The organism is Peribacillus sp. NPDC055009, from assembly GCF_053608705.1.
Genome location: NZ_JBSGVZ010000008.1, coordinates 115,343 through 173,013 on the forward strand (window position 1 = coordinate 115,343; position 57,671 = coordinate 173,013).

The following is a 57,671-nucleotide window of genomic DNA, read 5'->3' on the forward strand; positions in this document are numbered from 1 at the left end:
CACCAACTGCAAACCTGGTCTCGTGAATGGAAAGATTTCTAAATAAGATCTGGCAAGCACTATTTACTGAAATCGGCTCTTTCATGTTTTCATGAATAATATGCAAACGGTCCTGATGGTGTTCCAACAATTCAAAAATTCTTTTATTGGCATTTTGAAACGGTTTCCCATGTGAAGGGATGACATATTCAACGTCCAGCTTTTGTATTTTTTTCAAAGAATTAAAAAACTCTTCCAATGGGTTGCTGAAACCTTTAAACCAATAAGAAATATTTGGAGATATCCTGGGCAATATATGATCTGTCGAAAAAAGGACACTTTTTTCCTTATTGTATAAGGATATCAGGCCATCAGAATGCCCCGGCGTGAAAATCACTTCATACTCATATTTGCCAAAGTGCAGTTTCATTCCTTCTTCAAGATGATGATTTACGGTAGGATAGGGTTTTACTTGTGGCAGGAATCCGCTTTCGTCACTGGATAAGGCCACGGATAAATCGTCTTCCATACCACATGCTTTATAATTTTCTTTAAGCAGATTCAGCGAATCCGCTTCCCAATACGTAGTTCCCGCATGTTCATCCACTTGTGTCATCCAAACATCCGCACCGGTCAATTGTTGTAATGTCCCTGCATACCCGAAATGATCAGGGTGATAATGGGTGATTATAATATCGGTAATATCGTGTTTTTCGATAATCGGGTTCCATAAATCCCTTGTCGTTTTGTTATTTAATCCCGAATCAATGATTGTCCACCCTTTTTCACCTTCCGCTAGGAAACAATGGACATGATCCAACCTAAAAGGCAATGGAATGGTAACTTGAGTTACTTTCAGTTCATTCAGCAAGTATAACTTCCCCTTCCGATGTAACTTCATTTACATAAAACAAAAAATCGAAATTGCTAAAAACAAAACATTTAAGTTTATTAAATAAATGTATATCATTAATCAATTCGACGAATTTTTTCAATTTCCTGTTATCAATATCCAGAGCCAGTGATTAAAATCCAGAAGCAAAGCCTAGGGGCATTGGTTAAATCAAGAAATAAAAAAACCGCCATTAAAATTTATGGCGGCACCTCGTTTTACATATTTTCCTCGATTGTTTGAACAAGGATAAAAAGAAAATGATAGATTAAATTAAAAGCTTCCTCTAATGTCATGTCTTCTCGGAATCCTTTTATGTTATCCAAGGCTAAATTCACATCCCATAGCCCGTCGCCCTGGTTAAACATTAAACTGAACGAACCTATTTCAGCTTGAAGTTCCTTAGTTAAATACGTTTTTAAAACCTCTCCCATTTTTTTCTGGAATTTCAATCCGAACATCGCGTTATACGTACCAAAAACATCATCGACTTCTAAAGAAAGTGCCTCAACACCGATTAATTCGAACCATTGTGATTCAAAGTAAAGGAACTCATCTTTGTTATTTTTCAAATACTCGATCGGTTGTGATAAAAATTCAGAGTTCTCTTCAGAGATTAACTCTTCGCTCTCTTTATTACTTCGCTCCATATAAGCATCTGTAAAACGGGATGCATTTTCTTTTTCCACTAAAATGATATCATCGGCGATTAATTTATGCTTTTCGACATAATCCTTTTCTTCTTTAAATAACTCAACCTTGTTTTCGATTACGGATTTTGATATGTATGATTCCATTTGTTTTTTTAGCATGATATGTCCTCCTAGTATCTTTTCAAGCTTTCGCAATATCAATCATAGCATATTCACTATAGATAAAATAACTTTGTGAAAGAAATTACAATATCAGTTGTGGCAATCATTTCGTGTCTTCGATATAGTAGTGGTAAGCGTTTATACATATGAGAGAAATGAGATGTTGAATCATGCAAAAAATCATTGTAGTTGGTGCAGGAATTTTGGGAGCTTCCACTGCCTATCAGTTGGCTAAAAATGGGGTTGAAGTGATCATTATTGACCGACAAGATATCGGTCAGGCAACATCTGCAGCTGCAGGAATCGTTTGCCCTTGGATTTCACAAAGACGCAACCAAGCTTGGTATCTCCTTGCCAAAAATGGTGCGGCTTTTTATCCGGGTTTAATTGAAGAACTTGAACGGGACGGGGAAACCGAGACTGGGTATGCCCAGGTCGGAGCTATAAGTTTACATACCGATGAAGATAAACTGAATGCCATGAAGAACCGGGCTGCAAAACGGAAAGAAGAAGCACCGGAGATCGGGACGATCACAATACTTTCTGCAGAGGAAACACGTGCCTTATTTCCGCCTCTTTCCAGTGAATATGCAGCCGTTCACGTGAGTGGTGCCGCCCGGGTGGATGGACGAGCACTACGTGATTCCTTATTGCGGGCATCGCAAAAAAACGGTGCAAAACTTATGTATGGTGAGGCCATACTTACATATAACGGTGCACAAGTGACAGGTGTAACACTTGGAGATGAATTCATATCTGCCGATAAAGTGATTGTTTGTGCTGGCGCTTGGGCACCGCAATTACTGAAGCCACTCGGCGTGAATTTTCAAGTCACCTTCCAAAAGGCTCAAATCATTCATCTGGAAACGCCAAATGACAATACTAATGACTGGCCTGTAGTCATGCCTCCCAGTGATCAATATCTTTTGGCTTTCGATAATAATAAAATCGTTGCTGGGGCGACTCACGAAAATACGGAAGTTTTCGATACTCGAATGACCGCAGGAGGACTCCAGGAGGTTTTCGATAAAGCCTTGCAAACCGCTCCCGGTTTGACAGATAGTACGTTTGTTGAAGCAAGGGTCGGATTTCGTCCATTCACGCCGGGATTCCTTCCGGTCTTTGGTCCTTTGCCTGACTGGGAAGGAATAATCGTAGCCAATGGTCTTGGAGCATCCGGTTTAACAATGGGCCCATATATAGGCTCACTATTGGCAAATCTCGCACTTGATAGAAAAATTGAAATCGATATAGAAAATTATGATGTCAGAGGTGCTCTATAAATTTAGCTTCCAATTACCTAACTTGCTGTATGAACTTCGACTGATCTGAAAATTACTAGATCAGTTTTTTTCAAATGGTCCTTTTCATAAGAAAAATCAAGGACCTTTAATGAGTCCTTGATTCAGACTGTAGACAAACTCGAGGAAAATCGAGTTTGTCTATTTTTTATGGCTTATACAATTTGGACGTTAATTTACACTCCAGGCACTCGCTTTCCGCGGGCGGTTGGGGAGCCTCCTCGGCTATCGCCTGCGGGGTCTCCCCTAGACGCGCTTTTCCCGCAGGAGTCTCGTACCTTCCGTTCCAATCAACTTTGCTTTAACTCTTAGATAGAACACTTTTGCCTAGGGTCATTTTTGTTTTAAAATAGAAGTATTAAAACTTGAGGTGATGAAGATGCTTTCTAAACATGATTCTATTCAGCGAGATCAACTTGAAATGATTACTTTAGATCGACTGGTGCCGGCGAACCATTTAGTTCGTAAAATGGAGGCTTCCATTGACTTCACTTTCATTTATGACTTGGTGAAAGATATGTATTCAAAGTTAGGACGCCCAAGTATTAATCCAGTATTTTAGTTGAATTTACAATTATTCAATGTACATTCGGTATTAGTTCCCTGGGTAAAAGATTAATATGGCTTACCGCTGGTTCTTAGGCTATGGTTTTCATGATAAAGTACCTCCTACTCCACGTTCGGAAAAAATCATGCTGTTCTTTGAAAAATAAGAATCTTCAATTTCAATTTATTTCATTTATTTATTAATATCTGATTCACTTACTTCTTCATAAATAACTTTTAACTCTTCAATAGTAAGTGATTTTAAAAATTCCTCTAGTTCATCCATGTTAATGCCTCCTATAATAAAGAACATTTGTTCTTATTATAATCTCCAAAATATCACTAGTAAATAGTTAATTTTACTATTGAGCATACAGCCCCCTATTTAACCAACGGTCATTCCCTTTGAAAAATAGTGCTGTAACATCATTTTCATTTGCTCTTTATTTGCTGCAAATTGCTTATGACGATGACCATTTCCTCCAGATGGATGAGGAAATCCTAGAAGCATGTCGTTAGCATCCAAATAATTCTGACCTGCTAAATAATTTAAGACCTTGGAAACATTAACGCCTAAAGGAATAATAAGCGGGCTTTCAATCGTACCTATTTCGGCAGCAAATCCCTCCATTATATTTTTTTTAAGCAACTCGGTCTTTAATATGTTCGGAGTTGTTCCACTGTAGTTTTTACCGTTATAAAAAACTGGATAGGTTAAAACAGAGGTAGTATGAACGAGGTGATTTGCTTTGTTAAAAAGATCCAGTGCGGACGATATGTTTAAGTATGTGTGTAATCCAAGCTCATCTAACATTTGAATCAAATTTTTTCTCATCGTTCCTTCAAAACTGGAATTCTTTTTTACTTCGTTCAGGATCTCTTCATCACTATGTATGTGCCCTTTTGCATTAATTACTGTAGAATAAGATTTTTTCATTTGATGTAATCCAGGAGTGATTCCGACAATCACCACTTTGGCCCGTTCATTTACATATTCAAAAGGTGCGTAATAGATTTCGAGCTTCTTCTTTTCATCTCTTTCAAGCAAAAATTGCTCGCTCAGTATCATTTCATCTGTATAGGCAGCAGGTAAAGCATTAATTAAGTTTTTAAATTGCGTAAAATTAGAAAAATTAGCGATCCCCATAAAGTACTATCCCATCTTTCTATATATTTTGGCCATATCAGTATATCAGAAATTCAGTTTCGCACCGAACATTGGAGCATCATGAATCTTTTTGAATCCGTATATTCCTTAACGGAAATTGAAAATACTAGTCGTTTGTAAAGTGTTGTTTGATCTCTCCATCATGATAATAACGTAATGTAGTATGCCTGATGGTACCGTACTTAAAAAGTTTTACTCAGACGAGATAAAGTTAAAAGAATGAACCTTTTCAAAAAAAAAGATAAATTGCTTTCCAACCCTTGGGTTGAAAAGAATTTATCTTAAAAATGGTATTTGGGGATGAAAAAAAATTGGGTTTACAAAATGAAACTATTGATTGAATCTTCCGCGCTGGCGAAGCAATTCACGATTCAGGTTCGGATCTTTTTCAAATGCAGCGCGGCCGTGAAGCCAAAATATATTGTTGACGACAACTAAATCTCCAACTGGCAGTTCCAGTTCAAGTACACTTTCATCGTTTTCTAATGAATTGGATAAATCGCGTAAGTATTTGGCTTGTTCAATCGAATCAGGATAAACAAATTGATCGATAAAACATATACCAGGTTTGTTATTATGATTGAAGAATGTCAATCTTTCAATTTCCTGATCAATGTTCTTGCTTTTCGGTGCCTTATACGTGAATTTCTGGCTTGATAATGGATGATTTACATACATATCAAGCTCTTTCCAATCGTCTAGGTGCAATAAGCGTGATTCGCCACCGCGGGCATTTTGTTCGATCATCTTCATCATCAGTAACCAGTCCGTTGGTTCATCAACAAAGGTTCCGTCCGTATGAAGTGTAAATAAACGATAGGCCTGTCGCAAATATGAATCACTGCTATCCGTGTCTTGAACACTAAAACGGGCATAATATTTTCCTGACATGGCATCATGGTTTGGAGTTCCGAGCAAGTATGAAATAGCCGTTGCAAAAATGACATATTCATCTGTATTCTCCGTGACACCCTCCAAGCCAAGGGTGAAGCCGCCGGATTCCCGATCATGAACGATGTTACGAAGCAATTCACCAAAGTCTTCCCCCACTTGATCCAGAAGGTATGAAGCAATGATGAGTCGTGCATATGGTGTGTATTCCAAATGCTGAACAGACTGATTATCCTTCGATACGTTTTCTAAAAAAGCGGCAATCGCCTCTTTTGAAATTTCAATATGATATAAACGGCTGGATTGAGGGTGGACTTTCACCTCGTATTTTTCTGTTTTCCTTTCAAACTTTGCTCTCTTTTTTTCTGCAATGTTCATGAATGATTCCTCCTGTTATTTGTAATATAGGTGACAAAGTTAACAGGAAATATAAAAAGCCAGTCGCACATGATCCCCAAATAAAATGGGAATCCAACTGTACAACTGGCTTATATTCACTTCACTGCTCTATGCAAATAGAGTCACAGCGAATATGCAGTTTATGTATGATTTATTTTTCCTGTTTCCAATCATTAAGATCTTTACACGATTCTGAAAAGGTATTTTCCAAAAGGTGTTAATGTCATAATATTGGCTTAATTACATTAAAACGTTTTTCCGTAAAAATGTCAACATCTTTTACAAATTATTCTGATAAATCATTTTACTAACTTGGTAGTTTCGTTTTTTCTGCCGCTTTAATTTGCTGAAAATGGAGATCCAGGTCCTTCAAGGCAGCAATCAATGCATTAGCCGCTTTCCCCCGATAATAAGATTGAATCGATTCTATCGCTTCATCAACACCATCATTTAAACTAATCCCTTTTAATAAACGCCCAATAAATTCCCGTCCATGCTCTGTTGCCAGAGTACAGGAGGCTTCCAGGACAACCCCATATTTAGCATCGACTTCCGCGGTGATGGTCAATGTTTCAAAGACACTTTTCGCTGCCATCCCTTGAGGTAAACGTGCATGACCTGCAATAAAAATTGTTTTACCATTGAACATGAGGCCTCTTCCTCTCTTTAACGAATTTTATTTTGTAAATGCCGCTTCCAATAAGTGTGATTGTTCCGGAATGCGGTTAACAACCTCTTTTCCAATTTCAATTGATGCTGTTGCTGCAGGTGACGGTGCATTACAAACATGAATGGTCCGTTTCCCCATTATAATATGAAAATCATCCACCATATTACCATCATCCTGTAACGCCTGTGCTCGGACTCCGGCAGGTGCAGGGATTAAATCATCTTCTTGAATTTCCGGAATCAATTCCTGCAGGCTTTTCGTAAATTGCTTTTTACTAAAAGAACGGACATATTCATCCATCCCTTCCTTCATGAATTTACTGGCCAGTTTCCAAAAACCTTTATAGCTTAAAACTTCAGTTAAATCCTTCGCATTGAAGTCAGTTTTTTTATAACCTTCACGTTTGAAACTTAGTACAGCATTTGGGCCAGCATCTACTTCGCCGCTAATCATCCGTGTGAAATGAACTCCTAGAAATGGAAACTTAGGGTTAGGTACCGGATAAATTAAATGATTGACAAGAAAGCGCTTTTCGGGCTTCAATTTAAAATATTCACCGCGAAACGGGACAATTTTCATATCAGTTTTATACCCCGCGGCTGCTGCGATACGGTCACTGTGCAATCCAGCGCAATTAATGACTATCCTTGCTTTTATTGTACCGTTGTTCGTAGCGATGATGACTTCATCAGAATCCTCGTCAATCTTCTCCACCTTTGTATTCAGCTTGATTTCACCGCCGTTGCCTCGGATGATATCCGCCATCTTTTCACTTACCTGACGATAATTGACGATGCCGGCTTGCGGGACGCGAATCGCACCAAGTCCATTAACATGTGGTTCAATTTCCTTTAACTCATCCACACCGATTCTTTGGATAGCTAGCTCATTTTGCAAACCGCGTGAAAATAAATCATCTAGAAGGGGCAACTCTTCTGGCTTTGTTGCAACAATGACCTTTCCGCAAATATCATGTTCAATTCCATGCATCCGGCAGAATTCCGTCATTGATTTGCTTCCTTGACGGGCAAACCGTGCCTTGAAACTGCCTGGTTTATAATAAATACCTGAATGGATGACGCCGCTGTTATGCCCCGTTTGATGATCTGCAACAACAGCCTCTTTTTCAATGACTACCACTTTAGCATTAGGAAAACGCTGATAAAGTGCCATTCCCGTCGATAAACCTACAATTCCCCCGCCAACAATTGCGAAATCATACACAATTAACACTCCTTTTATTGATGATTTTTAGTATTCAGCAACTCCATATACGTAATTAAATTGTTCTTAGTCCGTAAGATGTGAAATTCTACTGCTGCCCTTAGTTCTGCAGGATCCCCTCTTAGTGCCGCTTCATAAATCATCCGGTGTTCCCGTTGCGTTTCTGGGTAATAATCAATCAGCAAATTCGGCGCAATGGGTGAGATACCCAACGTTTCTACCATTTTTTGAACTCTTGGCCACGGGCACCCTTTTCGGAGGGTTTCATGAAAAGCCGCATTCAAAAGGATATAATGTTCATTGGTTTCATCAGATAACTGAATCCCTTCCATTTCAATCAAAATTCCCTTTAATTTTTCTTTATCCTCCTTTGTTAAATAAGGAAGCGACTTTTCTACAGCAAGGCCTTCAAGCAGAGACCTGGTATGATAAATTTCTTCAATATCATCCCGGGTAATCGGTGTGACGATTGCTCCTTTATGAGGAACCATTTCCACCAACCCCTCCATTTGAAGTTGTGTAAGGGCTTCACGAATGGGCATTCTGCTTACTTCCAGGCGATCTGCCCACTCCTCTTGAATGAGTCGCTCCCCTTTTTTCAACGTCCCATTCAAAATCGCCTTCCTAAGACTTTTCGTTACATTTTTTACGATTGTAGATTTATCTCTTTTAGAATTAGCATTATCCAATTCAGCGTCCACCTTTCGATATTGGATACAATTTAAACTATATCAACTATATAAAGCGATTACAATACTAAATTTTTAATATATTGTATCCAATCTAAATAACACTGGATACAATACACAGGGTAAAATAACTAATTTCCATCTGAATATAAATTGGTTCCCCATTTATATTTAACTTCAATTCACAAAATCCAAACCAGGAACTAATGCCAAAACTTCCCAAAAAATTTCATCATTATGATATCATTATTGTTGTATCCAAATTTATTTAAATAAGGGGTTGCTAGTTAATGAGTAAAGAAGTCTACATGATTGGCGAAATAAGGACTAATAATTTCACCGATAAAAATCTTTTCGAGAAAATCGGATCCCTTTGGAGCAAAACAAATGATTATAATATTGAAAATGATATGAAATATGGGATATACCATCAGTACGAAAGTAACTATCGTGGAGATTATACATTAGCTATAGCCACCGAAACCCCCGTATCGAATGAAAATTTTGTCATTCCAGATCAAGAATACGCGGTGTTTGAGTGTTTACAAGATGAACATTCCATAGGTGAAACCTGGAAAAAGATATGGAAGCTGGAGGAAGAGAAAAAAATGAACAGAAAATATAGCCTGGATTTTGAAAAATATTACCCTGATGGAAAAGTGGAAATACATATTGCGGTTTTATAAAAAGAAGCTACTATGTGAAATAAATCCATAATAGCTATACAATTTAGCTAGCCTTAAGGGCATGAATCGGTCCCCCACCGAAACTCATGCCTTTTTATTTCAGCTTTGTACCCTAGGGATTAATCACCTTATATTGTTCAGTTCATTATAGAGTAGTTTTTTCGGGAAGAACTTCCCTTTAAATCAAGTTTTTTGTATCAGGATGCATTAATATCTTATCTGAAGGCTTCAACCGTGATAAAATCAAACAAATATAGTTATCATAATTCATCTATAAAATAGGAAATTGGCAAAAAGTCATTAGAATAAAGGGGAAAATATGAATGTCAGAATTAATCGATTGGAAAAATAGTGCTCGCGGTCATAAGTTCATAGCATCTTTTAGCGGAGGAAAGGATAGTGTCTTAGCCCTTTATAAAGCAATGAAGATTGGAGAAGCTGTAGGACTTATCGTCATGCTGGAGGAAGAAGGAAAACGTTCCAGATCCCATGGAATGCCTCCGGAACTCATACATGCCCAAGCTGAATCAATAGGATTGCCTGTATATACTGCAGCTGCCAGTTGGACTGATTATGAAAAAGTATTTATGCACCTTTTAGAAAATGCTAAAAATCAAGGAGCAGAAGTTTTAATAACAGGAGACTTGGATATGCCTGCCCATGGCTGTTGGCATGATAAGGTTACGAAGAATGCCGGGTTGAAGCTTGGAATGCCTTTATGGGAAATGAATCATCGTGAAGCTGTCGAAGAGTTCATGAATCTAGGATTTGTAACGATCATCGTAACCGTTAATTTATCATTGGGAATGACAGAGGATGATTTAGGGCGAACGTTAACCCATGAATACGTGAAGGAACTTGAAGCTCGCGGTATTGACCCCTGCGGAGAAGGCGGAGAGTTCCATACGACCGTAATAGACGGGCCCATTTTTAAACAGCCAATTACCGTTCGTAAATGTGAGATAATCAAGGACGGAGAATATGCTTTTTTGCCTTTGGAGCTAGATAAGATGACGAATATGAGTACCTTATAACCGAACTAATTACCTATTTTAGTGGTAACCACTCCATACTGCACCCCAATTATGAGATTTTCTATAACGATTGAGGTGCAGTTCGAGTCCTTTGACAGTAGGAAAATGCCTAGATTTAGTTAACATAATATTATTATAGTAACTTCATTTTTAGCAACCATTCATTACTGATAACTTTCTGTTTCATTATTTTTTAAACAGGAAAATAACAGAATCTCAGAAAAATAAATATTTCTAATATACTAAATCAAGTGATTCTTTATAAAAATCAGAACAGTGATATCAAGAAAAAAAAGACTATATATCCTAGTCTTTTTTGAGAAGTCATTCGGTTGATTTAAAACTCTATCCATTACCTGGCCAAAACTCTTATATTTTTCAAAATCCTCAGTGAAGTCGATTTTCCTAGCAAAAGGCGCGTATCTCATTCCGAGTGCCCTTTCACCTATCCACACCAATGATTCTAGTTTTATCTACCCATTCAGATATATCGAAATAATGTTTACTCTGAAATAACTCCCCATTGAAGGAATATGATATCCATATAAAAATAATGAGTACTACAGGAGTTGTACTTCGTCCTTTCAGTTAATAATAGAAATCCATTAATGTTTCGTCCATTAAATCCTGTGTGAGTCCTATGTAAATCATCGTATCTTTTGGATTGGAATGATTAAGGATTTGCTGCAGTAAAGCGATATCCTTGAATTTTTGGTAATGTAAGTAGCCGAAGGTTTTTCGAAGGGTATGTGTACCGACATCCGGAATGTCTGCCATTTCAGCCGCTTTGTTCAGAACCCGATAGGCCTGTACCCTGGTGATTGGACCATTACCCTTTCGACTTGGAAATAAATACTGATCATTTTTCAGGTTCGATTTCCGGACATACTTCCTAACTTCTTTACGAAGTTGAGGATTGACAAGGAACCGCTTAATTTTATCTGTTTTTTGCTCCACAATGACAATATGCGTACCCTCAAGAATGTCTTTCACTCGCAATTGTAAAAGATCGCCTATACGTAACCCGATGTTTATCCCGATTGAAAACATCATATAATCCCTGTAGCTGCAATATTTTAATAGTGACTTTTTCATTTTTTCTATGTGATCCAACCGGCGTATCGGCTGGACATTTTTAATTCTTTGAGAGGCTGCTTGCATGAATGGCTCATTCTCCTTTCCCCTTCTTTCATTGTACGTGAACAGGTGAAAAAAAGGCAAGTTTTATAAATTTTGATACCCTTATAAACCTTGATTTAATGCGTTTTTGAATGTATCAATAGAGGTCCTTTGTTACATTCAGAATATTCAGTTAGTATTAGTTATGCTAATACAAAAATATACCAACATCAAATGACCCTCCTAAAGGTTCAATTGAGACGTTTTAACGCAATCCAGACCAAATACTCTAGTAATTTAAAATAACCTCTTTAAAAGCCAAATATGAAGCTCATTTTTTTGTCTTTTCTACTTTTATACGAAAACATGGCATATGAATATTATCTATATTTATCTCATTATTTATAATGTTTGCATGACCCATTTATTGAGGGGTCATATGAAATGCGGAAAACATACACTAAGAGTTATTTCAATTAAAAAAAGCCGATATTCCCTGTGTTAAGGAATCATCGGCTTTTATTATTATTGAATGCAGCTAGTACCTTGATTCCAACCATTCATATTTAAAAATCCTCAAAATATTAAAGAGCCAGAGCCATAAGTAAACTTATTAACAGACCATTACTTTTAAGGGGACCAATAAAACATAGGAAACGTATTGAACACTACAGATACCCAAAAGTATTTAGAGGGTAATTCTTTAAGTTATATTGAATACTTTGAATATTACACAGAGCGTTTCCGGATAATTGTAAATTGGCCATAAATAAGACATCACTCCCTATACTAACAGGAATTGTCGAAAATAAGCCTCCTAACACAGGCACAAGTCCAAGTAAAGTAAATAGCGCTTCACTGATATTAAAAACTACTCGATCTATAATTTTTGTACTTTCCAAAAAACCAATAGACGAAACCATTTTCCCCTTGTTTCTCATTTATGTTCGTATATTTAAGCTTTTTCGTGAGAAGTGGTTTGATTGCTGCACAAACCTTGAGCATCTTAATATTAAATATCCTTTGTTTTGTAGTCACCATTTATGGCTATAAATTAATCCCTAATATGCAGGGTTTCTCTCTTTATTTATCAGTAGCCACATATATAGTTTTCCATTGGCAAGTCCCGGCCAGGCAGTTGGGTTTTTCTTTTATTTAAAATTATTATCTAGCAAAACCTATATTAACTATATACCTTATCAATCCCAGGGATAGTTGTTGTATAAAACACGGATAATTCTTTACTTTTTTCTTTCCTTTCTTTACGCATTCTAGCTCGCTCTGGTGCAGTTTCATTTAATTTTTTCTCTTCATCCGTTTCAGGAATGACTTCTGGAACACGAGTTGGACATTGTTCTTTATCTAATGCAACAAAAGTTAAAAGCGCAGTCGCTGCCATTTTACGCTCACCACTTTTTAAATCTTCGGCAATAACTTTAACAAACACTTCAATAGATGATGTACCTGCCCATGTTACATACGATTCAAAACAGACTGCATCTGTTGTTCGGATTGGATATAAGAAGTCTACCGAATCTGTTGAGGCAGTTACACAATCTGTGCGGCTATGTCGTAATGCGGTAATGGAAGCAACTTGATCTATATCGCTCATTAATCGACCACCAAATAATGTATTATGACTATTTACATCATTTTGAAATACGCGACTTGTTCGAACAACTCTTGATTCTCTACAATATTTTGCTTTCATGCTTACCTCCTTCTATCTATACAAATCTGATATAACGGTTATAGGCTACAATTTAATATGAAGGAACTCGAAGTTAATAGGACAAACCCATTCAAAAGGACGTGATGAACGAAGCTCTTAAATCTATATTTAAGGGTAAATTAGCTTTCAACAAGACGGTTTAATTAATGTAGTTTCGTCCCCGTTTCCTTCATACTAAACTATTAGAATCTCATTCTATTGCCGAATTATCGATTTCTCTAATATTTCTACGACATCCAACGTTTGTACTTTTTCCTCCACTTCCTTTGTCTTTGTCCCATCGCTGATCATCGTTAAGCAGTATGGACAACCTGTACTGATGATGGTTGGATTTGTTTTTAGAAGCTGTTCGGTTCTTGAAACATTGATACGGATTCCTGTATCTTCCTCCATCCACATTAGACCTCCTCCAGCACCGCAACACATAGCTGTTTCACGTTTCCGCTCAGGTTCTACAACCATAACACCTGGAATAGCTTTTAAAATGTCACGAGGAGCATCATACCCATCATTGTAGCGTCCTAAATAGCAGGAATCATGGTAAGTAATGACTTCATTCACATTATTCTTTGGTGTTAACTTTCCTTCTTTTATTAATGTTGCAAGCAATTCCGTATGATGATAAACTTTTGCTTCTAAACCAAATTCAGGGTATTCATTGTTTAGTGTGTTATAAGCATGGGGATCTATTGTGACAATTTTCTTCACATCATACTTTTTAAAGACTTCAATATTAGCATTCACTAGTTCTTGGAATAAAAACTCATTTCCAAGACGTCGAGGTGTATCACCAGAGTTCTTTTCTTCATTCCCTAGTATCGCCATCTTCACTCCTGCATGATGCATTAAGCGCGTGAAGGATCTTGTGATTTTTTGACTGCGGTTATCATAAGAACCCATGGACCCGACAAAGAAAAGAAAATCAAATTCTTCTCCCGCTTTTTTCAGTTCTTTTGCTGTTGGAATCGTGATTTTCTCTAATTCATCACGCCAATTCGCCCGTTCCTTACGATTCATACCCCATGGATTTCCTTGACGTTCAATATTCGTCATCGCACGTTGGGCATCCGGATTTATTTTTCCTTCTGTTAGGACAAGGTAACGGCGTAAGTCGATGATTTTGTCAACATGCTCATTCATTACAGGACATTGATCCTCACAGTTACGGCAAGTCGTACACGCCCAAATTTCTTCTTCTGTCACGACATCCCCTATTAAACTAACATTTTCAGTTGTTGCTGCTACTTCTTTGGAACCTGGCCCCGCTAGCGCTAATTGATTGTCCTTAGTATTTTTTATAACAAAGGAAGGCGCCCACGGCTGTCTGGAGGTTACCGCTTCTCCTTTTTCTGTCAAATGTTTTCTCATCTTGACAATGAGATCCATCGGGGATAACGTTTTTCCAGTTCCTGAAGCAGGGCACATATTTGTGCATCGTCCGCATTCTACACATGCGTAAAGATCAATCAACTGATGTTGGGTAAAATCCTCAATTTTCCCGACACCGAATTCTTCAGCTGTTTCATCCTCAAAATCGATTTTTCTTAATTTTCCAACAGGGCCGCTTTTCTTAAAGAAGATATTAACCATGGCAAATAACTCATGAAATTGCTTTGACTGGGGTACAAACACCAGAAAGGAGAATACCGTCAACATATGAACCCACCAAAATACGTAGTACAACACAGTTCCTGCCGTTGTTCCGATGCCGGAAAACATCAACGCAATGGCACCAGAGAATGGAGCATATATGAGATCTGGTTCATGACTTAACATAATCGCTTCAAATCCCAATGTAAGCAGGATCGACAAAGTTAGAATGAATAAGGCGATAATGACGAAGGCGGATTTCCCATCACGCTTCCATTGCAACCGCTTTAGTTTTTCAATATAACGACGGTAAAATGCATATACTACTGCCAACATCATGAGGAACGTAGCCCATTCCTGTAGAAGATTGAAATATTTATGCGCTTCACCTAAGGGAAATTCATAACTTCTAATAAATCCCTTTATGATGAGTTCTATAAGTCCTATTTGGATGATAAAAAAGCCATAAAATAATACTAAATGCATCAGACCGCTTTTCTTGTCTTTGAATAATTTTGACTGACCGAAGCCGTTGATTAATAGCAGATTGATTCGTTCTTTAAGGTTTAGTTCAAACTCAGCTTTTTTGCCAAGCTTTATAAACAAATACCGGGTGTATACAAGATTGACAAACAAATATACTGCATATCCAGCCAAGGCTAAAAAAGCAAGTAAATTCAGCAATGATAACATCCTTTTCATCCCCTCATGGTTGTTTCTTAATTAGTTTCCTTTTGATGGGACCAAAAATATCGATAATATTATTTTCAACTATTTTGAAAACTTTTAACTAAATGGGAGAACGTAAAAGTAGATTCCTCCCATTTAAACTCTAGAATTCCGCATCAATCATGCTTTTTTGTTAGCATTGGCACAAGATCGTGATCAAGTGTTTCTTTCATCATAAGGGCCACTTTCACACCATAATCACTAATTTCCTTAGCAACTTGTAATGCCGCCGCTTCAGATTCACGATAGTGCAATCCAATATTTGCTCCTTCAGCAGCAGCAGCTAATGCTATTCCTCTTCCGATCCCTTTTGCGGCACCTGTAATTAGGATGTTTTTTCCTTTGAAACCGATATTCATCTAGTTACCTCCATGTAAATACAGAAAATTCAGAATAATTATCATGCAATTTGATTAAATTATTAACTTCCTGTAAACGATGCTTCTCTTTTTTCGAGAAAAGCCTGTGTTCCTTCCCTCTTGTCACTCGTTCCATATAAAACAGCTTGTGCCAAGCTTTCAATCAGCAATCCCGTATCAATATCAACATCAAATCCACGATTGACTACTAGCTTTGCCATTTGTACGGATAATGGTCCTTTAGCTAATATTTTTTCAGCCTTTTCTTGTACAGCAGCCCGTAAATTCTCTAAAGGAACTACAGATGACACTAAACCGATCTCTATCGCCTCTTTCGCTGTCATGAGATCCCCACTTAATATCATATTCATGGCTCTGCCTTTACCGATGATTCGCGCTAATCGCTGCGTTCCACCAGCGCCGGGAATAACCGACAAATTTAATTCAGGGAGGCCGATTTTAGCATTTTCAGAAGCCATTCGTATATCACACGACATGGCCAGCTCACACCCACCTCCAAGTGCAAATCCATTAATGGCTGCAATAGTTGCTTTCTTACTTTTTTCTATACAGCGATACACATCAGACATATTTTTAGCAGCAAATGCATCAAGAGAGTTCCTGTTTGTTACCTGATTAATATCCGCTCCTGCGGCAAATGACTTCTCCCCTGCACCTGTAAATACAATTACGCCAATAACTTGATCATTTTCTAATTCTTCAAATGCTGACAGGATTTCGGATACAGTTAAATCATTTAACGCATTTCGCACTTCAGGACGGTTAATGGTGATAAAACCTATCCGGTCAACTCTTTCAAGCACAATATTTTGATAGTTCACTTATAACTCCCCCTTTATTGATATTTGCGATGCAACTGAGCAGCAATAATATTCTTCTGAATCTCAGACGTTCCTTCGTAAATTCTTGTAATTCGGGCATCACGGTAAAATCTTTCAATTGGGTATTCTGATATATAACCAATTCCCCCATGAATTTGTACAGCTTTATCTGCAACCCGATTATACGTTTCAGAACCTAATAATTTAACCATGGCTGCTTCTTTAATCACTTTCATATTTTGATCCACCATCCAGGCTATTCTGTAGGTCATAGACCGCAATGCTTCTATTTCCATTGCCATATCTGCCAAATAATGTTGAATAATTTGTTGCTCGAAAATCGGCTTTCCAAACTGGATTCTCATATGAGAAAAATCTAACGACATTTCGAGTAATTTATCACTTGATCCTAAATTTCGCGCAGCCATTCCTGCACGTCCATTTGCCAGAATCTTTAATGCGTTTACATAGCCTTGTCCCTCTTCGCCCAAAACATTTTCAGCCGGAACTTCACAATCTTCTAAGAATATTTCCGATGAATGTGACCCGTGAAGGCCCATTTTTTTTTCAATGCTTCCAATTTGAAACCCTGGGAAATCCTTTTCAATTATAAAAGAAGTGATGCCTTTTGAGCCTTTAGAAGGGTCGGTCACCGCCATTACGGTAAAAATATCGGCAATCGGTGCGTTAGTAATATAATGCTTACTTCCATTCAGAATATATTTATCCCCTTTTTTTACGGCCGTTGTTTTCAGATTAGTAGCATGTGAGCCTGCACTTGGTTCTGTTAAGGCAAATGCACCAATTCTATCTCCGGTTGCCATGTCGGGTAAATATTTGCGTCTTTGTTCATCATTTCCCATATCAACAATGCCAACACCCCCAATGCCGGTATGCCCACCAATGACTGTTGTATATCCATTATGTGTTCTTCCCAATTCTTCAAGTGCAGCACACTTCCCTACCATATCGAGTCCCAGCCCGCCATATTCTTCTGGAATATGAAGTCCAAATAAACCCATTTGCTTTGACTTTTCCATAATACTTCCTGGAATTTCATTACTTTCTTCAATTAACATCGCCTGCGGATCTACTTCATTATCAATAAAGTTCCGAATTCCTTGTTTTAATAATTTTACATCCTCTGTTAGTTCGAAATTCATACCTTCACGTCCTCTCGATTATATGGCTAAAATCCCTTCCCTGACTTCCTGACCAAACGCTGCTTTCATGTATTTAACAAGCTAATGCTTATAGTCGATACCTATCCCCTAAACTGTGATAAAGATACTCCATATTTCGGAGACGGCTGTCTAAATCAAACAAGATCAGCCATTTCCAGGGGACCTATAGGATGATTTAATCCAAGTTTAATCGCTATATCGATGTCTTCAGCAAAATCACTTCATTAATCTCGTACTTCTTGATATATGATCGATCAACTACCGCTTGAATAACCTTTGCTGCTAGGTAGTCTACTGGCACATCCGTTAAAGTACCACCCATTTTCCAATCGGGCTCTGACTGAATATACCGGATTCATGATCTTCCTCCATATGATAAAACTTTTATCCTGGTTTAGCCCCAATAAGCAAAAATAGTATTGAAAATTCATTCGTGTTATTTGCCTGTTGAGGCTTTCTATTGATATTGATACAAGGCATTTTTGAAATGTTAATTGTAAAAAAGATCTATACCTCTAGAAAGCGATTAACACATCGCTAATCCACCATTAACGGAGAGCGTTTGTCCTGTAATATAATCTGCTTCCTCTGAAGTGAAAAACGCTACCGCATTTGCTAGATCACTTGGTTCTGCCAATCGCCTGAATGGTATGGCTTTTTCTAACGCTGAAACAATGCCCTCATTATACGAGCCAATTTCCTGAATCAATGGTGTATTACTTGGGCCTGGTGAAATACAATTGACATTTAATTTATGTCTCGCCATTTCTCTAGCTAATGTTTTTGTTAAAGCAATCACCCCGCCTTTTGCGGCTGAATATACTCCTTCACCACTTGAACCGACTCGTCCTGAATCTGAAGCGATATTTACGACTTTCCCATAACCATTCTCAATCATGATCGGCAATATTTCTTTACATGTATGAATTTGACCCATCAAATTAATGTCAATAATTGTTTTCCATGTGCTTGGTTCGCTTTTTAAGAAAGGTTCAATCTTATCCCATCCTGCGTTATTTACCAAAATATCAATTCGTCCAAAACAATCAATAGATGCTTTGACTGCTTCTTGTACGCTTTCTAACTTCGTGACGTCGCAATAGACAGCAAGTGCTTCCGCCCCTTCGCTTTCTAAAATAGAAACCGTTTCTCGAGCATTTTCAATATTGATGTCTGTAACGATTATTTTATTGGACTTTGAAGCTAATGTTATCGCGATCTCTTTTCCAATCCCTCTACCTGCACCGGTAATAAATGCTACTCGTTGCCTCATCATTTTTCCTCCCGACTTATTCAATTTTGATTCATTTCTGTCGATATCTTGCTTAGATCTTTTCTTTTAACTTCTCGTCCATCATTTTCCGGAGATGGAATTTCTGAATTTTCCCACTCATTGTACGAGGGAAATCCTCGAAAATTTCGAGATGTTCTGGCCAATATTGTTTTGCGATCCCTTTTTCTGAAAGGAATTCCTTCATGGTTTCCATTGTCAATTGCGTTTTCCCTGGTTTCATGGTAATGCATGCACATGCTTTTTCTTGAAGACGCGGATCTGGAACGGCAACAATTTGGGCATCAGATATATCTGGATGCTCATACAGGACATTTTCGATATACATGACCGGAATATTTTCCCCACCACGGATGATGATATCTTTACTCCGTCCACAAATTCGGATATAACCATCTTCATCCATCGCTGCGCGGTCACCTGTCATAAACCAGCCCTCATGATATTCCGAAAGGGTTTCCTGTAATCGTTTTAAGTAGCCAACAAACAAGGAAGGACCTCTTGCAAGCAAATCGCCTTCTTTATGTGGTTCACAAATTTCCCCTTTTCTATCAACTACTTTTAACTCCATACCTGGAAAAGGAATACCATCCGTTTCAATCAGCTTTTCTTCTGGATCTTCAATTCTTGTCAAAGTGACCAAGCCATCTTCGGTTTGTCCCCAGCCAGACAAAATTTTAATGGAGGTTTTTTCGGTCGCCTCTTTTACCAAATTTCGTGGTATCGGTGCTCCTAATGCAACAAAGATACGAAGTGAATCAATCTTGTATTGATCAAGATTCTTAAGTTGAACTGTATCTTGCAGGAATGGTGTCGCACCAGCTGTAAATGTAATATTCTCCTTTTCTATCAAATTAAGAAATTCACTTGGATTCCAAATATCTTGGTAAACCCCTGTTCCACCAATATGTGTCGGCAACCTCACGCCATAACCGAATCCAGTTTGATGGGCAAATGTCGACGCCATGAACATGATATCATCAGATGTTAAGCGTAAGCGATCAATCCAATAATTCGTGGAAACACAGAGTGTATTATGTGTATGCATCACTCCCTTTGGATTTCCAGTCGTTCCAGACGTAAAGATTATTTCCGTCACGTCATTCGGATCATGGGTGATTTTGTCTAGAATAGCAGGATCTTTTCTCTCTTCCCACGGTTGATCAATCAATTCAGAAAACGGTTTCATTTCTTTTGGTACGTTATCCCCAACCACATAAACATGTTGCATACTTGGCCACTGATGTTTTAACCTTTCAATCATCGCCGGGTAATCAAACCCACGAAATTCACCTGGAACAACAATCATTTTCGACTCTGCCATGCCGACCGTGTAGCCAATTTCCCGGTCACGGTAAATCGGAATGAGAGGGTTGCTAATGGCACCAATTTTTGTTACCGCATAATGCAGAATAATGAACTCGCTCCAATTAGGCAGTTGGAACGAGATGACATCTCTTTTTTCTATACCAATTTCAAGCAAGCCTAATGCCACCCGATCCACAAGTTTACCAAGCTCCCTATACGTATAGCGGCTCTTTTTATCAATTATGGCCATTTTCTCTGGATCTTTTGCTATTGCATCATTTAAATAATCGATAATCGTTCTATTTGGCCAAATAGATTGATATTTTTCGATATACTCCTGACTCAAAATCGTTTCCAATTTCACAGCATCTAGCCCCCTCTTTATCTTCGGAACTTTTTAAAATCTACTGGTCTTTTTTCAAGAAAAGCATTTTTTCCTTCTTCTGATTCTGCTGTGTTATAAAACATCGCTAAACTACCCATCGATAACTGTGAAATCCCTTGGATGTTGGCACTATCCGCATTAAATGAGTATTTAAGCATTTTAAGTGCTGTCGGACTTTTTTCGAGAATTTTTCCAGCCCATTCTTCTGCTGCTTGCTGCAATTGTTCAGCAGGAACGATTTTATTGACTAGACCCATTTCTTTTGCTTCATGTGCCGTATATTGTTCACATAAATACCAGATCTCCCTTGCTTTCTTTTCCCCAACAACCCTTGCTAAATAGGCAGAACCAAATCCAGCATCATAGCTGCCTACTTTCGGTCCGCTTTGTCCAAACTTTGCTGATTCTGAAGCAATGGTCAAATCGCAAATCACATGCAAGACATGTCCACCGCCAATCGCAAATCCATTAACAGCAGCAATAACCGGCTTCGGTATATTGCGAATCGTTTGATGTAATGTTTCAATTTCTAAGCCCATTCCACCGCCTAAACCTCCAGAATAATCGTATCCACCTTCATCTCCTTTTTCTTTTTGATCCCCACCGACACAAAATGCCTTTTCTCCTGCTCCAGTTAAGACAACCACACCAATTCGGTTATCGTCCCATGCATCACGGAACGACCAAATTAACTCTTTAATCGTTCTTGCCCGAAAGGCATTATAAACGTTCGGTCTATTGATTGTAATCTTTGCAATTCCATTGCTTTTTTTGTAGATAATATCTGTCAATTTGCCAATTCCATCTGTTTTTTCAGATAGAGTATCTGTTTGTTTCATTTTGAATCCCTCCATTATTAAAGTAGTTTAAGAATAATTTTTCCTTTAATGACCTCATCACCCTGTTCATTTATACAGCGAACCTTTTCCATGATCCAATCTTTTTTACAATAAACTCCTACTTCAGCCCTTGTAAATTCCCTTTTTAGTCTTTGGAAGATAGAATTGCAATCTATTGTTTTTATCAAATAAGCGGCCCTAGATTAATAGGAACGAAATTCTTTTCCAATGATATCTTTTGCAATGACCATTTGATTAGCTTGTGCTGTTCCATCACCAATTTCTAGGCCAATTACATCACGCAACCGTTGCTCATGCGGCATCTCTTTCGTATAAGCATAATGTCCATTTAACAATAAACATTCATGAATTGCATCCGCACTATATTTTGGTCCTAACCATTTGACAGATGCTGATTCCTTTGAGTGATTTAACCCTTGATCACGAAGCCAGAGACCCCTATATGCCTGCCACTTTATTAGTTCTAATTGTGTAAAGTGCGTAACGATTGGAAATGATACCCCTTGGTAGGTTGCTAAAGGTTTGCCAAAAGAATGTCTCATTTTCACGTGTTCGATCGTCTCGTCTAAACTTTGGCTTGCAGCACCCACACATTGCAATCCGATTAACAACCGACTTAAATCAAATCCATTCATCACTTGAGAGAAACCTTTATTTTCCATGCCGATTAAGTTTTCTTCGGGTACTTTAACTTCATTTAAATAAACAGATCCCCTGCCTATTGGAATATTTCCCATATCCTCATAAGCTTTACATTCAACACCGGGAAGATCTGCTGGAATGATAAATGCACTAATTCCTCTGTTCCCTAGTTCAGGATTTGTTTTTGCAAAGGTAAGAAATGCATCACCAACAGTCGCAACGCTAATTCCAGATTTTTCTCCATTCAGAACATACACGCCGTCTTTATGTACTGCTGTTGTCTTTATTCCTCCAGCATCAGTACCTGCCGATGGTTCAGTTATAGCAATACCGACAATTTTTTCACCACTCGCAATTTTTGGAAGCCATTCTTGCTTAAGCTCTTCACGTGCATGATTATTGATAATTTCTCCAATTAATCCATTCAACATAACAGCATAAGTAAGGTTGAAATCACCTCTTCCAATTTCTTCGGCAGCTATTCCAGTTGTCACGCAATCTGCACCGGTTCCACCATACTCTTCCGGAATTCGAAGACCATTGACACCTAACTCACCAAGCTTCTTCCATAAATGCCTTGGCGTAATCCCCTCTCTGTCCCACTTTGTATAATTAGGAAGCAGCTCCTCCTTTGCAAATTCTTTTAGCATCTTTCGAAAATAATCCTGTTCTTCTGTAAATGAAAAGTTTAACAATGTAATTCCTCCCTTCCCTTACTATTATTGCAAGTTTCATGCCAACTTGTTTCCCTGGAAAAATAGCATTCCTTCCTCGTTCGAATTCGCAAAAGTGATATCGTTCGCAAATTTGCGAAGTACATTTGCGAAAAGATATCAACAAGCACAATATAGAAGGTAACGTGACACTTCTATCATTATTAGGTTTTCATATCCCTCCACCCTTAGTAATTTAGAACATTCAGACATTTACAGATTGTAAAAGCAAACTATTTATGGTTATAACTACAACCACAAATACAAAAAGACTGTCCCATAAGACTCAAATCGATCACAAAAAAATGAAAAGAACCGTTACGAAATCCTTTGATTTTACTGGATTTCATACCAGGTCCTTTCAGGAGAATGAATAACGCATGTGTTTTTTATACCGTTTGCATCCTCTTAAACGTATTATTTTAGATTGTACTTTGCAATTTTACGGTAAAGGCTAGCAAGATGTATTTTTAGTTTTTGTGCAGCCAAAGTTCGGTCACCATTCGCTTCTTGTAATGCACGTTGAATTGCGTTGATTTCCGTGCACTTTACTTCCTCTTCTAAACTTTGAATGGGAGTCGGCGTTCTTTTTATTACATCTGAAGACACATTAGGTGAAATGTGTAAATCGTCTATCGTGAGAGTATCTCCCAAGACCAAATTCATTCCGCGTTCAATATAGGCTTTTAATTCACGTACATTACCAGGCCACTCATAACTTAATAACCTCTCTTGTAGCTTAGAATCGATGAATTTTACGTGAACACCAAATTTCTCATTAAAATATTCGATGAAAAAGTGGGCTAATGGAATAATATCCTCTTTTCTTTGCTGAAGTGAAGGAATTTTCAAATCAAAGACGTATAATCGATAAAATAAATCTTGCCTGAACTCCCCTTCCTGAACAAGCGTTCTCAAATCCCGGTTCGTTGCAGCGATAATCCGAATATCGACATTTTTACTCCCTGTTCCACCGAGTCGTTCCACTTCTCTTTCCTGTAATACACGAAGAAGTTTTCCTTGGGCTTGGTATGGGAGTTCTGATATTTCATCCAGAAAAAGAGTACCATGCTGGGCCATCTCGATTTTCCCTGGTTTGCCTTCCTTTTTCGCACCACTGAACGCTCCTGGCTCATATCCAAAAACTTCCGATTCAAATAATTCATCCGGGATAGCAGCACAATTCACCGCCACAAAAGGATTATTTTTTCTCGTGCTTAATCCGTGTATCGCTTGAGCAAACAATTCCTTCCCTGTTCCGCTTTCTCCCGTCAATAAAACAGTAGAATTACTTGTTGCGATACGGGCTGCCAACTCTTTAATCTCCTCAATCGCCGAACCTTCACCGATAATCTCTTCAAAACTATATCGATTCTGACCTGTTGACTTTTTCTTCCTTTTTGAGATATCCAGAGAATTCATAAACGAAGCCATTTCATAATGATCAACATCTTCTTGACGGACAATCACCCGATAAATCTTATGTTCTTTCATTTTCATTACTCTAATTAAACATGAATAGCCAAAAACGACTCCAAATAATACCTTCGCATGCTTACGGTAATGGGTTCCTTGGATAACTTCCTTTGCATAAGCTCCTAACCAATCTTTTTTATCAATCAGAAAATTTTCACAAAAATCCGAACTAATATCGATCAATAATCCGCCCTCATCAACTTCAATAAAGCCCCAGTCTTCGGTTTGGTCTATCAGATTAAGTTTCTTCATTTTGATCACCTATCCATTTTCTCATTGGATAAAACAAAAATGACAACTTGTCCTTTGATTACTTCATTACCAGCCTGATTGTAACAGGTAACCTTTTGGGTAACCCAGTTCCTCTTCAAATTTAAATCAATAATCTCCAACTCCACAGTAATAACGTCTCCTACATACACGGGATGACAAAAAACCAATTCCTTTTGTAGCAAAATACAGGCACTTCCAGGGAGTTTTTCACTAATGACTTGAGTAATTAACCCTTCTGTCAACAAGCCCGGCACAATTGGTTGACTATAGTAACTTTTCCATATATCTTCATTCAGTCCGTATACTGGGCTATAGTCTCTAGTTAATTCCTTGCAAAATCTTACGTCCTGTTCAGTAAATGTTCGCTGCAAACGCGCAATTTGTCCTGTAAACAACTCCGTAATTGTATAACTCACGGTTCATACCCTCCCTCGTTCATATATCCCGAATTTTTTTATATTAAAGGGATAAATGCTAGAATACACTCCCATGCAGAAAAGACATACCGGGTGTCTTCGGCAAAGATCTATTCGATTTCATTTTATATCGAACTGTCCAATGCATCTTTCAGGGCACTTATATTAACGGCCTGCTTTACCACGAACTATAATGATTCCGTACTTAAAGTCTAGTTCAAATGTAATTATTATGGGAGCGCATACATTTTTAGCTATCATACCTTGCTTGCCTGCAATTAAATATGTGTTCATTATTTGGTCTCCTCTATTTTAACTAATGTAAACTTACACAAAAGGCCATGAATCATGGTGATTTGCTGTCACCGAAATGACAACATAAGCACAAATTATTGATTGAATTTTGCGATAATTAATAACCGACTTCATTACTTCGTTTCGTAACCAATCACAGTTAAAATAGATTATCTTATAATAGTGGTGGTGCTTATGCTAAGCTATATAAAGCTAATATTGAATGACCTTTCATTTTGTATTTTATAACATCTTTAATATATCATATAACATACAAACAATACCTATCAAGACGCGGAGGGCTATATATATGGAAAAAAAAACTTTATCAATTCAAATTGGTCAACGATTACGTTTTTATCGCCAACAACGTCAATTATCCTTGGACGACCTTGCTGGACTGACTGGTGTTAGTAAACCTATGCTAGGGCAAATTGAACGGGGCAGCTCAAATCCAACTGTGGCTATACTGTGGAAAATAGCTGCTGGACTACAAATTCCATTCGGTTCATTTCTTGTAAGAAATCCTTCGATTAAAATTCTTCGAGAAGGGGAACAACCAAAGTTTCAAGAATATAACGATCTTTTTGAAGCGCATAATACATTTGCCTCACCAGGAGTGCCGTTTGAAACATATCGTATTCGCCTGCTACCAGGTTGTACACATTTGTCCTCTCCTATAGAAGGACTAAAATCAATAACAGTACATTCTGGCACTTTAACCATAGAAATAGGCGGGGAAAGTTGCACCTTACAGAAAGGAGATGCCATCTCTTTCTCTCCTGATACTAATCAGGTATATCAAAATCTAGGTGATGAAGTGTGTGAATGTAATCAGGTAGTCTTTTATACCATCCACTGAATAAAAAATAGAGTAACTTATATGTACATTGAAATAAATTTTGAGGATTGTGGGTGTAAACATATTGTGAATAGGAATACAATAGTATTTAGTTTTTACGAGAAATTATTAATGCAAGATCGCCTAACCCTTACTCCCACTTCCTTTGAAAAATCACCCTATTAACTCAACAATAATAATGTTATGTAAACTAATTTCATTGATAAAGAATCTAATCCAACTCTCTTTATCAATTTTTTATTATACAGCGAATCAATGTATATAAAAACTGGCATCATCAATGATCTCTATGTCTTTGTGACTTTTCAGCTCATCCATCAACTGGAAAAGAGCTCCATCCTTCTGTTTTGCTTCAATCATGCAATCCAGCTGTGGTAAGCTTCCCTTTATTTGTTGCAAAAATTCCATGAACATTCCAGTATCCACAAAATCAGCATGTGCTCGAAATTCTTTATCGGACCTTGGACTTGAAATATGCATTTTAGGAGGTAGCTTGGAATTACTCCAGGTATTCAATATTCGGTCCCAATGATCTTTCCAATCTTCATTTGGTAACTGATGTGCGAGGTGATGGTGATAATCAAACACCATTGGAATGCCTAATTTTTCACATAAATAAAGTGTTTCCGACAACGTATAGGTAGTATCATCATTCTCAAGAATGACCATTCTTTGAATCGATTCCGGAATCAAACCCCAATTATGGATAAACTGCTCTAATGCCTGTACATGCTCGCCATAACCGCCGCCAACATGCAAAACACAGCGGTGCTCGGGATCCACTCCTATTTTTTTTAATAAAGTAAAGTGCATCCTTAATGTTTTTAAGGATGTCTTCAGTATATCGATATTTGAGCTATTCAAGATGACAAAATGATCTGGGTGAAAATCTATTCTCATTTTTGGGTGATTCTTTATGAATGTTTTTAATTTAGCCAGTTCTTCTGAAATAGGATCTATGTAATCCCATTCTGGAATTTCTGGATGGTTGGCTAAAGGGATAAGTTTTGAAGAAAGCCTAAAGAACTGAATATCATTAGCTTCGTTATGAATCAGTAAACGCCAGCAATTATGAAGATTGGATATTGAAATGCGTTCAAGCTTCCTTATCGCTGCATCTTTGTCCTTAATTTTAGAAAACTGCGCAAAAGTCATCGTTTGGGATGGTGAACAGTTTGGCACATGATTACTCATGGCTACATAACCAAGGCGAATTAATGTCAAAGTGATAGCTCCTTTCCCGTTGAATGTTTAATGGAAGTATTCCCCTTTTTTACCAATATTATATATGTGAAAGATTCCATGACTACAAAAAAATGGCCTTTTCCGAATGAATACCGGGAAAAAACCATTTTTCTAAATTATTATTTTTTAGCTAGAATTTCATGAATTTTTTTTACTTACACTTCAGGGGTAGGAGTTGGTTTGGCATATCCGCTTTTATATTTTTCATCGACTTTATTCCGGATCTCTTTGACGCTCATGCCGTCATTCAAGTCCAATATGGATTGCGCAGCAATTTCTAAGCAAACTCCGCATCTTGTCCCGTGGTCATCCCAAACCACTTCACCATTTTTTTTATTCTCATGGATAAAACAATCGTAATTATTTTTATGGTTAGCTGACTCTCCGCAACCGCAGTAACAAGGTATTTTTTCTAGTAAATCTTTATTTTGTGCAACAGCTAAATAGATTGTCTTCATTTCCTCTGGTTTTTCAGTTAAGAAATCCGGTGCTATTTCCTTACTGCTGGTCTCCTCCTGAAGATCTCCGGATACCGAATGCTCTGAATGTCCTTCATGACTGCTTTCTTTTTGTACAACACTTTCCTCTTCACTTGAACAGCCTGAAAGTATTATTGAAGAACAGATTCCCAAAGTGACGGTCATTAATTTTAGCTTCATTTATACACTCCTTGATCTTTTTATACTCCCATTTTATGGCACGCAAGGTTTTTCTACAAGCATAAGTTTCCTTAATTATAAGGATTTAAAATGACAAGTTTTCATGACATATACTAAATGTATGTTTGGTACGACTTCGTGCATATTTATAGAGCATTAACCACACTTTAAGAAAAAAGAATGAGGTGATATTGTTGTGAGGATGCTACCATCATTGTTAATTTTGTTAGGCACGTATTTACTTATTATACTCCTCGACAACCTGCAGGGCTTGAATATATTGCACTCTTTCTATAGCATCAAACAATATTTGATAGTGGCTCGTGGTGAAGATTACTTTCTGCTAATTTCATTAACAATAATCTTTCTTTGTTTGATCGTATTCTCAAACAAAAAAAACCGGCAGCCTCCCTCTTCATGAAACTGCTGGTTTGAATTTTTGTTTAATATATGCAGTAAACAATAATAAAATGGGAATCCCGATGAGCAATGGTAGGTGCAAAAGGTAGGGGACGACTTTTAACCCTTCATCTATATGAGCCTGATAGCTAGGGGCAATCATTAGCGAAGAGAAGAAAATAGTACCGCCAACCAGATAAATGAATGCAGGGGAAGGTTTCATTTGAAATAAGTCCGCTGAGCCAATAATGGCACAAAAGAAAAAGATCGATATCTTAATGAAGCCTAAAATGATCATTAAAACTAGAATGAACGAATCCAGTCTTTCAATAAAATCAGCGATATTAATATAACTGACAGCTGTAAGAGCCGGGAAATTAGACCTTAATACCGCCTCTGGACCTAATACGGACAAAAGAACGATCGAATTAATGGTTAAAGAAACTCCACCTAGAATTATCGCCCAGAGACCAACTTTAACAGCAGAACCCTTATTATTCAAATACGGAAGGATCATCGTAAACGTAATCAATTCTCCAAAAGGTACAGTGATACCAGTAGGAATCAACTCTTTCCATACCATTCCCCAACCGTTGCCTAATACAGGCTGAAGGTTTTCCAATTTTGTATATCCTCCCAATACAAACATAATGTTCAGAATCAAAAGGCTTATGATAATAATGCCAAAGCATAAGCATGCAACGCGTGCAAATGCTTCCACTCCTAGATGAACTCCATAAATTAAAACAAGTATCATGCATATCCCCAGCGTTATAATGGAAGTACGCCTATAAGTTGAGCTAATTAATATTTCTTCAAAATCTCTTAACACTCTTGAAGCCAGATAAATAAAATAGATTATATAGCAAAAACTGAATACACCGCCGATATATTTACCCCAAATTTTCCGGACATAGCCGGTCATCGGTAAGTCAGGGTATTTATTAAATAATGAAAAATACACGAAATACAGTAAACACCCAAAAAGGGTTGATAAGAGATTCACAATCCAGACGTCCTGCTTGGCCCCCTTTCCTATATCAAGCAGTAAATTACTGCCAAACATAAAAATGACCATCATGCAAAATAACTGAAATCCATCAATTTTTATTTTAGGCAATTCTCCTCACCTCCTCATACATTTATTTCGGCTTATAAGGTTCCATTCGCATTCCAGAATTAATAATGTCTACGTTAACTTTCATCGATATTTCCGCTTCTGAAAATAGGTCATCCCAATTATTTTTATGCTTACGCCAATAATCCGGATTTGTTCGAGATAATGCATCCCCAAAACCGAAAATGTCCGACCTTTCTTTTTGAGTGATGCTAATCGTTTTTTTAATTTGTTTTTTTAAATCATTTTCCACTTTTTTTTCGAACTCTATTAACAATTTCGGATCGCTCAAATCGAGTTCACATGATGTTTGCATCATTTCTCCCATTACATTCAAATTACTTTGAATGACTGGTTTTTCATTTTTAATTTTGGTTTTCATTTTGCTTTTTGCTCTGATTACCGTAATCGTGGCACTTCCCTTCTCACTGCAAGGCATCACAACTTCTGTTCTTTTCAGTTCCGATGTGACAAACTGGACACCTCGGGCCGATTCACCATCAAGCCATTTAACCATTTTCCCTTTTCTAAATAGAGCCAATCCTTTTGCCTCTACATAAGCTGGTGCTGTCGTCTCAAAATTACTTATTTCCTTTGCCTTTTTTGAATCATTCCTTATACTGATTCCTGGCAGTGATACATCCTTCCCTTCACTCATAAGTGCTGAAATGACTTCATATAGTAACGCGTCATTAGTGGTTCCATAATCGTTTTGCTCACTTTTAGTCGTACTAATAATATTTTTACCTGGCGTGTTTTCAAGTGGTTCTATTACACCAAGCATATACTCGGCAGTTTTCCCGCGGGCAATATAAATCGGGACACTTACCCTTTGATTTTTACCTCTATCTACAGTATCAAATAATAAATCAAGTCCATTTCGCGCTAACTTTTCCCCTATAATGATCATCGATAGATGTGAAATATTGTTTTCTCTAGGAATAATGGCGGAAGCCTTTCCGAATGCCTCAACGAGCGTTTTAGCCGTTACCGTATAGTTGATGACAGCAAGGCCTTTATCGCCGGAAGTACTGGTTTGTGCTAGCCCGCTTGGATTAATGACTTGATAGGTTACCTTGTATGGATTGTCTGGATCATCGTTATGGTCTATTCCCATCGCTATAATGACCCCAAGCTCGTTCAATTCCCGATAATTTGAACAACCAGAAATCAATAAGCAAATGGCGGCGATCGATAAAAGTGAAATATTAATTTTCATTTTTAGTCCCCCGTTTCAGCCGAGTTTTATTTTCTTGATGTTTTTTTCAAAATTGATGGTAGAGGGAAACGAAAAAAACCATCTTTTTGCTCCTTGAAACGAAATGGAGCAAATGGGGCAAAATAGGGTACACCAAAAGACCTCAGGCTGCTCATATGAAGCCAGATACATAAAGTGAAAAGCAATATGCCATATAAGCCTATGAATGCTGAAATCAACATCATAAAAAATCGAATTCCGCGAGTCACATTGACTAGACTGGTATTCGGCAGTGTAAAACTGCTTATTGCAGAAATGGCTACAATGATAACCACTGCAGCTCCCACAAATCCCGCTTCAACAGCTGCCTGCCCTAGAATAAGTGCTCCTACAATGGATACGGCTGGCCCGATCGCCCTTGGCATTCGAATTCCTGCCTCCCGTAAAATCTCGAAGGCCATTTCCATTACCAGTATTTCGACAATTGCTGGAAATGGGACATTTTCCCTTTGAGCCATTAGACTAACGATTAAAGTTGTAGGGATAAGACCCTGGTGATGAGTAACTAGTGCCAAATAAATAGCGGATGCATACATCGACAGAAAAAAGGCTCCGAATCTTAATATTCTTAAAAAGGAGCCGATATATTGATTTTGATAATAGTCCTCCGGAGATTGAAAAAATTGCGAAAACAACGCTGGGACGATTAAAACAAAAGGAGTTCCTTGAATGATGATGGCGATTCGCCCTTCCAATAAATTCCCAACAACTGCATCAGGTCGTTCCGTATTCAAAAGAAGGGGAAAAATCGTCGATCCTTCATCCCTAATTAATTCCTCAATATAATTAGATTCAAGTACTCCATCAATATCAATGCATTGTACGCGTTTTTTGACTTCCTTCACAATACTCTCATCCGCAATTCCCTGAATGTACATGATTCCAATATCCGTTTGAGTGACACTTCCGACTTTCAAGCTTTCTAAGCGTACATCAGGATTTTGAACCCTAGCACGAATTAATGACGTATTGGTTCTTAAATTCTCAGTAAAACTATCTTTTGGTCCTCTAATGACAGTTTGGCTTGTAGGCTCGGTTATCGCACGGGATGGTTGACTTTTCGTACTGGCGATGAATGCTTTTGCACTGCCATTCAACAATACAACCGTATCTCCTGTCAAAACCGCTGATATGAATTCCTGCCAACTTTCTTTAACGGTTAATTGGGATACCGTTAGAATATGGCTAGTTCGTTCTTCTATCTCTGTAAATATTTGTTTATTTTCTTTAAACCAATCTATTAATGGTTCAATTATATTTTCATTAATGATGGTAGCATCAGCCAAACCATCAAGGTGGATTACAGCTGCACGTATCGATTTATCGTGTGGAGATTCAATCATTCGAACAGACAAATCTGAACTGTCCCCAAGCACGTTCTTCAATCTCTTTACATTTTCATTTACCTCGTAGGATAAGGTGCCATTGGTTGTAGATTTTTCTTTAGCTCTTTTAAGAGAACGTCCTATCCTCACTTTTCCGCCCCTTACTGATTAAGAAGTGTGTGTATATGTTCGTTTCACTTATGATTGACTTTATTATTTGTATCTTATATAAATATATGTAATAAAAGGCTAGTGAGAAAAATTTTGATAGCACTTTTCATTGAAAAAAGCCGATGTTCCTTATAAGGGAATCATCGGCTTTAATATTTTGGTGGGAATTATTCACCATCTCTCAAGTCAAAGTAATTTCTTCGCAGACGATTTTCGTCCGTTTCAATAATATTAACGAGCTACTTTATTTCTTACTTTTAGATAAGGCTAGCGGAATGGTTACAAGAGAAACTCCTGCTGCGATCCAAAACAAGCTGGTGTTTCGTTTTTTTTCGCTTCCGCTTTTACTGGGTATACTCGATCCGTATGATCTTCTGGAGGTCGGCCGTTCTATGTCCGCTGTTTCATTCGCTTTATGCAAATGCTGATTCTCTGGTAATTGAGTTGTTCTTTCCAAATCGCTTGTATCTTCTCCCATTCCTTTAAGAAAGGTCATCAGAAAAGTCATAGCTTGTTTGACTTCTTGGTCATTCAAGGAACGCAGCAATGATAGGTAGCTTGGCTTTTCCGGAATTTTATCAGACTCTGCCACACGGGCAATCCCTGAATTGACCTTGAGGATAAGCGGTTCAAGCTGCTGAACATTAAGTGTTCCTAACGTGCCAAGTATGAGAAGCAGATTTTTTAGCGTATTTGCCGTTTCTGGGGTGTCTGCTGTCTTGACAAGAATGTTCAGCACTTTGTCCCCTTCCTTCAACAAGCTGTTAACCATTGATAAAATCCCACGATCCTGCATACCCTTCATGACTTCAAACGTTTCTTTAATCACTTCTTTATTTTCCAAAAGGGTACGCTCGATATCCTCGAGTTCAATTCTTTTTCTTTCTTCATCGCTAATGGAGATTCGATTGATCACTTTTGTCGCTTTAGCCACGGTTCCTCTCCTCCTTTTTGATCTTCAAGAGGTCACCAGGGAATATATAATCTTCGCGAGCCCATTTTTTTTGTACTTGTACACCTATCTGCGGTTGTGGATTACCATTACGATGGTTGATACTCGGCAATGGATTGTCTCCTTTAACCCTGAGCACTTCCATTTTTACTTGAACTTCCTTATAGGCAGGAGTATCAGTATCTTTATCTGAATGGCTGCTTGTCAATTGGTTGATTGCCCCGTCACCTGAATCGTTCATTGGCAGATAAACTTCTTTACCTTTTACACGATCCGTAATCAGGCATTGCACTTTTGCATTTCCATATGGTGAAGTAAGCCGAACAAGAGTGCCATCCTCAAGCCCTCTATCTTTTGCCAATTCCCGGGATACCTCAAGGAAGACTTTTGGCGTTTTGGAAGTAATGCCTTTTGTTTTATAGGTCATGTTTCCTTCATGGAAATGTTCCAATAAACGGCCATTATTCACATGGATATCGAACTCATCCCCAAAGTCAATCGGTTTGGTCCATTCGACTGGAAATAACCTTGCTTTTCCATCAGGGAAAGGAAAAGCTTCCGTGAATAACAGTGGCGTATCTTTACCATCTGGCGTCACTGGCCATTGAAGACTGTTATAACCCTCCAAACGTTCATACCTTACTCCTGTATATAACGGTGATAGTTTAGCAGCTTCTTCCATAATTTCACTTGGATGCTCATAATTCCAGCCGGCTCCTAACGAATTAGCGACATTCATTATGATTTGCCAATCAGGCTTTGAGTCGCCAAGCGGTTCAAAGACTTGATAAAGACGTTGAATACGGCGTTCAGTATTCGTGAAAGTACCTTCTTTTTCAAAGCTTGGGCTTGCGGGAAGGACGACATCCGCGAATTCAGCCGTTCTTGATAAGAAGATATCTTGTACCACAAAGAAGTCCAGTTTTTCAAATGCTTTATGGACATGATTGATATTCGAATCGACCAGACCCATATCTTCACCCTTTAAGTACATTGCTTTGATGGTACCGGCATGTATCCCTTCGACCATTTCATGATTATTCAGGCCAGGGTTTTCTGGTATTTTTGCACCCCAGGTGTTTTCATATTTCAAGCGGACCTTTTCATCTGTTACTTTTTCATAACCTGGCAGGCGATCCGGCATACTGCCAAAATCGCTGGCTCCTTGAACATTATTATGGCCGCGTAATGGGTAAGTACCTGTTCCAGGTTTACCGTAGTTGCCTGTTATTAGCATTAGATTGGAAATTGCAGTACTTGTATCGCTTCCTCCTCCATGCTGGGTAACTCCCATGGCCCAAAGCGTTGCAACACTTTCCGCATCATGAATGGCCTCTGCCAACGTAATTAAATCTTCCTTAGCTATACCTGTTACTTTTTCTGCATATTCCATTGTGTAAGGTTCCAAAGTCTTGATGTATTCTTCCATTCCATTTACACGATTTTTGATGAAGTCTGTATCTGCCCATCCTTTGTCGACGATATATTTAGACACGGCCGACAGCCAAATGATATCCGTTCCCGGAGCAGGCTGGATGAAGAGGTCGGAGCGTTCAGCCATTTCATGCTTTCTGATGTCCGCCACTATCAGCTTCTGTTTACCTAGTTTATGGGAACGTTTGATTCTTGTAGCCAACACGGGGTGTGATTCGGATGTATTGGAGCCTATGATCAATACAAGTTCGGACTTTTCGATATCCTTTATGCCCCCTGTATCTCCGCCATATCCAACCGTTCTGAATAGTCCTAAAGTAGCCGGTGTCTGACAATACCGGGAACAGTTATCCACATTATTGGTGCCAATGATTCCCCTAGCCAGCTTTTGCATTAAATAGGACTCTTCATTGGTGCATTTGGAAGACGTTATGAAAGCCATCGAATCCGGACCGTGAAAATCTTTGATTTCAGTGAATTTACGGGAAATCAATTCAAGGGCTTCTTCCCATTCAGCTTCCCTGAACGCATCCCCTTCCCTAATTAATGGTTTTGTGAGTCTTTCTTCACTATTCACGAAATCCCATCCGAATTTCCCTTTTACACAAGTCGAAATTCCATTTGCAGGTGCCTCCACTTGCGGTTCGATTTTAAGGATTTTACGATCTTTGGTCCAAACGTCAAAGCTGCATCCTACCCCACAGTATGTACAAACCGTTTTTGTCTTCTTGATCCTTGCATCCCTCATGGCGGATTCCATATCTGAAATCGCTAAAATCGAACCATAACCCGTTTCAACATTTTTCGTGATTTCTATCATTGGTCGAAGTGTTTGTTTGGCAATGCCGGTTAAAAATCCGGCTTCCCCCTCCATTCCTTTTTCCATCATTGCATTACACGGACATACAGTTGAACAGTGTCCACATGACACACATGAAGATTCATTGATCGGAACATTATCATCCCAAATGACACGCGGGCGTTTTGCTTCCCAATCAATGGTCAATGTTTCGGTGACCTGTACATCTTGACACGCTTCAACACAACGGCCGCAAAGGATGCATTGATCCGGATCATATCGATAGAATGGATTCGACCGATCCACTTCATATGGTTTTTGATCAAAAGGAACACTTTGATGATTTACCTTCATTTCCTTAACCGTATTGTGTATTTCACAACCGCCATTATTATAATCGCAAACCGTACAATAAAGCTCATGGTTATACAATATCTTGTCCATCGCCATGACCTGTGCTTCTTTTACATCAGGTGCAACTGTATCAATTACATCACCATCGTTGATCTTAGTGGAACAAGACCTTACAAGTTCTCCATTAACGCTCACTAAACATGTATCACAGGTTTCGATAGGACCTAGGCTAGGATGGTAACAAACATTCGGGACTTCAATGGAGCTATCCGTCAGCATTTGTAATATTGTTTGATTACCTTCCAGACTGGTCTCTGCACCATTGATTTTTATATGCACTTTCTCTGGCAAACTAATCGCTCCCCTCTTACACAACGATAAAATTCATCATTTGGTATTTTCTACCCCCTCACATTTTTTCTCAAACTTGCGAAAGTAAATAATGGAAGGCTCTTATTAACCAATTTCATATCAGCAAATGAACAAAGTCGAAGTGAGACATAGTATTCACTCACTTCGACCTAATTGTCATTGGTAAGTGTTTGCTTTCAATACAAACGAACTTAAAGGGGCAACGGTTATCTGACTCCCTTTAATCCTTTCTATTTCTTCCAGTCCAGCCCGCTGACCATCCACTAAAACGGTCCAATTACCTTCGTGGGGAAGAGAAATCGTAATTGCGTCCCAATTTGCATTATGAATCACTGCAATTGTTGAATCTTCAGTTATTAAAGAGAATGCAACCACATTTGGCGGAGCATCAAAGAATTGTAAATGCTTTTCTATTTCTTCGGGTGTGCTTAACCTAAAAACAGAATGATTTTTCCTGAGCGAAATTAGCCCTTTCATATACTCCACTTCCCGATCGAACTCCGCTCTCCTTTTCCAATCCAATCGGTTAATCCAATCAGAAGATTGATAGCTATTTTCATCTCCATCCTTCGTGCGCATGAACTCTTGTCCAGCATGTACCATTGGAATTCCCTGTGACAGTAAGACAATTGCCGAAGCTAATTTATGCATCTGTTTCCGTTTTTCTTCCGTCGCATCTGGATTAGTGATGAGAAGCTTATCCCATAGTGTATAGTTATCATGTGCTTCAACATAATTGATCACTTGATCTGGTCTTTGATATGTTGCGATATCATCATCATATTTCAAACCACCAGCAATTCCTTTTTTTATAATATCTTCCATTCCTGGTTTTCCATTCACGAATCCTTTATCATGTTCATTCATTACAAACCCTTTTAAACCATCACGGATCGCATCATTAAAGTGAGCGATTCCAGGCATTTTAAAAGCATTCTTTTGATTTGCTTTCAGCTCTTGGGCCAAGCGGGTATCCATATCCCAGCCTTCACCCAAAACAATGAGGGTCGGATCAATTTCTGCCAGTGCCTTTTTCACTTCATTCATCGTTTCCACATCATGAATCCCCATTAAATCGAAACGGAAACCATCAAGGTTAAATTCCTTCGCCCAATAGGTTACGGATTCAACAATGAATTTGCGCATCATTTTACGTTCAGACGCGGTGTCATTTCCTACACCAGTTCCATTAGATAAGGAGCCGTCAGCGTTATAGCGAAAAAAGTAAGTGGGAACGAGTTTATGGAAGTTTGAGTGCTCCACAGAATAAACGTGATTATAGACAACATCCATGATTACTCGTAAACCGTGATCATGTAAACCTTGAATCATTTCCTTTAACTCACGAATCCTGACTTTTGGTTGATACGGATCAGACGAATAAGAGCCCTCGGGAGCGTTATAATTCTGTGGATCATATCCCCAGTTATATTGTGGTTCATTCAATTTCATTTCATTGACTGTGGCAAAGTCGAATATCGGGATAAACTGAACATGGGTAACGCCTAGATCTTTAATATGATCAAGACCCGTTTTCACTCCTTCTGGACCTTTGGTTCCGGCTTCAATCACTCCTAAGAATTTACCTTTATGATGGATTCCGCTTTCAGGATGAATAGATAAATCCCGTGTATGCAATTCATAAATGACTATGTCCTCAGCTTTTTCGAGAGGTGGTTTATCCCGTGTCCACCTTTCAGGGTTCGTATCTGTTATATCTATCACGACTCCTTTAATACCATTAACAGTAACTGCACGAACATATGGATCGACGGCTTCACTCCAGTTTTCTCCCACTCTCACTTTATATGTATAAATCAATCCATCCTGATCACCGTTCAACTCAATCGTCCAGGTACCTTTTTCCGAACGCACCATCGGAATCTCTATTCCATCTGAATCATCCCAATGTTTATAAGTAACTAGCTTAGCTTCAGATGCAAGTGGTGCCCATAACCGGAATGCCGTTTTATCTTTAAGATAGGAATTTCCTAAATCTTTGCCTTCATAGAAATATAGTTCATCCAATTCCGACGGGTTTACTGGATTAATATTTGCAATCGGCAGGGATTCCAACTGATTTTCCGTTTCATTACCCGTAGGTTTCCGATTATTTTTATTTTCCTCTTCAAAATAAGAAAGTGAATCTTTAATAGGTCATTCCTCCATTGAAATTCCCATTTTAGAACAGGAATTATTAATTTTTATAATCATGAGCGAATTTTCCCTTATGTTATCATTCCACAGGCATTACCCATCAAAACATCCGATTGGCAAATTATGTCGAAAATTCAGAAATCTATATTTTGAGCGAAAGCTGTAGGTCATATAGCTGAACCTTACCTATCCTTTTATGAAAACGAAGCCAAAAAAGATAAAAAAATGCCTCCATAACAGTTTTACGGTCTTGGAGGCATTTCTAGTACTCTTTATGGTGTTTTAATAATTTTCACAGAGTTATCTTCAACAATTGCAGTGAAGTTCTTAATTTCAGGCTGCTCAAAGATAAAGTCAGTGATGCCGTCTTCGAGCTGTTCTTGTAGAACACGGCGAAGCGGTCTCGCCCCGAAAGTTGGGTGATATCCGAGTTCAATTAGCCTTTGTTTCGCTTCATTAGTTACATCTAATGATAAACCATTTGCAGCAAGTGTTTCGTCAAGCTCGTGAATCATGATATCAACGATTTGCAGAAGATCTTCTTTCTTCAAAGCCGAGAATTCAATGATGCTATCGAACCGGTTCAGGAATTCCGGTTTGAAGAAGCTGCCTAAAGATTGTAGGATTGATGCTTCCTCCACAGCTGAACTTGTACCGAATCCCATTACTTTTTGTTTCTCACCGACTCCAGCATTACTCGTCATGATGATCACGGTATCTTTAAAAGTAACGGTCCGTCCTTGACTGTCGGTTAAGCGGCCATCTTCCATGATTTGCAGGAACATATGCATTACATCCGGATGTGCCTTTTCGATTTCATCCAATAAGATGATGCTGTAAGGCTTGCGGCGAACTTTTTCCGTCAATTGTCCAGCTTCCTCATGTCCTACATATCCAGGAGGAGAACCAATTAATTTAGAAACACTGTGTTTCTCCATGAATTCACTCATGTCAAGACGAATCATCGCTTCCTTGTCCCCGAATAACTCCTCAGCAAGAGTTTTTGCCAATTCGGTTTTACCAACTCCTGTCGGACCAACGAAAAGGAATGAACCGGTAGGACGGTTTTTTGATTTTAACCCGGCACGACTTCTTCTTACGGCCTTGGAAACCTTTTTGACAGCCTCCTCCTGCCCGATTACTTTTTTCATAAGCTCCGCTTGGAGGTGAACCATCCTTTCTTGCTCATCTTCTTGGAGCTTACCTACAGGTATACCAGTCTTTTGTTCGATGATATTTTGAATGTCTTCAACGGTAACGGTTGGCTTAATTGCATCTTCTCCAGCCTGCAATGACTTTTCCAGTTTTTCTTCTTCATCACGAAGAATAGCAGCTTTTTCATATGCTTCTTCTTTTAAGGCCATTTCTTTTTCTCTATAGATTTGAGCCAAACGTTCTTTCATGTTTTCTACTTGGCCGTCTTCGATGGTCAAGTTCAATTTTGAACCAGCTTCATCCATTAAGTCTATTGCCTTATCAGGCAGGAAGCGGTCTTGAATATAGCGGTTCGAAAGTTCAACAGCCGCTTTAAGGGCTTCCTCACTATATGTCACACCATGATAAGATTCGTAACTATCCTTTAATCCCCTTAAGATGACAAGTGCCTCAGCCGTTGTCGGCTCATTAACGTGTACAGGCTGGAAGCGCCTTTCAAGGGCACCATCTTTTTCAATTTTCCTATATTCTGATAAAGTGGTTGCTCCGACAAGCTGAAGTTCGCCGCGTGCAAGTGCAGGCTTCAGGATATTTCCTGCATCCATTGATCCTTCTGCCGAACCAGCTCCCACAAGTTGATGAATTTCATCGATGAATAGTATGACATTTTTTCTTTCCTGTAATTCGCTGATCAATTGCTTCATACGTTCTTCGAATTGCCCTCTAATTCCAGTATTCGACACAAGGGACGCTACATCAAGCATATATACAAGCTTATTACGTAATTTAACTGGCACTGAACCTTCAACAATCGCTAAAGCAAGACCTTCAGCAATGGCTGTTTTACCGACACCAGGTTCACCGATTAAAACTGGATTATTTTTATTGCGTCTATTTAAAACTTCAATGACGCGTTTAATTTCTTCACTTCGTCCGATAACCGGATCTATAAGCCCAGCTTTAGCAGCATCGGTCAAATTTCGGCCATACTCTTCAAGCAATCCTCCGTCATCACCATGTTCAGCTGAATCCGGTTTTGGTACACCATTATAATTAAATGGATTGAATGAATTTGGAGTTCCGTTAAATTGGAATTTCCCTATATCCATCCCGCCCATAGCTGCTCCAAGTTTGTTTCGCTCTTCCTTATAACAAGTGGAGCACAGTTTCACATCATGCTCCTGACCATTCATATTTAGGTGAACTTGAATATTAGCTTGGTTTACATGGCATTTTTCACAAAACATGTAGTACTCCTCCTTTAAAAAATTAAATTGAAAGTAAATCTTTGACCTTCTTTGACTTTCTGACTTTATTATACATTGACCTTCTTTGACTTTCAATAATTTTGTCTGGGAATTTTTTTGCAATAAAAAAGGAAATCCTTCGATTTGGTTTGCTTAGCATATTAAACTATCCATTTCCAGTCAAATAAAAAGATTCTATGTATGCCTCTTAGTATATTCAGTTAGTATTGATTACCCACTTCAGGACTCACCAATACCTTAAACTATTAACAAAACGCCAATTCTCTTGCCCATATGCCTCATCCACTCTTGTTTTTTAAAACAAAAAAAGACTTTATTTAGTCTCTTTAAGGTTTGTACAATTTTTAAACGTTGGATTTCCACTCCAGTCCAGGTACTCGCTTTCCGCGGGCGGTCGGGGAGCCTCCTCGGCGTCTTCGCACCTGTAGGGTCTCTCCTTGACGCGCTTTCACACAGGAGTCTCGCACCTTCCGTTCCAACCAACTTTATTAAAATTTAGTTAAAACCGCATTTGTCTAATAACTGACGGGGCTGACGGATGTCAGTCCTATTTGACTGTAGACAAACTCGATGAAAAATTGTCTACATTCTTTTTAGGATTTATTTAAGTTGATTATTTCCATTCAAGGCAACCGCCTTCTGCGGGCGGACCGCCCTCGGCGCCTTTCGCGCAGGAGTCTCTTACACCCTCTCCCATCAACTTTGTTTTAACTTTAAGATAGAACACTTTTGTCTACAGTCTTTTTGTTTTTAAGTAGTATTAATACTCGAGGTGATATCGATACTTTCTTAAAAGTCCCCTCGTTGTCTAACCCATGCCATGTTTTCCTCTATAGCTGCTTCAATTCCAATAAAAAATCAAAAAGGTTTCGGAATGAAGCCTTCCGAAACCTTTTTGTCTACAAATTGAAAGAGACTTCATTAAGTCTCTTAGCTTTTTTATATTAAGATTGATTTTCTTCTATTATATACGTTTCGCACCAATATATTTTGGCTTCCAATAGGTATTATTGGTTTTAGCGTATGACACTCCTTTAGATGATGAAGAGTGTATGAATTCATTGTTTCCTATGTATATAGCCACATGTGTAGGTTTTTTCGCTTTATTTGGTGCAAAAAACATTAAGTCACCTTTTTGCAGGCTTTTAACTTTCTTACCTTTTTTATATATGTCAGCAGCAGTTCTTGGTAAATTCTTACCAGCTTTTTGATATGAATACTTCACTAAACCGGAGCAATCAAAACCTGAAGAGGAAATGCCACCCATTTTATATTTTGTGCCTAATTCACTTTTAGCCACTTTAATCGCTTTTGTATGATATGAAGCAGCTTCCACTTGGTCTCCAGCAAAGGATGCGGTTACAAGCGTAATAGCCAATGACAATCCGACGACAATTTTCTTAAACAAATTATTTTACCCCCTGATGTGATTTGCTAAACCTAATATACTAGAAAAGGTATATCACTCGCATCACAGGATCTTTACAAATATGTTACATTTAGTAGATTTAGGAAGAATGACCATATAAAACATAGAAATAAGTCGAATCAAGTGTCCATTCAACTTATTGAAAAGCACCTTTAATAAAACTATCTTTTTCTTCAAAAAAACAGCGGTAAAAAACCACTATTAAAATTCTTTTGAGAAAAATGGAAGAAATAATTTCACCCCACGTTTATTAAAAGGTAAACATTTCAAATCTGCAATTAAATGACTTATGTATCCTAATGAACAAGTGTCGAAAATTCCGTCAATCCCCATAAAGGCTTCGAATTGAAAGGCAATGATACCAAAGAAAGCGATACCGGCAATCGAATGGGTATAACTTCTATGTGGTGTAAAGGATGCCAGGATAATATAGACGCCTAACAGCCACAACCAGCTTTCCTGCAAAGATAAACCGCCACCTAAAACCGCTAATCCAGACAGGGTCAGCATATGCCTTTGTCTAATGAATGATGAAATAATGATGATTCCGATTCCTGCTCCTACACCGATCCACTTTTCCGTATTTGTGCCTTCCAATAGACTATAAATGATCATTAATATCCCAATCGTTTGTGCTATCGTTCGGATAAACTTATGTGAAAAAGTAATCCTATTACTTAACTTCCCATCAATATCCATATCGGGCATAAGACCAGAAACACCCCCAATGCCAACCAAGAATAAAGTGGTGGTCGGATCTGTTTGAAGTGTGTTTGCCGTCAAGAATCCAACTGTGGCCCCTATAGCCATGTGTGCTGTACCGTTCACTGTCTCTCTCCTGTCCCTCAAAGAAGTAATTTGTTCCCAAGAAACGAATGTTTGTTCGAATCCCTACATTCTAACTATACAATATTTTGGGGGAAATTTCTTTAATTCTTGTAAAAAAGCCAGGATAACCAATAATTGGAGCAAAAAAATACTCTTAGTTATACATTAAAAACAATTCTTCTAAATTTCTATAATTGCTTTGTTTAGGTAATTTCCACACTTTAAATCCGCAAAATATTTTTCTCTAAATTGACGTTTTTCATGAAATTTTATCCATCATATGAATATACTAATCTATAAGGGGAGTGATTCAGATAGCTTTTTTAAATGCCTTCAATAATTTTAAAAAAGGGAAAAAGTCTAAGAAAATAAAGAACATGGATTTTCGGGAACAGCATGTAAATAAATCGTCTGAGCTCATTGGGAACAATGAAATTGTCCAGAATATAATTAACAATCACCTTTCCAAAAAAAATAACCACTTGTAGGGTGGTTTTTTTAATTATTATGGGAAATGGTTTCATTCTTTTCCAACTTCTCGCTCGCTTCGTAAATATAGTTATATTGTAAATAGTAATCGTAAATGACATTTTGCAGGATTTTAAGCAGGGATTTATCGAATGTATCGAATTCAGTTTGATAACTATTTAAGACAGTGACGAATTTCCCTTCCATGTTTTCGAAATAAAAGAGAAGGAAATTCTTGTAATATTCACTATCGCTGTTGCTTTTATTCGTAATGCACGGATCGCCGGTTTGAATGGACTTATCAAGCATCGCTTTGATGGATTTAGGCAGCTTTGCTTTTTTGAACTGGTTCAGGGTATAGATATCATAGGTAAAGGAAAGTCCTAATTGATTGGAATAAAAATCCACGGCACAGTCCAATGTATAGATTAATGGTGTTTTAAAGTCCTTGCTGTTGGCAATTTCCTCTGATATCTCCAATTGAAATTCCTCGGATGTTAAATACGCAGCGAATTTCATCTTTGAACTGCTCATGCTGAATACTTCATAAACGGCTGCATCTTGTTTTTCAATTTCAATTTCGATATTAAAAAATTTAAAGTGTTTTAAACGGTAAAAAGCAATCGGTGCCAATAGGAAAAGCAATATCCAAACTAGGTAAAGAAATAACGTGTTAAAGATGATTTGATAAAATTCAGACGTTACGATCGGTTCGATGATTAACGATATCAATGTATGTTCAAAGCCCTGAGAAACAGGTGGCGCAGGTACAACGGTTTCCTCTGGCTTTTTCAAAGTTTGGATACCTAAATGAGCCATCGCAACTAGTGTATAAACAAAAATTAAAATTGTTCCAATCACATAAAATTTTGGCATGAATCCAATAATCCTGTCGAAAACAGAAACCCGTTTATCTTTCTGCTCCTCTATAGCCAATGTGGTTGCTCCTTTTAAGATTATTAATATCAGGAAAAGTCTACAGGGACTTAAAAACTTCCTGGTGACTGCCTATTAAATTTATATGTTTGCTATTATGTTAAAATACGTAAAATTCGTTTAATCATTGACATATTCCAATTTACTTTCGACGTTTTCATTAAAATTAATAATATTTCGCCGTTAAAAATGCCCAACCTCTTCATTGAAAATGAAAGGTTGAGCAAATGTTTAGGGTTTTATTTAGGAATGCCCTTTATCGCAAATTCTTCGACCTTCCTTAAAAACAACTCCATGGCTTTTGATGCTTCGAAGTCCAACTTTTTCACGATCGAAAAAGGTCTTATAATGGGTTCATTTTTCAAATGAAAGGTTTTCAATTCATTGGACTTCAATTCTTTTTGTACAGTCAATCGGGATAGAAGGGCAATGCCAAGCCCAGCCATCACCGCTTCTTTCACTCCTTGAATACTGGTGAAAATAAAGGTTTTCTTTATGTTTAACTCCAGACTGCTTAGAAGTTTATCGGAATATGTACGGGTCCCCGATCCTTGCTCCCTAAGTACCCATGTTTGGTTTTGGAGCATATTGCCCTCGATGAGATCCATTTGTGAAAGTGGATGATCCGGGGGAACGACAACGATCATCTCGTCATTCATGAATGGCCTGACATCTATATCTTTATAATCCGTTTCACCTTCAATCAAGCCTATATCAAGCTTATTCGAACGTATTCCTTGAATGACATCATTTGAATTCGAGATGATGATTTGTATGTCCACCATCGGATATTGAGCCGCAAATTCTGCTAATACTTTTGGAAGGTAATATTCCCCTATCGTGAAGCTTGCTCCTATTTTCATCGTTCCGCTAACCACGTTATTAAATTCATTTATTTCTCTTTTTGCTGTCTCATAATGATTAAGCATTTGCTTTGCATGTCTATACAAAATTTTTCCCGGCTCTGTTATTTGAACTTGTTTGGGAGAACGATAAATTAATTTTGTTCCTAACTCATTTTCCAGATTCCTTATGTGAAGACTGACTCCTGGCTGCGACAGGTTCAGAATGTCCCCTGCCCTTGAAAAGTTTTTCTGTTCGATTACGGTTACGAATACTTTTAATGGATCCATGGTTACCTCCCTATTTACCTATGCCTTTCATTTTATCATAAGTAGAAGTAATCATTGAAATAGCAAAAATATATTTCACTTATTTTTAATTTAGCTTTAAAGTTAAGCCATCAACATAGATGGAGTGATCACACTGGAACAAACAAACGTTGAAACTAAAAAACTCGGTTTTACAAAAGGGATAGCATTGACTTTGCTAATTGCCCTTGCAGCAAAATACTTAGCAGAGCTTCCATTCCTTCATATAATGGGACAGTTAGTCATTGCGATACTGATTGGTGTTGTTTGGAAATCACTGATTGGCGTCCCAGCCTACGCCATTGCAGGGACAAATTATTCAAGTAAAGTCCTTTTGAGAGTGGGCATTATCTTATTGGGCATGCGCTTGAACCTAAAGGATATTTTTAATGCCGGTCCGAAAACATTTGCAGTTGGTGCCATTAGTCTGGTATTTGCTATATTAGTAGTTTATGGAATGACCCGCATATTTAAAGTCGAGAAAAAGCTAGGCATATTGACAGCTTGCGGAACGGGTATTTGCGGAGCTGCTGCCATCCTGGCAATTTCCTCCCAAATAAAAGCAAAGGAAAGAGATACAGCAATAGCTGTAGCGACGGTTGCTGTTTTAGGCACAACCTTCACTTTCGGATATACGATCCTATATCCATTATTGGAGTTATCCGATCAAGGATATGGTATTTTTTCAGGTGCGACACTTCATGAAATTGCTCATGTCATCGCTGCTGCAGCACCAGGGGGAAATGAGGCAGTCGACTTGGCAGTGGTGGTCAAATTGACAAGGGTGGCCCTGCTCATTCCCGTCGCCATTTTGATTGGGTTCATCATGAATTGGAAAGACCGATCAACAGTTACCGGAAAGAAATTTTCCTGGAAGTCCATTCAGATACCGTGGTTCATTTTTGGATTTTTATTAATGAGTGCCATTTACTCTACTGGTGCAGTTCCCGAACCTTTAGCTGATAAACTTGTTATGCTTTCCTATATCCTCATGGCTATGGCCATGGCAGGACTAGGATTGAATATTGACCTTGTAACTTTTAGAAAATATGGCGGTAAACCTTTTTTAGCTGGACTGATCGGCTCTATCTTATTGACATGCCTCGGGTATGTATTGGTGCAGGCATTCCATTTAAATTAACTTTTCAAAAAAACAAGCATCCCTTAATCGGCATGCTTGTTTTTTACTATTGGATGCGGAACATTGGCACCATAAAAAATTTCATCCATCTCCGTTTGAAGTCTTTCTATAATTTCTTGCCTTTCCTCTTTATTCAGCTTTTCCTCTGTATAACCGAATAAGTAATTATTAATATCGAACCTTTTCAGCTTACATTTTGTATGGAATATATTTTCCTGGTATACATTCACATCAATCATGTCATATAAACCCTTTACTTCATCAGGAATATAGTTTTGAATGGAATTAATATCATGGTCAATGAACAATTTTTGCCCATCTTTATCTCGTGTAAAGCCCCTCACTCGGTAATCGATCGTGATAATGTCGGTATCGAAGGAATGAATGAGATAATTAAGGGCTTTAAGTGGTGATATTTCCCCACAAGTAGAGACATCGATATCGGCTCTGAATGTGCTAATGCCTTCATTTGGATGGTATTCAGGGTATGTATGTACGGTAATATGGCTTTTATCCAGTTGCATGACCACATTATCAGGTAAAGGCCCTGGTGATTCCTCATAAGTCCCCATAGGTACCTCGACGACAGGACCTTCTGAAACAAGAATGGTTACACTGGCGCCTTGAGGGACATAATCCTGTTTGGCCGTATTTAAAACATGTGCCCCTATTAAATCAGAAACGTTGTGCAAGATCTTCGAAAGCCGCTCTGCATTATATTGTTCATCGATATAATCCAGGTAGGCCTCCCTCTCTTCCCTGGTTTTTGTGTAACAAATATCATACATATTAAAGCTTAAAGATTTCGTAAGATTATTAAAGCCATGAAGTTCAATACGCTGCTCTGGTGTAAGTTTCATGATTGATTCCCCTTATATTTTTTTAGGACTATCCTTATAGTTACCCTTTTTCTGAAATAAAAAACTAAGTCTGCGAGCCTAAGCTTCTGCCTTTTTATCGATAAGCCAAGAAAAAGCCATTGCATTAACATGCAACGGCTTTTTTATTATCCTGATTTGTTCTATGCAGTATGAATTTTTTTCTTTTTTATCGGTGAAAGAATTCGTTCCAGCCATCCGAGTACAAGATCTGAAAGAATGGCCATCAATGCCGTCGGGATTGCTCCTGCAAGTATGATTGCCGTTCCATTTGAGGCATTCGTTCCCCTGACAATGATATCCCCCAGTCCGCCTGCCCCTACGAATGTACCGACAGCAGTTACTCCAATTGCAACGACAAGCGCTGTACGTAAGCCAGCCATGATGACAGACAGAGATAATGGCAGTTCGACCATTCTAAGTAACTGCAGCTTCGTCATCCCCATTGCCTTTCCAGATTCCAAATAAGCATGATCTATACTTGTAATACCGACATAAGTGTTCCTCAGGATCGGCAGTAAGGAATATAAAAACAATGATAAGATTACTGTGTTTGTTCCTAACCCCATTACTAGCATCAAGAGTGCGAGCATAGCCAATGCTGGTGTGGTTTGTATGACATTCGTTATCGAAAATACCCAATTACTCAATTTCTTATGTTTTGCAATGAAAATGCCTATCGGGATGGCTACAATTGCTGCAAATAAAACCCCATAAGCTGACATTAAAAAATGGCGATAAAATTCAGTAAGTACATACATCCAATTCTGTGTATAATAAGTTCCCAGCTGTTGCAAGGTTTCCATAAGTTTGCACCTCCCATTTATTCAAAATATTTATGTGCTTTAAGGAATTCTGAAGCTACGACCGATGGCTCCTTCAAGTTCCCATCAACTTCATAGTTCAGTTCCTGCATGGTTTCAGTAGTGATTTCGCCAATTAACTTATTAAGTTCATCTTCAATTTCAGGATATCGCTCCAATAATTCTTCGGTAACGACCGGTGAACAGTCATATGGTGGAAAATATTTTTTATCATCTTCTAAAAGCTTCAAATCATTAACCTTAATCCGTCCATCTGATGAGTATGCAAGAACAATATCCATCTGTCCATTTTTGACTGCATCGTATACCAGGCCAATCTGCATCGGATAAGTTTCTCCAAATTCCAATCCATATGTATCGACGAACCCTCTATAACCATCCCCTTTTCTTTTCAGCCAAGCACTATCTACACCTAACCTTAAATTATCTGCATCCTTTTCTAGGTCAGATATTTTCTGATACCCTTTTTCCTCAGCCAATTCATTTGAAATCGTAAAGGCATACGTGTTATCGAACCCATAGGAATCAAAAAATTTGAACCCATATTGTTCTTTGAATTCCCTTTGAACAATTTCCAACGCCTTTACTGGATCCTTTTCGATTTCCTGTCCCAGGACACTCGTTAAATCCGTCCCTGTATATCGAGTTGCTGCTATGTCTATATCACCGGTCTCCATCGCTTTTTGCTGAACGAAATTGGAACCTAGATTTTTGATGATTTTCGTATCAAGTTCCGTATTCCTTTCAAGGAGTTGAGCAATCATGTTCGCAAGTATTTCGGATTCGGTCATGCTTTGGGCACCGATCTTTACAGTAGTTTCAGAAGATGACCCTAAACCAGGCAAAGAACAGCCGGTGATCATTAATGAACAAACTAAAAGGGCCATTAAAATTGTACGTCTCATTTTTTTATACATGGTAATCCTCCTCAAGCAACTTCCTTCATACCTTTCAATCCTTTTGGAACGACTTTTCGTTCAATGATCGAGAATACATAATCCACAAGGATAGCCATGATGATTACCGGAACTGCACCTGCGATGATATATTCTGTTTGGTATAAATTCAAACCGATAAAAATGTAATCTCCAAGTCCTCCGCCTCCAATAAAGGAAGCCAAGGTGGCCCACCCGATCAAATAGACGGAAGCCGTACGGATACCAGCCATAATGACTGAAAGTGCCAGCGGAAATTCTACCAGACGAATCCTCTCCCAGCTTGTCATCCCGATGCCGCGGCCGGATTCAAGTAGATTTTCATTCACGCCTTTAATGCCTGTATATGTATTCCTGAGTATGGGTAAAACAGAGTAGAAAAATAACGCAATGATTGCGGGAGTTTTCCCAACACCGAGGAAAGGAATGAAAAAGGCCAGGACTGCAAGGCTCGGCAGTGTCTGCATTATGTTTGCAATTCCGATTATTATCGAAGCGCTCCTTTTCATTCGGGTCAACATAATTCCTAGTGGCACGGCAACTATTATTCCGAGGAAAACAGCGATCATGGATATATATAAGTGCTCCCAAGCCTTATAAATCAATTCTTGCCAGTTCGTTTGTAAAAAATTGAGCAAAGCTTCCATCTGATTCACCTCCTAAAACATTTCTGCCATTTCTGCCATTTGATTTTCTTCCTCTCCCCAGATGCTGTCATATACGATGTCGACCAATGTTGCCCTAGTGACAATTCCGACCAAATGTTTATTCTGGTCAACCACCGGCACATATTTGAACCCTCGCTTTAAAATCTTCTGAACGGAATCACGAATTAAAGTATCCTGTTTGACTGAGTAGACTTCAGTATTGATGACTTCACTGATAAATTTAGCTTTTTTTCGATATTCACTGATCGTTTCAACATCAACGAACCCTTTCAAAATATTTTGCTCATTAACCACAAGTAAAGAATCGACCCTTTTATCTCGCATTATTGTAATTGCATCGGTAAGGGATTTTTCTTCTGTAATGGATATTGGATTTCGACTCATGATTTGTTCGACCAACTCAACATTCGGTCTTGTTTGAAGCAAACGATCTTTTCCGATAAATTCTTCCACGAACTCATTGGCTGGGTTTCTGAGGATTTCATCCGGTGTTCCCACTTGGACGATTTCACCAGCCTTTAAGATGACGATCCGGTCGGCTAGCTTAATGGCTTCATCCATATCATGGGTAACAAAAACAATCGTTTTATCAAGTGTGCGCTGCAAATTTTTAAATTCCTCCTGAAGGGCATCGCGGGTGATTGGATCTAAAGCGCCAAAAGGTTCATCCATTAAAATGAGTGGAGGATTGGAAGCAAGTGCTCTGAGAACGCCTATCCTTTGTTGCTGCCCGCCGCTCAATTCATAAGGATACCTTTCCAGGTATTCAGGCCCCATATCGACAAGCTTAAGCAATTCCAGTGCGCGTTCCTTTTTCTTCTGTTCATTCCATTTTAGAAGTTTTGGAACGAGGGTGATATTTTCAAGAATCGTCATGTGAGGGAAAAGTCCGATTTGCTGGATAACGTACCCAATCTGTCTTCTTAGCTCGACTGGATCTTTATCCATGATATTTTCACCATTAATAAGTATTTTGCCTTCCGATGGTTCGATAAGGCGGTTAATCATTTTCATTGTCGTTGTCTTACCACATCCACTCGGACCAATGAAGCAAATGAACTCCCCTTTTTTAATATCCAAAGATATATTCTTTACAGCTTTCTTTCCTCCCTTATAGATTTTCGATACATTTTCGATTTTTAACATAACAAGCACCTCCATCATTCGCATACAATTACAAATTTTACAAATATATTAATTTTTCATATGCACAGTCTCTTGTACCCATTAGATAAGCTGTATAAACCTTTTGATTTAAAAAACTAGTCATATGTAATTATATTGAAAAAATGTCATAAAAAAACTACCTCATATTAATTGAGGCAGTTGATTGATTTAAAGTATTAATAATGAATTAAAACCCGATATTTTTAGCAATCAGAATTTTTACGGTTTCATCTGTCCCTGTAAAGAATTTTGAAAAAGGAATGTCCCGGTGACGCCGGGTAATATTATCGTCTTCCATATGTCCGTATCCATCATGTAAAAGCATGCACTTTTCAGATATTCGCTTAGACATCTCTGTTATCCAATATTTAGCCATCGATACTTCAGTTATGATATTCTCCCCAGTCATATGTTTACAGATCACCCCATCAACAAACGTCCTTCCCAGTTGAATATCGGTCGCTATTTCAGCAATGGTAAACTGTGCATTTTTAAATTTACTTATTTTCTTTTCAAATGCTTTTTGTCCCTTTATAAAATTCATCGTTAAGTGAAGCATGTCCTTCGCTGCTATTAAAGACCCAATCGCACACATTAGTTTTTCCTGTTGCAGTTTTTGCATGATATATGAAAGACCCTTCCCTTCCTCACCAAGGAGGTTGCCAACAGGTACTAAAGCATCATCGAAAAATAGCTCGGCTATGCCTGAACTTCCCTGTCCTGCATTACCAAGCTTTCTTCCTCGCGAAAATCCTGGCGTATCTTTATCAATGAGCAGCAAACTGATTCCGTCCTGAGAAGGAACAGCATTAAGATCAGTTTTGCATGCTACTATCATGAAATCAGCTGTAAAGCCATTTATGACAAACGTTTTAGCTCCATTAACATTATAATATCCATCTTTCTTGATGGCAGTGGTTTGAATATCCGCTATTTCCGAACCCATTCCCGGCTCTGTGAACGCAAAGGCGGAAATCATTTCTCCTGTAAAGAACTTTGGTAAATACCTTTGTTGTTGATCTATTGTTCCGAATGTAGCTATATAAGGGGCTACAACATCCGAATGAATGGATATTCCACCTAAAGCTGAACCAACCATTTCCAATTCCTCTGCCAGCACAACTGAATATCCAAAGTCCGCTCCCATTCCACCGAATTCCACATCAAGCCAGGGACATAAAAATCCATTATCTCCAATCTTTTTCCAAAAGGAGCGAGGTATCCCCCCCTCTTTTTCCCACTGATCATAAAAGGGGACAGCCTCCTTTGCGAGAAATTCACGAATTGATTGTTTAAATAATAAGTGTTCTTCCGTTAGGAAGGAACGGGAATCATCTTTATTGATTGCCAGCGTGCTAACCATAGGTTAACCTCCATTCGCTAATGGTTTTATTAAATACATCAATGTCAAAATAACTTATAATCCCTTCCATGAAAATATGTTAAACGCCTTGATGTAAGCGATTACAATAATTAAACATCAAACAGTAAAAATGTTCCTCAATATTCATGTTCAACAAAAGTATTGAATTCCCTTTAACAAATCTATTTTTTACCATTTTAATTATGTATTACTTAACTGCTTTTGAATATGGGTTTGCCATATATTCTATCGAGTTTATTTTTGGAATATTGTCGGGATTACAATAAAACGACTTCTTTTGTAAAAATCAATTATCCCTTTTTTTCGTCAAAATGTTCGTTTTAATTAACTCAATATGGAGGTTAGCAGAATAAGAAACAGTTATATAACAACGTTTATGGTATAATTAACAGAGAAAACGTTTACAAAGAAAGAGAAACTAATTGTTCGGAAAATTCATTCTTCTAGGAGTCGATGAAAGTTGACAGTTAAAGAACAAACCATCTTTAATCATATTGGAAATAAAATTATAACAGAAGATCGAGAAATTAACGTAATTGCTAGATTAGAAGAACCTTTAATTGTAGTTTTAGGAAATGTTTTAAGTGACGATGAATGTGACGAACTTATTAGATTGTCAAAAGACAAAATGCACCGTTCCAAAATTGGAGTTACACACGAGGTAAATGAAATAAGAACAAGCAGTAGCATGTTTTTTCAAGAAAAAGAATATGACGTCATAACTAAAATTGAAAAAAGAATATCATCCATCATGAGTATCCCCATTGAACATGGAGATGGTATTCAAATTCTTAAATATACTCCTGGTCAAGAATATAAAGCTCATTTTGATTTTTTCACATCTACAAGTCTGGCAGCAAAAAATAATAGAATTAGCACAATCATCATGTATTTAAATGATGTGGAGCATGGAGGGGAAACTTTTTTTCCTAAACTGAATTTTTCAGTGTCACCGCGAAAAGGAATGGCTGTGTATTTCGAATATTTCTATAACGATAAAAACCTAAACGAACTAACTTTACACAGTGGAGCGCCAGTTATCACTGGTGAAAAATGGGTTGCAACACAATGGATGAGGCGACAAAAAAAATAGTCTGCAGCTTGATAATGTAAACGCTGGACTATAAATACCTCAATTTTAGGTGCCAAATGATCTAAGGCACCTATTTGTTCATTTGGAAACTGTTTACTTAAAATGACCAAACGAATTGAATCAAAAAAATAATGTTCCCTTGAACTTCATAGCTTTCTTGATCCTAAACAATTGATTCGTTTCAAAACATACTTTTTCCCTGGAATTCTCGTTAAGTTTGATTTAATTATACTTTTTTAAAAACGCTCTCATTTACCTTTGTTGCTCTTTCTAAAATTATCGTAATCAGTCTTAATGTAATGAAATACCTTCGCGTTGCCATTATGGTCAGGATGAGTTATTTTTAATAACCCTTTATATTCTGCTAACACTTCTTTATTGCTCGCCATTTTAGAAAGCCCTAATTTTTTACTAAAATCATTTGATTGAGCAGTGGAATCAATATTGTAATTATTTCTTATGTTTTCTTTTAATTTTATCAATTCATTACGTAATTCAATATTTTCTTTTAATAAATCCTTTGTTTCATTTTGTAATTCACTTTTCTCATTCTTTAGTATGGCAACTTCCTTTTTGAACATATCCCTTTGCTGAATCAATATTCTTTTTGCAGTTTCATGAAGTTCTTCGATTCCTTCTATATGCTTATCTTGAGTTTGTATTTTCAATTTTAATCGATGTATGATTTCGTCCTTATTTTGATCTATGAAATCATTTATGGCCAGCTTTGAAGCAGTTTCATCGCTTATGTATCCAGTGTTCCTCTTTCCGTTTCCCGCATTTTTAATTTTACCTTCACGAAGCCAGCGCCTAACAGTTTGTATGCTATTACTTTCTTTTATTCCTGCATCTTTTAACATTTCAAATGCTTGATCTGTGTCATCCAATATGTATCCAGTTTCTCTAATCCCGTTTCCTCCCTCATATTTAATCTTACCTTCACGGAGCCAGCGTCTAACAGTTTGTATACTGCTGCTTTCTGTTACTCCTGCGTCCTTTAACAGGTCGAAAGCTTGATCTGTGTTCACGTTGTTCCCCCTTCCCCCTTATTACGCAACGTAATATTACTTCGATTGATATTAGCCTATTAAAAGGAATATATTTTGCAAACAATGCGGCTAATTAATATGCCAATGTTTTAAATGATAGCATAGCCATTTTCTAAACAAAGAACAAACAGATGAAGAATATATGACGAATATCACAGAGAGATAACGATAAGGTATCAAACTTAAAAGTGGGGCCAGAAAATGGCCCGTAAAATTGTAGATAAAGGGAAAATGACAGCAAGACCCCGTATGGCAGTGAAGAAAGCACGTGAATTGACCCGGAGGAAAAGTGTTTTATTTTTGAATCTTTCTGAAGGGGCGGAATGAACTTAGACAGCATAGAAAAGCGATAGGTATCATACCTATAATTCCATAAGGAGTACCGCAAGCAACACGTGGATACAATGTTAAGGATATGCCAATATTAAAAAGCCCAATCTCTCAGTGATATATAATTGAGAAATTGGGTTTGCAACTAAGTCACCAAAGCAGCTGCTATTAGTTAACTAGAGATTATTGTTTACCCTCTGTATACACTTGAAAGGTTACACCGAATTTGTCTGTTACAATTCCATATGCAGGGCTGAAAAAAGCTTCCTGCAGCGGCATTGTCACTTCTCCGCCTTGAGACAATGTTTCAAAGATTCTTTTTGATTTTTCAATATCGTTTATTGAAATACAGATCGTGACTTGATCTCCAGAGTGACTAGGTTGACCTGGAAACGTATCGGAAAACATGAGATCCGTTTCCCCAACCCTTAACATTGCGTGTGCCACAAGATTTTTTGCTTCTTCTGGCAAAGGAAATTCCGGGTTTTCAGGCATTTCTCCAAAAGTTTGATTAAAAAGGACTTTCGCATCAAGTGCTTTTTCGTAAAATTGAATCGCTTCTTTTGCATTTCCGTTCATCATTAAATAGGGGGACAGTCGCATGGTCATAAATAGCTCCTTTTGTTCTAATTTTTGTTAGAAAGCATGAGTAACTTCCAAGCCTCTTTTTGAAGTTGTGGACAATAACCATTATTACCCATGACTGTATTTTATAACTAAGAACGTGTGTTCGTCAACGAAAATCACTTGAATACTAACAATTTTTCAGGTGACAGACTGGTTTAAATAAAATATTAAATGATTATCCCACTAGCTTAAAGTGTTTGTTTTGTTCATGACCACATTGTTACAAAAACTGAACCATTCACCTTGGAATTTTCTTCGATTAAACACCAACAGATGCTTTTGCATTAAAATAATCTATTTTTTGTTTGTTATTCATAAAAGCTATAGAAGCAGGAGAAACCACGGTCCTTATCAAGCCTAATGATCATAACACCCAATTACGTTTAATATGGAAGTTCTTGAATCTCATTGCTGGACTAATAGAAAAATCCTTCAGTGTTTCTCTTTTAGCCTTACTTAACTAAAAAAGGAACCTGATGGATTGCATAGACCAATCAATTCTTTTTCTTCCGCAGCCGATTCGTCTTAAAATTCCCCGCCCGGTACATGGTAGATTTTCTCTCCTGCACTTTGCCTACCATATGCAGAGTACCGATAAAAAAATGTAGCGAACAAAAAGTAGCCCCGAAATACACCACTTATGTAGTATATTTGGGGCTACTTGACGTTTACTTAAATACTGAGTAGTCAGTCTATATTCGGACTATCAGTTCTTTTCATTCCTGAATTTTTGAAAGTTTGTCTAGTCTTTTATCTTTTGTAGCTTAGAATCATGCTAATTTGCCCCTGGTTGATTAATGGCTCTCAGACTAAATTTGTATCCCACTATTATATAAGTTACCCATCTCATTTAAATTCTCACGTTCTAAAAAAGATGGAAAATAGCTATAGAATGTTGATATAAGAGGTAATTAATCTTGAAAAAATAAGATATTTATTGTTTGTAGTACAGATTTAACTATATAACCGAAAAAAATTAACTTTTTCTTCTAAAAATAATAGAAGAATTATAACCAATCTCACTTCCCATTTAACTATAAGTATTAAATTATTTCATGTACAATTCCTAAACTCAAACCTTCGTCATTTGCAAACATGTACCATTCTTCATCTTCCTTTTCAGCATACAATTCTTCTGAAATGTTGGTATTTTCCACAACAAACTTCTTAATACGATTATCTAAACGGTCATAGAAATTCATTGTATTTTTAGCCTTCTTAGAAGTTGATTGAACAGACATACTTCCATCATGAATAAGAATTATTGTATTGGGATATGCTTTTCTATAATGTCCACTAATCAACAGTAACGCACCCATAGAAACACAAGATCCTACACCAATGGTTTCAACTTTCGTTTTACTTGATTTAATTGCATCAATGGCAGAAAAACCAGCCACTACATCTCCACCATCAGATGTTACATAAATTTGTATTGTCTTTCTTTTATCTATTGGAATATTTAACTCTTCATCTTCTCGATTCCATTCTTGAATCCAATAAACAATTTTATTTACAATGGTTGTATCCACATCATAATTATAATAAATTTTCCGTTCTTTCAGTCCAAGGTAAAACTGATACTCCTCAAGAGAATCAGGTAAATTCCCTATTATTTCCAAATATTCATTATTGAATTCAACTTTTTTCATTATAAATCCTCCTTAATAATATGCTGTGTTATAGGAAGAAAAAGTGTAATACACAATCATATCTATTTATTAATTTA

47 protein-coding genes and 5 pseudogenes (1 of these 52 cut by a window edge) are annotated in these 57,671 nt (G+C 37.8%); 8 read left to right on the plus strand and 44 right to left on the minus strand.

The features are described 5' to 3' along the window. A protein-coding gene (locus ACWF5P_RS14185) for an MBL fold metallo-hydrolase (protein WP_452444984.1) crosses the window boundary here: on the minus strand, positions 1-850 show its 5' portion. It extends 89 nt beyond the left edge of the window; 850 of the gene's 939 nt are visible here — the first part of the coding sequence; it begins with the start codon at positions 848-850; the stop codon falls past the left edge of the window. A gap of 239 nt (positions 851-1,089) precedes the next feature. Beyond that, positions 1,090-1,683, minus strand: coding sequence for a branched-chain amino acid aminotransferase (locus tag ACWF5P_RS14190; protein WP_434166965.1), 594 nt, complete (start codon positions 1,681-1,683; stop codon positions 1,090-1,092). Between the two features lie 173 nt (positions 1,684-1,856). On the opposite strand from ACWF5P_RS14190, the gene ACWF5P_RS14195 reads away from it, so the two are divergent. Both ACWF5P_RS14195 and ACWF5P_RS14200 read left to right on the plus strand, forming a co-directional pair. Beyond that, positions 1,857-2,969, plus strand: coding sequence for an FAD-dependent oxidoreductase (locus ACWF5P_RS14195; RefSeq protein WP_434166966.1), 1,113 nt, complete (start codon positions 1,857-1,859; stop codon positions 2,967-2,969). A 397-nt stretch (positions 2,970-3,366) separates the two neighbouring features. Next, positions 3,367-3,681 (plus strand): annotated as a pseudogene (locus ACWF5P_RS14200) (transposase); the annotation flags it as partial. Between the two features lie 237 nt (positions 3,682-3,918). On the opposite strand, the gene ACWF5P_RS14205 reads toward ACWF5P_RS14200, so the two are convergent. The 5 genes from ACWF5P_RS14205 to ACWF5P_RS14225 all read right to left on the minus strand — a co-directional run bounded on the left by ACWF5P_RS14205 (position 3,919) and on the right by ACWF5P_RS14225 (position 8,574). Continuing rightward, a complete protein-coding gene (locus ACWF5P_RS14205) occupies positions 3,919-4,680 on the minus strand; it encodes a uracil-DNA glycosylase family protein (RefSeq protein ID WP_434166967.1) in 762 nt (253 codons plus the stop codon). A 351-nt stretch (positions 4,681-5,031) separates the two neighbouring features. Further along, positions 5,032-5,970: a glutarate dioxygenase GlaH gene (gene glaH / locus ACWF5P_RS14210; protein ID WP_434166968.1), complete on the minus strand. Its 939-nt coding sequence runs from the start codon at positions 5,968-5,970 to the stop codon at positions 5,032-5,034. A 328-nt stretch (positions 5,971-6,298) separates the two neighbouring features. Continuing rightward, the gene (locus ACWF5P_RS14215; protein ID WP_230175927.1) at positions 6,299-6,640 is read right to left on the minus strand and encodes a DUF3870 domain-containing protein; all 342 of its coding nucleotides are present in this window, start codon (positions 6,638-6,640) and stop codon (positions 6,299-6,301) included. Positions 6,641-6,667: 27 nt separating this feature from the next. After that, positions 6,668-7,885 (minus strand): L-2-hydroxyglutarate oxidase, encoded by a 1,218-nt coding sequence (lhgO, locus tag ACWF5P_RS14220; protein ID WP_434166969.1) that lies wholly within the window; start codon positions 7,883-7,885, stop codon positions 6,668-6,670. Positions 7,886-7,899: 14 nt separating this feature from the next. Then, positions 7,900-8,574, minus strand: coding sequence for a GntR family transcriptional regulator (locus ACWF5P_RS14225; protein WP_063233736.1), 675 nt, complete (start codon positions 8,572-8,574; stop codon positions 7,900-7,902). A gap of 290 nt (positions 8,575-8,864) precedes the next feature. Here ACWF5P_RS14225 and ACWF5P_RS14230 point away from each other — a divergent pair, with 290 nt between their 5' ends. Together ACWF5P_RS14230 and ACWF5P_RS14235 are read left to right on the plus strand one after the other, a co-directional pair. Continuing rightward, on the plus strand, positions 8,865-9,260 hold the full coding sequence (locus ACWF5P_RS14230; protein WP_434166970.1) for an effector binding domain-containing protein: 396 nt from the start codon (positions 8,865-8,867) through the stop codon (positions 9,258-9,260). 323 nt (positions 9,261-9,583) lie between these two features. After that, entirely contained in the window at positions 9,584-10,294 is a 711-nt protein-coding gene (locus ACWF5P_RS14235) for a Dph6-related ATP pyrophosphatase (RefSeq protein ID WP_452444985.1), read from the plus strand. Positions 10,295-10,882: 588 nt separating this feature from the next. On the opposite strand, the gene ACWF5P_RS14240 is transcribed toward ACWF5P_RS14235, so the two are convergent. From ACWF5P_RS14240 to ACWF5P_RS14310, 15 genes and pseudogenes are all read right to left on the minus strand, one after another. Then, positions 10,883-11,455, minus strand: coding sequence for a tyrosine-type recombinase/integrase (locus tag ACWF5P_RS14240; protein WP_206665233.1), 573 nt, complete (start codon positions 11,453-11,455; stop codon positions 10,883-10,885). Positions 11,456-12,596: 1,141 nt separating this feature from the next. Then, a complete protein-coding gene (locus ACWF5P_RS14245; protein ID WP_434166972.1) occupies positions 12,597-13,124 on the minus strand; it encodes a hotdog domain-containing protein in 528 nt (175 codons plus the stop codon). Between the two features lie 216 nt (positions 13,125-13,340). Further along, positions 13,341-15,428 carry a heterodisulfide reductase-related iron-sulfur binding cluster gene (locus tag ACWF5P_RS14250; protein ID WP_434166973.1) on the minus strand — a complete coding sequence of 696 codons (2,088 nt, stop codon included), beginning with the start codon at positions 15,426-15,428 and terminating at the stop codon, positions 13,341-13,343. Positions 15,429-15,580: 152 nt separating this feature from the next. Beyond that, complete coding sequence (locus ACWF5P_RS14255; protein ID WP_434166974.1) at positions 15,581-15,823, minus strand: SDR family NAD(P)-dependent oxidoreductase; 243 nt, start codon at positions 15,821-15,823, stop codon at positions 15,581-15,583. 62 nt (positions 15,824-15,885) lie between these two features. Then, entirely contained in the window at positions 15,886-16,665 is a 780-nt protein-coding gene (locus ACWF5P_RS14260) for an enoyl-CoA hydratase-related protein (RefSeq protein WP_434166975.1), read from the minus strand. A gap of 14 nt (positions 16,666-16,679) precedes the next feature. Continuing rightward, positions 16,680-17,828 carry an acyl-CoA dehydrogenase family protein gene (locus ACWF5P_RS14265; RefSeq protein WP_434166976.1) on the minus strand — a complete coding sequence of 383 codons (1,149 nt, stop codon included), beginning with the start codon at positions 17,826-17,828 and terminating at the stop codon, positions 16,680-16,682. Between the two features lie 94 nt (positions 17,829-17,922). Continuing rightward, positions 17,923-18,061 (minus strand): annotated as a pseudogene (locus ACWF5P_RS14270) (3-hydroxyacyl-CoA dehydrogenase family protein); the annotation flags it as partial. Further along, positions 18,043-18,171 (minus strand): hypothetical protein, encoded by a 129-nt coding sequence (locus tag ACWF5P_RS14275; protein ID WP_452444986.1) that lies wholly within the window; start codon positions 18,169-18,171, stop codon positions 18,043-18,045. The pseudogene ACWF5P_RS14270 and the gene ACWF5P_RS14275, both read right to left, overlap by 19 nt. 204 nt (positions 18,172-18,375) lie before the next feature. Further along, positions 18,376-19,122, minus strand: coding sequence for an SDR family NAD(P)-dependent oxidoreductase (locus ACWF5P_RS14280; protein WP_452444987.1), 747 nt, complete (start codon positions 19,120-19,122; stop codon positions 18,376-18,378). Between the two features lie 52 nt (positions 19,123-19,174). Continuing rightward, positions 19,175-20,812 (minus strand): AMP-binding protein, encoded by a 1,638-nt coding sequence (locus tag ACWF5P_RS14285; RefSeq protein WP_434166978.1) that lies wholly within the window; start codon positions 20,810-20,812, stop codon positions 19,175-19,177. A gap of 17 nt (positions 20,813-20,829) precedes the next feature. After that, positions 20,830-21,672: a 1,4-dihydroxy-2-naphthoyl-CoA synthase gene (gene menB / locus ACWF5P_RS14290; protein WP_434166979.1), complete on the minus strand. Its 843-nt coding sequence runs from the start codon at positions 21,670-21,672 to the stop codon at positions 20,830-20,832. Positions 21,673-21,875: 203 nt separating this feature from the next. Continuing rightward, a complete protein-coding gene (locus tag ACWF5P_RS14295) occupies positions 21,876-23,030 on the minus strand; it encodes an acyl-CoA dehydrogenase family protein (RefSeq protein ID WP_434166980.1) in 1,155 nt (384 codons plus the stop codon). A gap of 435 nt (positions 23,031-23,465) precedes the next feature. Continuing rightward, a complete protein-coding gene (locus tag ACWF5P_RS14300; RefSeq protein ID WP_434166981.1) occupies positions 23,466-24,776 on the minus strand; it encodes a sigma 54-interacting transcriptional regulator in 1,311 nt (436 codons plus the stop codon). A 5-nt stretch (positions 24,777-24,781) separates the two neighbouring features. Beyond that, the gene (locus ACWF5P_RS14305; protein ID WP_452444988.1) at positions 24,782-25,213 is read right to left on the minus strand and encodes a hypothetical protein; all 432 of its coding nucleotides are present in this window, start codon (positions 25,211-25,213) and stop codon (positions 24,782-24,784) included. Between the two features lie 165 nt (positions 25,214-25,378). Next, positions 25,379-25,507, minus strand: coding sequence for a hypothetical protein (locus tag ACWF5P_RS14310; protein ID WP_434166982.1), 129 nt, complete (start codon positions 25,505-25,507; stop codon positions 25,379-25,381). Positions 25,508-25,817: 310 nt separating this feature from the next. On the opposite strand from ACWF5P_RS14310, the gene ACWF5P_RS14315 reads away from it, so the two are divergent. Continuing rightward, positions 25,818-26,369 carry a helix-turn-helix domain-containing protein gene (locus tag ACWF5P_RS14315; protein ID WP_434166983.1) on the plus strand — a complete coding sequence of 184 codons (552 nt, stop codon included), beginning with the start codon at positions 25,818-25,820 and terminating at the stop codon, positions 26,367-26,369. Positions 26,370-26,621: 252 nt separating this feature from the next. On the opposite strand, the gene uvsE is transcribed toward ACWF5P_RS14315, so the two are convergent. The 13 genes and pseudogenes from uvsE to ACWF5P_RS14380 all read right to left on the minus strand — a co-directional run bounded on the left by uvsE (position 26,622) and on the right by ACWF5P_RS14380 (position 45,828). Continuing rightward, the gene (gene uvsE, locus ACWF5P_RS14320) at positions 26,622-27,593 is read right to left on the minus strand and encodes a UV DNA damage repair endonuclease UvsE (RefSeq protein WP_452444989.1); all 972 of its coding nucleotides are present in this window, start codon (positions 27,591-27,593) and stop codon (positions 26,622-26,624) included. A gap of 176 nt (positions 27,594-27,769) precedes the next feature. Continuing rightward, positions 27,770-28,273: a PCYCGC motif-containing (lipo)protein gene (locus ACWF5P_RS14325; protein ID WP_452444990.1), complete on the minus strand. Its 504-nt coding sequence runs from the start codon at positions 28,271-28,273 to the stop codon at positions 27,770-27,772. A gap of 415 nt (positions 28,274-28,688) precedes the next feature. Then, positions 28,689-29,792 carry a GerAB/ArcD/ProY family transporter gene (locus ACWF5P_RS14330; protein ID WP_452444991.1) on the minus strand — a complete coding sequence of 368 codons (1,104 nt, stop codon included), beginning with the start codon at positions 29,790-29,792 and terminating at the stop codon, positions 28,689-28,691. Positions 29,793-29,814: 22 nt separating this feature from the next. After that, on the minus strand, positions 29,815-31,008 hold the full coding sequence (locus tag ACWF5P_RS14335) for a Ger(x)C family spore germination protein (protein WP_452444992.1): 1,194 nt from the start codon (positions 31,006-31,008) through the stop codon (positions 29,815-29,817). Positions 31,009-31,034: 26 nt separating this feature from the next. Beyond that, positions 31,035-32,522, minus strand: a complete 1,488-nt coding sequence (locus tag ACWF5P_RS14340; RefSeq protein ID WP_434166988.1) for a spore germination protein — start codon at positions 32,520-32,522, stop codon at positions 31,035-31,037. 433 nt (positions 32,523-32,955) lie between these two features. Next, a pseudogene (locus tag ACWF5P_RS14345) lies at positions 32,956-33,477 on the minus strand (DUF1641 domain-containing protein); the annotation flags it as partial. After that, entirely contained in the window at positions 33,470-36,433 is a 2,964-nt protein-coding gene (fdhF, locus tag ACWF5P_RS14350) for a formate dehydrogenase subunit alpha (protein ID WP_452444993.1), read from the minus strand. The pseudogene ACWF5P_RS14345 and the gene fdhF, both read right to left, overlap by 8 nt. Before the next feature lie 177 nt (positions 36,434-36,610). Continuing rightward, a pseudogene (pulA, locus tag ACWF5P_RS14355) lies at positions 36,611-38,497 on the minus strand (type I pullulanase); the annotation flags it as partial. 386 nt (positions 38,498-38,883) lie between these two features. Continuing rightward, the gene (locus ACWF5P_RS14360; protein WP_452444994.1) at positions 38,884-41,013 is read right to left on the minus strand and encodes an ATP-dependent Clp protease ATP-binding subunit; all 2,130 of its coding nucleotides are present in this window, start codon (positions 41,011-41,013) and stop codon (positions 38,884-38,886) included. Positions 41,014-41,998: 985 nt separating this feature from the next. Continuing rightward, positions 41,999-42,442, minus strand: coding sequence for a C40 family peptidase (locus ACWF5P_RS14365; protein WP_230175920.1), 444 nt, complete (start codon positions 42,440-42,442; stop codon positions 41,999-42,001). Between the two features lie 222 nt (positions 42,443-42,664). Further along, positions 42,665-43,291, minus strand: a complete 627-nt coding sequence (locus ACWF5P_RS14370) for a metal-dependent hydrolase (protein WP_452444995.1) — start codon at positions 43,289-43,291, stop codon at positions 42,665-42,667. A 498-nt stretch (positions 43,292-43,789) separates the two neighbouring features. Continuing rightward, positions 43,790-44,695 (minus strand): hypothetical protein, encoded by a 906-nt coding sequence (locus ACWF5P_RS14375; protein WP_402937112.1) that lies wholly within the window; start codon positions 44,693-44,695, stop codon positions 43,790-43,792. Positions 44,696-44,934: 239 nt separating this feature from the next. Continuing rightward, complete coding sequence (locus ACWF5P_RS14380) at positions 44,935-45,828, minus strand: selenium metabolism-associated LysR family transcriptional regulator (protein WP_434166993.1); 894 nt, start codon at positions 45,826-45,828, stop codon at positions 44,935-44,937. A 133-nt stretch (positions 45,829-45,961) separates the two neighbouring features. Between ACWF5P_RS14380 and ACWF5P_RS14385 the strand changes: the two genes are divergently transcribed. Next, on the plus strand, positions 45,962-46,987 hold the full coding sequence (locus ACWF5P_RS14385) for a putative sulfate exporter family transporter (protein WP_434169669.1): 1,026 nt from the start codon (positions 45,962-45,964) through the stop codon (positions 46,985-46,987). Positions 46,988-47,010: 23 nt separating this feature from the next. On the opposite strand, the gene speD is transcribed toward ACWF5P_RS14385, so the two are convergent. The 6 genes from speD to ACWF5P_RS14415 form a co-directional block, all read right to left on the minus strand. Next, positions 47,011-47,847, minus strand: a complete 837-nt coding sequence (speD, locus tag ACWF5P_RS14390; RefSeq protein WP_260357721.1) for an adenosylmethionine decarboxylase — start codon at positions 47,845-47,847, stop codon at positions 47,011-47,013. Positions 47,848-48,008: 161 nt separating this feature from the next. Continuing rightward, positions 48,009-48,671, minus strand: coding sequence for an ABC transporter permease subunit (locus ACWF5P_RS14395; RefSeq protein ID WP_434166994.1), 663 nt, complete (start codon positions 48,669-48,671; stop codon positions 48,009-48,011). Between the two features lie 17 nt (positions 48,672-48,688). Beyond that, a complete protein-coding gene (locus ACWF5P_RS14400; protein WP_286141459.1) occupies positions 48,689-49,606 on the minus strand; it encodes an osmoprotectant ABC transporter substrate-binding protein in 918 nt (305 codons plus the stop codon). Between the two features lie 11 nt (positions 49,607-49,617). Beyond that, positions 49,618-50,271 (minus strand): ABC transporter permease, encoded by a 654-nt coding sequence (locus ACWF5P_RS14405; protein WP_133346510.1) that lies wholly within the window; start codon positions 50,269-50,271, stop codon positions 49,618-49,620. A 12-nt stretch (positions 50,272-50,283) separates the two neighbouring features. Next, complete coding sequence (locus ACWF5P_RS14410; RefSeq protein WP_427574284.1) at positions 50,284-51,438, minus strand: betaine/proline/choline family ABC transporter ATP-binding protein; 1,155 nt, start codon at positions 51,436-51,438, stop codon at positions 50,284-50,286. 208 nt (positions 51,439-51,646) lie between these two features. Then, the gene (locus ACWF5P_RS14415; protein ID WP_452444996.1) at positions 51,647-52,822 is read right to left on the minus strand and encodes an acyl-CoA dehydrogenase family protein; all 1,176 of its coding nucleotides are present in this window, start codon (positions 52,820-52,822) and stop codon (positions 51,647-51,649) included. 481 nt (positions 52,823-53,303) lie between these two features. Between ACWF5P_RS14415 and ACWF5P_RS14420 the strand changes: the two genes are divergently transcribed. Next, on the plus strand, positions 53,304-53,936 hold the full coding sequence (locus ACWF5P_RS14420) for a 2OG-Fe(II) oxygenase (RefSeq protein WP_101225356.1): 633 nt from the start codon (positions 53,304-53,306) through the stop codon (positions 53,934-53,936). Positions 53,937-54,184: 248 nt separating this feature from the next. On the opposite strand, the gene ACWF5P_RS14425 is transcribed toward ACWF5P_RS14420, so the two are convergent. Further along, entirely contained in the window at positions 54,185-54,964 is a 780-nt protein-coding gene (locus ACWF5P_RS14425) for a hypothetical protein (protein ID WP_452444997.1), read from the minus strand. Positions 54,965-55,189: 225 nt separating this feature from the next. Between ACWF5P_RS14425 and ACWF5P_RS14430 the strand changes: the two are divergent. Continuing rightward, positions 55,190-55,282, plus strand: a pseudogene (locus tag ACWF5P_RS14430) (hypothetical protein); the annotation flags it as partial. 216 nt (positions 55,283-55,498) lie between these two features. Here ACWF5P_RS14430 and ACWF5P_RS14435 read toward each other — a convergent pair. Together ACWF5P_RS14435 and ACWF5P_RS14440 are read right to left on the minus strand one after the other, a co-directional pair. Continuing rightward, positions 55,499-55,924, minus strand: a complete 426-nt coding sequence (locus ACWF5P_RS14435; RefSeq protein ID WP_260357723.1) for a VOC family protein — start codon at positions 55,922-55,924, stop codon at positions 55,499-55,501. Between the two features lie 1,061 nt (positions 55,925-56,985). Beyond that, the gene (locus ACWF5P_RS14440; protein WP_101225359.1) at positions 56,986-57,594 is read right to left on the minus strand and encodes a ClpP family protease; all 609 of its coding nucleotides are present in this window, start codon (positions 57,592-57,594) and stop codon (positions 56,986-56,988) included. Between the last annotated feature and the right edge of the window lie 77 nt (positions 57,595-57,671).

Coding starts and splice junctions, on each gene's coding strand:
- ACWF5P_RS14190 (WP_434166965.1), bottom strand. CDS start 1,683: ATGCTAAAAAAACAAATGGAATCATACATATCAAAATCCGTAATCGAA.
- ACWF5P_RS14195 (WP_434166966.1), top strand. CDS start 1,857: ATGCAAAAAATCATTGTAGTTGGTGCAGGAATTTTGGGAGCTTCCACT.
- ACWF5P_RS14205 (WP_434166967.1), bottom strand. CDS start 4,680: ATGGGGATCGCTAATTTTTCTAATTTTACGCAATTTAAAAACTTAATT.
- glaH (WP_434166968.1), bottom strand. CDS start 5,970: ATGAACATTGCAGAAAAAAAGAGAGCAAAGTTTGAAAGGAAAACAGAA.
- ACWF5P_RS14215 (WP_230175927.1), bottom strand. CDS start 6,640: ATGTTCAATGGTAAAACAATTTTTATTGCAGGTCATGCACGTTTACCT.
- ACWF5P_RS14230 (WP_434166970.1), top strand. CDS start 8,865: ATGAGTAAAGAAGTCTACATGATTGGCGAAATAAGGACTAATAATTTC.
- ACWF5P_RS14235 (WP_452444985.1), top strand. CDS start 9,584: ATGTCAGAATTAATCGATTGGAAAAATAGTGCTCGCGGTCATAAGTTC.
- ACWF5P_RS14240 (WP_206665233.1), bottom strand. CDS start 11,455: ATGCAAGCAGCCTCTCAAAGAATTAAAAATGTCCAGCCGATACGCCGG.
- ACWF5P_RS14245 (WP_434166972.1), bottom strand. CDS start 13,124: ATGAAAGCAAAATATTGTAGAGAATCAAGAGTTGTTCGAACAAGTCGC.
- ACWF5P_RS14250 (WP_434166973.1), bottom strand. CDS start 15,428: ATGTTATCATTGCTGAATTTACTTGCTTTTTTAGCCTTGGCTGGATAT.
- ACWF5P_RS14255 (WP_434166974.1), bottom strand. CDS start 15,823: ATGAATATCGGTTTCAAAGGAAAAAACATCCTAATTACAGGTGCCGCA.
- ACWF5P_RS14265 (WP_434166976.1), bottom strand. CDS start 17,828: ATGAATTTCGAACTAACAGAGGATGTAAAATTATTAAAACAAGGAATT.
- ACWF5P_RS14275 (WP_452444986.1), bottom strand. CDS start 18,171: ATGGGTGGTACTTTAACGGATGTGCCAGTAGACTACCTAGCAGCAAAG.
- ACWF5P_RS14280 (WP_452444987.1), bottom strand. CDS start 19,122: ATGAGGCAACGAGTAGCATTTATTACCGGTGCAGGTAGAGGGATTGGA.
- menB (WP_434166979.1), bottom strand. CDS start 21,672: ATGAAACAAACAGATACTCTATCTGAAAAAACAGATGGAATTGGCAAA.
- ACWF5P_RS14300 (WP_434166981.1), bottom strand. CDS start 24,776: ATGAAGAAACTTAATCTGATAGACCAAACCGAAGACTGGGGCTTTATT.
- ACWF5P_RS14310 (WP_434166982.1), bottom strand. CDS start 25,507: ATGAACACATATTTAATTGCAGGCAAGCAAGGTATGATAGCTAAAAAT.
- ACWF5P_RS14315 (WP_434166983.1), top strand. CDS start 25,818: ATGGAAAAAAAAACTTTATCAATTCAAATTGGTCAACGATTACGTTTT.
- ACWF5P_RS14325 (WP_452444990.1), bottom strand. CDS start 28,273: ATGAAGCTAAAATTAATGACCGTCACTTTGGGAATCTGTTCTTCAATA.
- ACWF5P_RS14335 (WP_452444992.1), bottom strand. CDS start 31,008: ATGAAAATTAATATTTCACTTTTATCGATCGCCGCCATTTGCTTATTG.
- ACWF5P_RS14360 (WP_452444994.1), bottom strand. CDS start 41,013: ATGTTTTGTGAAAAATGCCATGTAAACCAAGCTAATATTCAAGTTCAC.
- ACWF5P_RS14380 (WP_434166993.1), bottom strand. CDS start 45,828: ATGGATCCATTAAAAGTATTCGTAACCGTAATCGAACAGAAAAACTTT.
- speD (WP_260357721.1), bottom strand. CDS start 47,847: ATGAAACTTACACCAGAGCAGCGTATTGAACTTCATGGCTTTAATAAT.
- ACWF5P_RS14395 (WP_434166994.1), bottom strand. CDS start 48,671: ATGGAAACCTTGCAACAGCTGGGAACTTATTATACACAGAATTGGATG.
- ACWF5P_RS14400 (WP_286141459.1), bottom strand. CDS start 49,606: ATGTATAAAAAAATGAGACGTACAATTTTAATGGCCCTTTTAGTTTGT.
- ACWF5P_RS14405 (WP_133346510.1), bottom strand. CDS start 50,271: ATGGAAGCTTTGCTCAATTTTTTACAAACGAACTGGCAAGAATTGATT.
- ACWF5P_RS14410 (WP_427574284.1), bottom strand. CDS start 51,438: ATGTTAAAAATCGAAAATGTATCGAAAATCTATAAGGGAGGAAAGAAA.
- ACWF5P_RS14415 (WP_452444996.1), bottom strand. CDS start 52,822: ATGGTTAGCACGCTGGCAATCAATAAAGATGATTCCCGTTCCTTCCTA.
- ACWF5P_RS14435 (WP_260357723.1), bottom strand. CDS start 55,924: ATGACCATGCGACTGTCCCCCTATTTAATGATGAACGGAAATGCAAAA.
- ACWF5P_RS14440 (WP_101225359.1), bottom strand. CDS start 57,594: ATGAAAAAAGTTGAATTCAATAATGAATATTTGGAAATAATAGGGAAT.